This is a genomic window from Methanosphaera sp. A6 (genome assembly GCF_001729395.1).
In the GTDB taxonomy this organism is placed as follows: Archaea; Methanobacteriota; Methanobacteria; order Methanobacteriales; family Methanobacteriaceae; genus Methanosphaera; species Methanosphaera stadtmanae.
Map to the genome: position 1 here is coordinate 1 of NZ_MAIF01000122.1, position 46,036 is coordinate 46,036.

General features: G+C 27.7%; 49 protein-coding genes. 27 read left to right on the top strand and 22 right to left on the bottom strand.

Annotated features, from left to right (window positions below):
* Nucleotides 1-32 precede the first annotated feature (32 nt).
* Nucleotides 33-1,034: a Xaa-Pro peptidase family protein gene (locus tag A9758_RS04580; protein WP_011406733.1), complete on the bottom strand. Its 1,002-nt coding sequence runs from the start codon at nucleotides 1,032-1,034 to the stop codon at nucleotides 33-35.
* 145 nt (nucleotides 1,035-1,179) lie between these two features.
* Here A9758_RS04580 and A9758_RS04585 point away from each other — a divergent pair, with 145 nt between their 5' ends.
* The 7 genes from A9758_RS04585 to A9758_RS04615 all read left to right on the top strand — a co-directional run bounded on the left by A9758_RS04585 (nucleotide 1,180) and on the right by A9758_RS04615 (nucleotide 6,056).
* The gene (locus A9758_RS04585; protein WP_011406734.1) at nucleotides 1,180-1,803 is read left to right on the top strand and encodes a site-2 protease family protein; all 624 of its coding nucleotides are present in this window, start codon (nucleotides 1,180-1,182) and stop codon (nucleotides 1,801-1,803) included.
* Nucleotides 1,804-2,016: 213 nt separating this feature from the next.
* Nucleotides 2,017-3,207, top strand: coding sequence for a YcaO-related McrA-glycine thioamidation protein (locus tag A9758_RS04590; RefSeq protein ID WP_011406735.1), 1,191 nt, complete (start codon nucleotides 2,017-2,019; stop codon nucleotides 3,205-3,207).
* A 10-nt stretch (nucleotides 3,208-3,217) separates the two neighbouring features.
* Entirely contained in the window at nucleotides 3,218-3,556 is a 339-nt protein-coding gene (pth2, locus tag A9758_RS04595) for a peptidyl-tRNA hydrolase Pth2 (RefSeq protein ID WP_011406736.1), read from the top strand.
* 10 nt (nucleotides 3,557-3,566) lie between these two features.
* Complete coding sequence (locus tag A9758_RS04600; protein ID WP_011406737.1) at nucleotides 3,567-4,226, top strand: amino acid kinase; 660 nt, start codon at nucleotides 3,567-3,569, stop codon at nucleotides 4,224-4,226.
* Nucleotide 4,227: 1 nt separating this feature from the next.
* Nucleotides 4,228-4,392: a zinc finger domain-containing protein gene (locus tag A9758_RS04605; protein ID WP_011406738.1), complete on the top strand. Its 165-nt coding sequence runs from the start codon at nucleotides 4,228-4,230 to the stop codon at nucleotides 4,390-4,392.
* 39 nt (nucleotides 4,393-4,431) lie between these two features.
* The gene (locus A9758_RS04610) at nucleotides 4,432-4,698 is read left to right on the top strand and encodes an elongation factor 1-beta (protein ID WP_011406739.1); all 267 of its coding nucleotides are present in this window, start codon (nucleotides 4,432-4,434) and stop codon (nucleotides 4,696-4,698) included.
* Nucleotides 4,699-4,814: 116 nt separating this feature from the next.
* Nucleotides 4,815-6,056, top strand: a complete 1,242-nt coding sequence (locus A9758_RS04615; RefSeq protein ID WP_011406740.1) for a tripartite tricarboxylate transporter permease — start codon at nucleotides 4,815-4,817, stop codon at nucleotides 6,054-6,056.
* Here the strand turns inward: A9758_RS04615 and A9758_RS04620 are convergent.
* Complete coding sequence (locus A9758_RS04620; RefSeq protein WP_052273667.1) at nucleotides 6,049-6,984, bottom strand: 50S ribosomal protein L11 methyltransferase; 936 nt, start codon at nucleotides 6,982-6,984, stop codon at nucleotides 6,049-6,051. The two genes, A9758_RS04615 and A9758_RS04620, sit on opposite strands and share 8 nt — an antisense overlap.
* A 94-nt stretch (nucleotides 6,985-7,078) precedes the next feature.
* Here A9758_RS04620 and A9758_RS04625 point away from each other — a divergent pair, with 94 nt between their 5' ends.
* A complete protein-coding gene (locus A9758_RS04625; RefSeq protein ID WP_011406742.1) occupies nucleotides 7,079-8,413 on the top strand; it encodes a CpaF family protein in 1,335 nt (444 codons plus the stop codon).
* On the top strand, nucleotides 8,410-9,243 hold the full coding sequence (locus A9758_RS04630) for a type II secretion system F family protein (protein ID WP_011406743.1): 834 nt from the start codon (nucleotides 8,410-8,412) through the stop codon (nucleotides 9,241-9,243). Before A9758_RS04625 ends, A9758_RS04630 begins: the two co-directional genes overlap by 4 nt.
* A 54-nt stretch (nucleotides 9,244-9,297) precedes the next feature.
* Here the strand turns inward: A9758_RS04630 and A9758_RS04635 are convergent, their stop codons facing one another.
* Nucleotides 9,298-10,239: an ABC transporter substrate-binding protein gene (locus A9758_RS04635; protein ID WP_011406744.1), complete on the bottom strand. Its 942-nt coding sequence runs from the start codon at nucleotides 10,237-10,239 to the stop codon at nucleotides 9,298-9,300.
* 227 nt (nucleotides 10,240-10,466) lie between these two features.
* Between A9758_RS04635 and A9758_RS04640 the strand changes: the two genes are divergently transcribed.
* Nucleotides 10,467-11,357, top strand: a complete 891-nt coding sequence (locus A9758_RS04640; protein ID WP_011406745.1) for a 3'-5' exoribonuclease YhaM family protein — start codon at nucleotides 10,467-10,469, stop codon at nucleotides 11,355-11,357.
* A 117-nt stretch (nucleotides 11,358-11,474) separates the two neighbouring features.
* Nucleotides 11,475-12,578, top strand: a complete 1,104-nt coding sequence (locus A9758_RS04645; protein ID WP_011406746.1) for an inositol-3-phosphate synthase — start codon at nucleotides 11,475-11,477, stop codon at nucleotides 12,576-12,578.
* Between the two features lie 142 nt (nucleotides 12,579-12,720).
* On the opposite strand, the gene A9758_RS04650 is transcribed toward A9758_RS04645, so the two are convergent.
* From A9758_RS04650 to A9758_RS04660, 3 genes are read right to left on the bottom strand one after another with little or no spacing between them, the layout of a single operon-like run.
* Nucleotides 12,721-13,248 (bottom strand): tRNA methyltransferase, encoded by a 528-nt coding sequence (locus A9758_RS04650; protein ID WP_011406747.1) that lies wholly within the window; start codon nucleotides 13,246-13,248, stop codon nucleotides 12,721-12,723.
* An 18-nt stretch (nucleotides 13,249-13,266) separates the two neighbouring features.
* Entirely contained in the window at nucleotides 13,267-14,067 is an 801-nt protein-coding gene (cobS, locus tag A9758_RS04655; RefSeq protein ID WP_011406748.1) for an adenosylcobinamide-GDP ribazoletransferase, read from the bottom strand.
* Nucleotides 14,068-14,080: 13 nt separating this feature from the next.
* Complete coding sequence (locus A9758_RS04660; protein ID WP_011406749.1) at nucleotides 14,081-14,983, bottom strand: hypothetical protein; 903 nt, start codon at nucleotides 14,981-14,983, stop codon at nucleotides 14,081-14,083.
* Between the two features lie 195 nt (nucleotides 14,984-15,178).
* On the opposite strand from A9758_RS04660, the gene larC reads away from it, so the two are divergent.
* Genes larC through A9758_RS04675 form a run of 3 tightly spaced genes read left to right on the top strand, consistent with a single transcriptional unit; the run spans nucleotide 15,179 to nucleotide 17,650 of the window.
* Nucleotides 15,179-16,399, top strand: a complete 1,221-nt coding sequence (gene larC, locus A9758_RS04665) for a nickel pincer cofactor biosynthesis protein LarC (protein WP_011406750.1) — start codon at nucleotides 15,179-15,181, stop codon at nucleotides 16,397-16,399.
* Nucleotides 16,400-17,080, top strand: a complete 681-nt coding sequence (gene queC, locus A9758_RS04670) for a 7-cyano-7-deazaguanine synthase QueC (RefSeq protein WP_011406751.1) — start codon at nucleotides 16,400-16,402, stop codon at nucleotides 17,078-17,080.
* A gap of 9 nt (nucleotides 17,081-17,089) precedes the next feature.
* Nucleotides 17,090-17,650: a DUF2284 domain-containing protein gene (locus A9758_RS04675; RefSeq protein WP_011406752.1), complete on the top strand. Its 561-nt coding sequence runs from the start codon at nucleotides 17,090-17,092 to the stop codon at nucleotides 17,648-17,650.
* A 31-nt stretch (nucleotides 17,651-17,681) separates the two neighbouring features.
* On the opposite strand, the gene oadA is transcribed toward A9758_RS04675, so the two are convergent.
* The 3 genes from oadA to A9758_RS04690 form a co-directional block, all read right to left on the bottom strand.
* Entirely contained in the window at nucleotides 17,682-19,388 is a 1,707-nt protein-coding gene (gene oadA, locus A9758_RS04680) for a sodium-extruding oxaloacetate decarboxylase subunit alpha (RefSeq protein ID WP_011406753.1), read from the bottom strand.
* A 357-nt stretch (nucleotides 19,389-19,745) separates the two neighbouring features.
* Entirely contained in the window at nucleotides 19,746-19,931 is a 186-nt protein-coding gene (locus tag A9758_RS04685) for a 50S ribosomal protein L37e (RefSeq protein WP_011406754.1), read from the bottom strand.
* Nucleotides 19,932-20,151: 220 nt separating this feature from the next.
* The gene (locus A9758_RS04690) at nucleotides 20,152-20,397 is read right to left on the bottom strand and encodes an LSm family protein (protein ID WP_011406755.1); all 246 of its coding nucleotides are present in this window, start codon (nucleotides 20,395-20,397) and stop codon (nucleotides 20,152-20,154) included.
* A gap of 460 nt (nucleotides 20,398-20,857) precedes the next feature.
* Here A9758_RS04690 and A9758_RS04695 point away from each other — a divergent pair, with 460 nt between their 5' ends.
* The gene (locus A9758_RS04695; protein ID WP_011406756.1) at nucleotides 20,858-21,337 is read left to right on the top strand and encodes an RNA-binding protein; all 480 of its coding nucleotides are present in this window, start codon (nucleotides 20,858-20,860) and stop codon (nucleotides 21,335-21,337) included.
* Nucleotides 21,338-21,351: 14 nt separating this feature from the next.
* A complete protein-coding gene (gene arfB, locus A9758_RS04700; RefSeq protein WP_011406757.1) occupies nucleotides 21,352-22,053 on the top strand; it encodes a 2-amino-5-formylamino-6-ribosylaminopyrimidin-4(3H)-one 5'-monophosphate deformylase in 702 nt (233 codons plus the stop codon).
* 1 nt (nucleotide 22,054) lies between these two features.
* On the opposite strand, the gene A9758_RS04705 is transcribed toward arfB, so the two are convergent.
* On the bottom strand, nucleotides 22,055-24,559 hold the full coding sequence (locus A9758_RS04705; protein WP_011406758.1) for a DUF5814 domain-containing protein: 2,505 nt from the start codon (nucleotides 24,557-24,559) through the stop codon (nucleotides 22,055-22,057).
* Between the two features lie 199 nt (nucleotides 24,560-24,758).
* On the opposite strand from A9758_RS04705, the gene A9758_RS04710 reads away from it, so the two are divergent.
* From A9758_RS04710 to A9758_RS04740, 7 genes are all read left to right on the top strand, one after another.
* Complete coding sequence (locus A9758_RS04710; RefSeq protein ID WP_011406759.1) at nucleotides 24,759-25,382, top strand: cobalt-precorrin-8 methylmutase; 624 nt, start codon at nucleotides 24,759-24,761, stop codon at nucleotides 25,380-25,382.
* A gap of 15 nt (nucleotides 25,383-25,397) precedes the next feature.
* On the top strand, nucleotides 25,398-26,669 hold the full coding sequence (gene hemL, locus A9758_RS04715) for a glutamate-1-semialdehyde 2,1-aminomutase (RefSeq protein WP_011406760.1): 1,272 nt from the start codon (nucleotides 25,398-25,400) through the stop codon (nucleotides 26,667-26,669).
* Between the two features lie 128 nt (nucleotides 26,670-26,797).
* Nucleotides 26,798-27,496, top strand: a complete 699-nt coding sequence (mtxX, locus tag A9758_RS04720) for a methanogenesis marker protein Mmp4/MtxX (protein WP_011406761.1) — start codon at nucleotides 26,798-26,800, stop codon at nucleotides 27,494-27,496.
* A gap of 70 nt (nucleotides 27,497-27,566) precedes the next feature.
* On the top strand, nucleotides 27,567-28,334 hold the full coding sequence (uppS, locus tag A9758_RS04725) for a polyprenyl diphosphate synthase (protein WP_011406762.1): 768 nt from the start codon (nucleotides 27,567-27,569) through the stop codon (nucleotides 28,332-28,334).
* A gap of 21 nt (nucleotides 28,335-28,355) precedes the next feature.
* Complete coding sequence (locus tag A9758_RS04730) at nucleotides 28,356-29,114, top strand: TatD family hydrolase (RefSeq protein WP_011406763.1); 759 nt, start codon at nucleotides 28,356-28,358, stop codon at nucleotides 29,112-29,114.
* Between the two features lie 12 nt (nucleotides 29,115-29,126).
* On the top strand, nucleotides 29,127-29,507 hold the full coding sequence (locus tag A9758_RS04735; RefSeq protein ID WP_011406764.1) for a hypothetical protein: 381 nt from the start codon (nucleotides 29,127-29,129) through the stop codon (nucleotides 29,505-29,507).
* A gap of 6 nt (nucleotides 29,508-29,513) precedes the next feature.
* Nucleotides 29,514-30,161 carry a 2,5-diamino-6-(ribosylamino)-4(3H)-pyrimidinone 5'-phosphate reductase gene (locus tag A9758_RS04740; RefSeq protein WP_011406765.1) on the top strand — a complete coding sequence of 216 codons (648 nt, stop codon included), beginning with the start codon at nucleotides 29,514-29,516 and terminating at the stop codon, nucleotides 30,159-30,161.
* Between the two features lie 7 nt (nucleotides 30,162-30,168).
* On the opposite strand, the gene A9758_RS04745 is transcribed toward A9758_RS04740, so the two are convergent.
* Nucleotides 30,169-30,840, bottom strand: a complete 672-nt coding sequence (locus tag A9758_RS04745; protein ID WP_011406766.1) for a histidinol phosphate phosphatase domain-containing protein — start codon at nucleotides 30,838-30,840, stop codon at nucleotides 30,169-30,171.
* Nucleotides 30,841-30,947: 107 nt separating this feature from the next.
* Here A9758_RS04745 and A9758_RS04750 point away from each other — a divergent pair, with 107 nt between their 5' ends.
* Nucleotides 30,948-31,826 (top strand): pantoate kinase, encoded by an 879-nt coding sequence (locus tag A9758_RS04750; RefSeq protein ID WP_011406767.1) that lies wholly within the window; start codon nucleotides 30,948-30,950, stop codon nucleotides 31,824-31,826.
* 54 nt (nucleotides 31,827-31,880) lie between these two features.
* Here the strand turns inward: A9758_RS04750 and A9758_RS04755 are convergent, their stop codons facing one another.
* The 8 genes from A9758_RS04755 to purC all read right to left on the bottom strand — a co-directional run bounded on the left by A9758_RS04755 (nucleotide 31,881) and on the right by purC (nucleotide 37,982).
* Nucleotides 31,881-32,672, bottom strand: coding sequence for a winged helix-turn-helix transcriptional regulator (locus tag A9758_RS04755; RefSeq protein ID WP_011406768.1), 792 nt, complete (start codon nucleotides 32,670-32,672; stop codon nucleotides 31,881-31,883).
* Between the two features lie 183 nt (nucleotides 32,673-32,855).
* Complete coding sequence (recJ, locus tag A9758_RS04760) at nucleotides 32,856-34,289, bottom strand: single-stranded-DNA-specific exonuclease RecJ (protein ID WP_011406769.1); 1,434 nt, start codon at nucleotides 34,287-34,289, stop codon at nucleotides 32,856-32,858.
* A 47-nt stretch (nucleotides 34,290-34,336) separates the two neighbouring features.
* Nucleotides 34,337-34,615, bottom strand: coding sequence for a signal recognition particle subunit SRP19/SEC65 family protein (locus A9758_RS04765; protein ID WP_011406770.1), 279 nt, complete (start codon nucleotides 34,613-34,615; stop codon nucleotides 34,337-34,339).
* A gap of 14 nt (nucleotides 34,616-34,629) precedes the next feature.
* On the bottom strand, nucleotides 34,630-35,409 hold the full coding sequence (locus A9758_RS04770; protein WP_011406771.1) for a uroporphyrinogen-III synthase: 780 nt from the start codon (nucleotides 35,407-35,409) through the stop codon (nucleotides 34,630-34,632).
* The gene (gene cobA, locus A9758_RS04775) at nucleotides 35,409-36,134 is read right to left on the bottom strand and encodes a uroporphyrinogen-III C-methyltransferase (RefSeq protein WP_011406772.1); all 726 of its coding nucleotides are present in this window, start codon (nucleotides 36,132-36,134) and stop codon (nucleotides 35,409-35,411) included. Before cobA ends, A9758_RS04770 begins: the two co-directional genes overlap by 1 nt.
* A 130-nt stretch (nucleotides 36,135-36,264) precedes the next feature.
* Entirely contained in the window at nucleotides 36,265-36,930 is a 666-nt protein-coding gene (purQ, locus tag A9758_RS04780) for a phosphoribosylformylglycinamidine synthase subunit PurQ (protein ID WP_011406773.1), read from the bottom strand.
* A gap of 2 nt (nucleotides 36,931-36,932) precedes the next feature.
* Nucleotides 36,933-37,181, bottom strand: a complete 249-nt coding sequence (gene purS, locus A9758_RS04785) for a phosphoribosylformylglycinamidine synthase subunit PurS (RefSeq protein ID WP_011406774.1) — start codon at nucleotides 37,179-37,181, stop codon at nucleotides 36,933-36,935.
* 45 nt (nucleotides 37,182-37,226) lie between these two features.
* On the bottom strand, nucleotides 37,227-37,982 hold the full coding sequence (purC, locus tag A9758_RS04790) for a phosphoribosylaminoimidazolesuccinocarboxamide synthase (RefSeq protein ID WP_048059754.1): 756 nt from the start codon (nucleotides 37,980-37,982) through the stop codon (nucleotides 37,227-37,229).
* 206 nt (nucleotides 37,983-38,188) lie between these two features.
* Between purC and glmS the strand changes: the two genes are divergently transcribed.
* The 3 genes from glmS (at nucleotide 38,189) to A9758_RS04805 (ending at nucleotide 41,077) form a co-directional block, all read left to right on the top strand.
* Nucleotides 38,189-39,961, top strand: a complete 1,773-nt coding sequence (glmS, locus tag A9758_RS04795; protein WP_011406776.1) for a glutamine--fructose-6-phosphate transaminase (isomerizing) — start codon at nucleotides 38,189-38,191, stop codon at nucleotides 39,959-39,961.
* Nucleotides 39,962-39,991: 30 nt separating this feature from the next.
* A complete protein-coding gene (locus tag A9758_RS04800) occupies nucleotides 39,992-40,489 on the top strand; it encodes a hypothetical protein (protein ID WP_011406777.1) in 498 nt (165 codons plus the stop codon).
* Between the two features lie 102 nt (nucleotides 40,490-40,591).
* Complete coding sequence (locus A9758_RS04805; protein ID WP_011406778.1) at nucleotides 40,592-41,077, top strand: thioesterase family protein; 486 nt, start codon at nucleotides 40,592-40,594, stop codon at nucleotides 41,075-41,077.
* 17 nt (nucleotides 41,078-41,094) lie between these two features.
* Here the strand turns inward: A9758_RS04805 and A9758_RS04810 are convergent, their stop codons facing one another.
* The 3 genes from A9758_RS04810 to A9758_RS04820 form a co-directional block, all read right to left on the bottom strand.
* The gene (locus A9758_RS04810) at nucleotides 41,095-42,237 is read right to left on the bottom strand and encodes an amidohydrolase family protein (RefSeq protein ID WP_011406779.1); all 1,143 of its coding nucleotides are present in this window, start codon (nucleotides 42,235-42,237) and stop codon (nucleotides 41,095-41,097) included.
* 88 nt (nucleotides 42,238-42,325) lie between these two features.
* Nucleotides 42,326-45,511, bottom strand: coding sequence for a carbamoyl-phosphate synthase large subunit (gene carB / locus A9758_RS04815; protein WP_011406780.1), 3,186 nt, complete (start codon nucleotides 45,509-45,511; stop codon nucleotides 42,326-42,328).
* A gap of 44 nt (nucleotides 45,512-45,555) precedes the next feature.
* Nucleotides 45,556-46,036 (bottom strand): gamma-glutamyl-gamma-aminobutyrate hydrolase family protein (locus A9758_RS04820; RefSeq protein ID WP_369815021.1); only part of this gene is annotated, 481 nt, incomplete at its 5' end.

The following is a 46,036-nucleotide window of genomic DNA, read 5'->3' on the forward strand; positions in this document are numbered from 1 at the left end:
ATAAAAATTGTTTTAAAAAAAGAATAAAAAAATTAAAGAGTAAAATCTAATTTCTTATCTAAACTTGTTAAAACTTCACTATTCTTTTTAACAAGAACATCATCCTCAATACGTACACCAAATTCTCCAGGAATATAAATACCTGGTTCTGCTGTAATAACCATGTTTTCTTCTAAAACACCCTCAGATTTTGATGAAATATTTGGATTTTCATGAATATCTAAACCAAAAGCATGACCAGTACTATGTATAAAATACTCACCATAACCATACTCACTTATAACATCCCTTGCTGCTTTATCAACATCAGCAAATTTAACACCTGGACTTATTGTTTTAATAGCTTCTTTTTGAGCTTCAAGAACTATGTTCCAAATCTCTTCTTGACGTTCAGAATCAATAAAAGTCCTTGTTATATCAGAACAATAATGATCATATCTTGCACCCCAATCAACCACAATAGGAGTTTCAACACGATTCATTGAAGTTTCAGAATGGGGAGAACTGGAACGAGACCCACTAGCTACTATTGTATCAAATGCTGGTTTATTAGATCCATTAATTGTCATGTCAAATTCTAAAGATGCAGCAGCAAATTTTTCAGTACTTGTAAAATCAATCTCTTTAATAGCATTTTCTGCTATTCCAATGGAATTTCTTATTTTTGTTATTTCCTCTTTAGTTTTAGTTTTTCGCATATCTTCAATTACATTAGATACACTTAATTTATTATAATCATCAGATAAAAATTGTAAAAATTCAAAGTCAAGAGATTTTTCAATGGCTATTTTTCCATTTAATAACTCATTTACTTTACCTAGACGTTCAATATCCCTTACTTCAATTGAAGATTCCCTTTGAGCATCAACCTTATCAATACTATTTACATATAATATTGGTTCTTTATTTATAATTAAATATGCAAAACTTGATGGATAAAAATCAGAAATATATTTTATATTTTCTGGTTTATATACAAACATAGAATCAATATTTTCTTCTTGCAATTGATTTAATATTTCCTCATTTTTCAAATAAAATTCCTCCACTGGTTCTTATAATCTATTATGAAAATTAAATTTTTTTACTATATCATATTATATATTAGAAACATTATATAAAGTAGAATAATAAATAATTATAATACTAATATAAAATAAAAACAGTTGGAGGATTAGAATGCTTCAATTTTCAAAAACAGAAACTAAAGATTTGAGTATAGCTATTATAGTAATAACATTATTATTTGCATATTTATACAGTAATGGTACATTTGGAATGATGATATATTTGATTCCTATTTCACTAGTTACTATTGGACTTAGTTTTATATTACATGAACTTGGACATAAATATGTAGCACAAAAATATGGATTTTTTGCTGAATTTAGAAAATGGAATACAGGACTACTCATAGCAATAATAACAGGTTTATTTGGATTTATATTCCTAGCACCTGGTGCAGTATATATTGGTTCATATACAGGAATAATTACAGATGAAGAAAATGGAAAAATTTCAATAGCAGGACCAATAGTAAATATAATTCTTGCAGTGATATTCTTATTAATTGAAATTAGTTTAAAACCATTTTTCTTATTATCATCACCCCTATCCACATATTTAATGATAACAGCAATGATAGGATTCCATATTAACAGTTTCCTTGCATTATTTAACTTATTACCTATACCTATGTTAGATGGTTCTAAAGTTATGAAATGGAATCTTCCATTATGGATTGTAAGTATAGTGGTTGCAGGCCTATTAACATATGCTTCCTACTCATCCATATTATTATAGTAACCTAAAAAAATAGTTTTTACTATAAACTATACTTCTTATTTTTTTCAAGATATTAATTTCTAATTATCAACTACATGATTCCATTTAAATATATTTTCTACTAATTAAAACAAAAGATTATAAAATCCATAAAATAATAAAAAACAAAAAATACATAACTATATCTTAATAACTAATTTAAGATAAAAAAAAAGATAATAATTGATAAATATGTTAAATGAATCTCCTATTACTTATAAAACATCAACACATAGAACAAGTTCTCCTGAAAAAACCTTGGAAAAAATATCTAAAATAACTACAGATATTGGTCTAACAAGAACTTCAAATATAACACATTTAGATAGAATAAAAATACCTGTTTTTACATCTGTAAGGCCACTTGCCAAAGAAGGTGCTGTTAGTGTTTATGCTGGAAAGGGTCCCACAGAGATACATGCAAAGGTTTCATCCATTATGGAAGCAGTTGAAAGATATTCTGCGGAAATACAAGGAACTGAAAACACAATACTAGAAAAATATAATCCAGAAAACTGTCTTAATCCTGAAAGTCTAATTTTACCAAGAAATTCCTATAATGATAATGCATTAGAATGGATTAAGGGATATTCTATTAAAACTTCACGTGAAATATACATACCTGCTAATGTAGTATTCCATCCATATACAACAGAAGATGTTCATCATATATGTTTATCAAATACTAATGGTTTGGCATCAGGAAATACAATAGAAGAAGCAATATTTCATGGAATGATGGAAGTAGTTGAAAGAGATGCATGGAGTTTATTTGAAGCATTTAAAGAGAATAAACCTGAAATTAATTGTAAAAATGCAACTAATGAATATGTATGTGAATTAATAGAAAAATTTAGAAATGCTAATGTATATATTAAATTACTTGACTTGACAAGTGACAATGATATTCCTACAATAGGTGCTGTATCTGAAGATTTAACTCTTAAAGATCCTGCATTACTTACACTTGGTATTGGAACACATCTTGATGCAAATATTGCAGCCATACGTGCTATTACAGAAGTTGCTCAAAGTAGAGCAACCCAAATACATGGAACTCGTGAAGATACTACCAGAGCAAATCTCTTAAGAGATACAGGTTATGATAGAATGAAACGTATAAATAGACATTGGTTTAGAAAATCAGATGAAACTATAAATATTGAAGACATACCTGATAAATCAAAAAATTCATTTAAGGAAGATATTGAATTAACAATGAAACTTCTTGAAAAAACTGGAATAAAAGATGCTTATTATGTTGATTTAACACGAGATATAAATATACCAGTTGTACGTGTAATAATACCAGGTATGGAGTTATTTAGTGTTGATTCATCACGTGTGGGTAATAGACTAAAACCTAAGGACTTAATAATATAGGAAGGATTAGATGAAACAAGTTATAATTATGAGAACAGATCTTAAAATGGGAAAAGGAAAAATTGCTGCCCAAGCATGTCATGCTAGTTTAAATTGTTATAAGAATGCCGATAAATCAAGACTCAGAGCATGGGAACTTAGTGGACAGAAAAAGGTTGTTCTTAAAGTATCTTCTGAGAAAGAATTATTAGAACTTAATAGCATTGTAAAAGAGACTGATCTTCCACATTCATTAATTACTGATGCTGGTCATACACAGATTGAACCTTCTACAAGAACTTGTTTAGGAATTGGTCCAGGGTCTGATGAAGAGATTGACAAGTTAACTGGTCATCTAAAATTATTATAGAAGGTATGTTATGGTAACTGTTGTTAAAATAGGTGGAAGTTTATTTCCAGAGCATGTTAATAGGTTATGTGAATGTTTTAAAAAATCTAAGGAAAAAATTGTTTTAATTAATGGTGGTGGCGACTTAGCAAATATTTTAAGAGAATATCATGAAGAATATAACTATTCTAATAATGTTAATCATTGGACTGCAATAGAATGTATGAATATTATTGGAAAATTAATTGCTGATAAAAATAGGAATATTACTTTAATTAAAAAGTTAGATGAAATTGTATTAGTTCATAAAACAGATAAAATCCCATTATTATTAACATACGACCTATTAAAAGAAGAAGATCCATTAGATCATTCATGGAATGTTACTAGTGATTCTATAGCATGTTGGGTTGCAAGTAAAATAAATGCTAAACTATTAATATTAACAAATGTAGATGGTATATATAGCGGTAACATTTTCTCAAATAACAAAAAACTTATTAAAAAAGTAAATGCAAATGAACTATTATTTTTTGAAGAAACTTCTGTAGATAAATGTTTACCAAAATTACTAATTAAATATCATTTAAACTGTTATGTAATAAATGGCAAATATCCTGATAGGGTGCTAGCTCATTTAAACAGTGACCATACAATGAATAATGTTTATACATATATAGGAGGAAAATAATATGGCAGAAAAAATGATTTGTACTTCTTGTAAACAAGAAATATCACCAATAGATAAATATGTAAAATTCCATTGTCCTGAATGTGATGCAGAAATTTACAGATGTCCTAAATGCAGAACTTTTGGACATGAATACACATGTGAATGTGGATTTAAAGGACCTTAAATAATTCAAAATTAAATAAAATCTTAAGGAGAAATATTAATGTCTGATGTAGCAGCAATATTAAAAGTAATGCCTGAAAGTCCTGAAATTGACTTAGAAGCATTGAAAGAAACTATTAAAAATACAATAGATGCTGATTCTTTTGAAAGAATTGAAGAAGAACCTATTGGATTTGGATTAATTGCATTAAATGTTACTATTGTAGTTGATGATGGTGAAGGTGGAACTGAACCAGCAGAAGAAGCATTAGCAGCACTTGATGAAATTCAATCTGTTGAAGTAACTGATGTTAGAAGATTAATGTAAGTGTATTTTTTATACTTACAATCACTTTTTTATATTCTTTTTTTATATTTTAGTCTTTTTTAATATTTTAGATAAAAGATAAGTATTACTTATTTTATAAATAGTATTAATAGATTATGTTTGATATTTTAATTACTTTGATATTTGGAATAATCATTGGTACAATCACTGGAATAATGCCAGGATTACATGTAAATACTGTTGGAATTATAATATTTTCAACATCCCCCACATTACTTTCTATTACAAATCCACTAGTTATTTCCACATTTCTTGTATCTATTGCACTAACACATGCAATGATAGAATTCATACCCTCATTGCTTATGGGAATTCCAAGTGAAGATACTGTTTTATCAGTACAACCAGGACATAGAATGTTATTTAAAGGAGAATCTATGGGTGCAATACGACTTGTTAGCTTTGGAGGATATTGTTCCATTGTTTTATTGATTATTATAATGCCAATTCTTTTTATAGTATTACCTTTAATATATTATGGATTAAAAGAATACATTGGTATTTTATTAATTATTATAATGATTTTAATATTATATTTTAGTAATAAGAGTAATAATAAGCGTTTAATGAGCACTCTTATATTTTTAGTCTCGGGAATTATGGGGTTAGTTCTATTAAATGGTAATTTAGGTAGTAATATAGCTCTTCTTTCCATGTTATCAGGATTATTTAGTGTAAGTAATCTAATATACTCCATCAATAATAATTCCAAAATTCCACATCAAAAAGATATAAAGAATATTGTAATTGACTCTAAATTTAAAAAATCAGTTTTTGCTGGCAGTATTTCAGGTTGTATTATGGGATTATTACCAGGCCTTGGTCCAGCCCAAGGTACTTTAATTGCACAGATTATTACATTAAATAAAGACATAAAAGTTGATAATTTTCTAGTCACAAATAGTGGAATTAATGTTTGTGACACATTATTTTCATTGATTGCTATTTATTTAATTAGTAATCCACGTAGTGCTATAAGTGTTTATGTTAATAATTTAATTGAAGATATCACATTGATTCATATATTATTTTTTATATGTGTTAGTTTAGTATGTGTTTCAGTTACATGTGTTGTTTCAATTAAGTTAGGTGATTTATTAATTAAAAATATAAAAAAAGTTGATTATAATAAATTAAATATTTTTATTGTTGTTTTAATAAGTATGATTGTATTTTTTTATACAATATTAAGTCAGGGATGTATATGGTATGTAATACTTTGTTACATTACAAGTATTAGCCTTGGAATTTTAGTAAATACACTTGATTTAAGTAAAAGTAATTTAATGGGTGTTTTAATTATCCCCTCTATTTTAACATATATTGGTATTATATGATATAAATCTCTTTACATATTTTTTTAAGAAAGGTTTCATATCCACTAGTATCCACACCTGGAAAAGCATCAATTAGTCCCACATCATATCTTTGATTAGTACAACTCAAATTACAAATATCCTCTTGTGTAATTTCATATTTATCACATGGAATGTTATTTAATTTAAGATTTGTTTCGGTTGTATCTACTGCTATATCATATATATCATTGAAATGTACTTTTTTTGCATTTTTTAAAAGAGCATAGATTCCTAGTGTTCCTGCCCCACACATTGCATCAAGGACTGTTGGATTATCATATTTATTAAGAATTTCATTTACCTGTTTTAATTTTAATGATTCTTCCTTAGGATATTCTATATGAATTTTTGATTGTGGTTTATATAAACAAATTTCTCCAACATCAGTTTTTTGAATATCACACCTAATATCACATCCAGATTGTAATTTATAGTTATGAATACCATTATTTTCATTTAATTGTCCTACAGTATTGTTTATATCTCCTTTAATCACTGATTTTATCTCTGGAACAGAATTATAAATTTTTTCAGATGTTTTATTATCAGTATGCTGTGTTATTAAAACTAATGATTTTTCTGGTAAATATGGTGATGTTTTTAATGGAACTGCAGGAGTTATTAATGGTGTACCTACCTTTCTTATTGAACTAGTTGTTGATAAAAAACCATTTTCAATCATTATCTTCAATACATGTGCCATTACAGTATCAATGTGTCTTTTATTACAACTAGTACATTTTTTATAGTTTTTATCAACATCATCTAGATTTAACTGTCTTTTTATTGGAATTGATTTCTTTAATTTCTTTGTATAACAGTCAGAACATGGATTATATCTTGTCTGTATATCTTCAAGAACCTCATTTCGTGATATTATACAATTTCTTTTACACCTACATTTCATAATAATAGTATGGTATTTATTATAAAAATAATTTAGAAAATAAATTGTAATACTATTTATTAAATAAGTAATAAATATAATAGAGCAACACATTATGAAATACATGGAAATATATAAAACTAAAAAGGAACCACAATTAGATAAAACTGAAATACAAGAATATCAAAAAATAAAAGAAAAAATAATACAACAAGAAATTAACAATGAAAAATCTATAATAAATAAAGATGTAATTCATGAATTAATAACTAAAAATACCACAAATCATAAAATTCTAAATAAATTATTACATGATATTCAAGGATATGGTAAAATAGATGACATGATAAATGACGATGACCTCGAGGAAATAATGATAATAGGAAGTAAAAAACCAGTATATGTTTATCATAGAGAAAAAGGAATGATGTTAACCAATATAAAACTAAATAATATGGAAATACGCCAAATAATTGATAAAATAGCAAATAATATCCAAAGAAAAATCAATAAACAAAGCCCAATACTAGATGCAAGACTAGATGATGGAAGTAGAGTAAATGCAACAATACCCCCAATTACTGCAGATGGTCCAACATTAACAATAAGAAAATTTAGAAAAAATCCTTATACAATCTTTGACTTAATAAATAAAAATACCTTAACATTAAATTTAGCAGCATTTCTCTGGATAGTAATTGAAGGATTACATATTAGACCATCCAACATCATAATAGCTGGTGGAACTGGTTGTGGAAAAACAACAACACTCAACACAATATCATCATTTATACCACAACATGAAAGAATTATAACAATAGAAGATACTCTTGAATTACAAATACCACACAAACATATCATTAGAACTGAAACAAAACCACCCAACATTGAAAATAAAGGTGAAATAACAATGGATTTACTACTAAAAAACTCCTTAAGACAACGTCCTGATAGAATAATTATAGGAGAAGTAAGATCAAACGAAGCAATAACATTGTTTACAGCATTAAATACTGGACATTCTGGTATGGGAACATTACATGCTAATTCAACATATGAAACAATAACACGACTAACAAACCCACCAATGAGCGTTCCAAACATTATGATCAAATCAATAGATTTTATAATAATGCAAAAAAGAATTTATCATCCAAAATATGGAATTATAAGGCGAATAACTGATGTAGCTGAAGTTGTTGGAATGGAGAATAATAAAATTCAATTAAATACAATATACAAATACAATTCAGTGAATGATAGTATAAAATACACTGCAATAAATTGTAATGCATTGAATAAAATAGCATATCTTACAGGACTCACATACAAACAAGTACATGAAGAAATACATGAAAGAGAAAAATATTTAGAAAAATATCATGATAAAAACATGAATATAGAAAAAGTACATGAAATTATAAATAATTACCATCAAAAGACATTATGAGAGAATTTATAGAATATGTGGGATTTAAAACAATAAAACTTTATTTACATATAACTAAGAAAAAGAAAATTGAAAATAAAATTCAAAGAGATGTTGATGAGAAAGTAACTACCAAGTTACTAAAAGATAAACAATATAATCTACCTATTAAAAAGATAATTTTTTTAATATGTATTGGAGTTATTCTATGTATTTTCAATATAACATATGCCATTGAAGTATTTATGATAACACTTCTTTATATTTTATTTAAAAGAAATCTACCCAAATATAAAAAAGAAAAAAAGAGAAAAGATATTTTAAAAGTTATACCCTATGTTTTAAGAGAATTATCAATAGAATTAAAGGCAGGTATTGGATTATTTGATGCTATTGAAGAAGTTAGTAATGGTAATTATGGTCAGTTATCTAAGGAATTTAAAATAACATTGAATGAAATAAAATATGGTACTAATTATATTGAAGCTTTTGAAAATTTATCAAAACGTATTAATTTACCTATTATGGAAAAAATAGTTAGTCATATGAATAGAACAATAATTAATGGTGGTAATCTTGCAGATACTTTGAATATTTTAGCTAATGAAAATTCACGTAATATGCAAATTAAATATAAGGAATATTCTGAAAAATTAAATTCATTGATGATACTGTATATGTTTACTACTGTAGTTATACCTGTAATTTTATTTATCATGATAATTGCAGCTACAACTGTTATAGGTCCCATAGTTAAGGCAGAAATATTGTTAGTGTTATATTTGTTTTTCTTTCCCATTATAATAGTATTCTTCATTATAATTATAAAAAGACTTGAACCAACTTTATAGAAAAAAAGATAAATATCAGAGTTTACACAAGTAAACTCTTATTTTTTTAATTATTTAAGCAGTGTAGAATAATTTATCATCACTGATTGTGTTATTTATTATTCCTAAATCCTTTTCAGTGTTCATAAATGTATGTATATTGTCTTTGTATGTATCATTTAAGTCAGATACCCAACTCATATTACTAAGAATTCCTTTTTCAACAGTTTCATTAGGTACAATATTTTTAGGTAAGTATTGTACACATCCTTCTGGATCAGATTCTAATTTTTCTGTTGCTTTTTTATGAATATCTGCAATTTTTTGAACTTGTTGTGGATGTTTATCAATGAAGCTTTGTGATACAGCAACTACACAACATGGATGATTACTTAATATACTACTAGAATCTTCTATTAATGTTTGATTATTTACTTGTGTAGCTATTGATACATATGGTTCATATGTTAACATTGCATCAATACTTCCAGTTTTTAATGCATCATTCATACTTGCTACTTTCATACTAGGACTTGTTATGTCATTTATAGACATGCCATGTTTTTTCAAGTCATATTTTAGTAACATGTATTGTATTGAAGCTTCTCCTGGTGTTGCTATTTTTTTTCCTTTTAAATCTGTTATGGATTTAATATTAGGATCTTTTGTTACTAATCCACTTCCTTCTGTTTGTGCTCCAGCAATTACTTTTACAGGAACTCCTTTTTGTATTGAAGACAATACTGGTGTTATACCTACATACCCTACATCTACAGTACCACTTGCCATAGCTGTCATTAAGTCTCCACCATTATTATATTCATGTAATTCTACTTTTAATCCTGCATCAGTATACATATTTGAAGCATTTGCTACAAATAGTGCTGCATCGTGATCACTAGGCAGATAACCTATTGATACTGTGTTATCATCATTACTTGATGTGAAGTAAAATACTGCTCCAGCAATGATAATTAAAAGCACTACTGCAATGCCTATATATTTTTTATTAACCATTTTTTTCTTTTCTCCAATATATTTAAAATCATTTATTTATAATTAATATTTTTCTAATATATTCTATTAACAAAAAATAACAATTGTTAATAGATTTATTGTTAATATATAATAAATATATCCCAAAATACAAAAATCCACTAGAAAAAAACTAAAAAACATTGAATAAAATTTTAATAAGTATTAAATTATAAAATAATTATAATCAAAAGAATGAAGGAAAGAAATTGACAAAAAAAGAAGAAGATTATATAAAGGAATTCGCCCAAGATCGAGAAATTATCAGCCCTTTTCTCATAAAACAAAAAGAAATGAAAAAAACAAAAACAAACACATCATATCTTGAAGTAACACTACAAGACAAAACAGGACAAATAAAAGGTAGAATGTTTAAACACAGACCATTTAAAACGTATGCAAAGATAGAAAAAAATACTGTGTGGAATATTGTTGGAAAAATACAAGAATTTCCAACTGAGAGTGGAAGATTTAATATATTAATTGAAAGTATGAACCCAACAACAAACTACAATGAAGAAGATTTTATAAGAAAAGTAGAAGACTATGATAAACATGTAGAATTTCTATTTAACACCATAGAAACAATTGAAAATATCCACCTAAAAAAATTATTAAAAGAATTTTTTAATGATGAAGAATTTAAAAATAATTTTTTAACAGCACCTGCTGCAAAAATACATCATCATAATTATAAAGGAGGACTACTTGTTCATACAAATGAAGTAATAAAAATATGTCAAACAATAACATACATCTACAACAAAATCAACTATGATTTACTAATAACTGGAGCAATACTTCATGATATAGGAAAAATTGAAACATATGACTATGAAACTGAAAACATTGAAATGAAATATGAAGGAATCATGTTAGATCATCTATTTATTGGAGCAAATATGATAGAAAATAGAATTAAAAAAATTGATGCACCCAAAAAACTTAAAATACAACTAATACATATGATACTTAGTCATCATGGAGACACATCCCTTGGATGGGGTTCTGCAGTGAGTCCAAAAACTCCTGAAGCATTAGCACTACATCATGCAGATGATATGAGTGCAAAAATTACCAGTTCATTAGAAAATAAATAATAATTAAATTTATAATAGAATAATATAAAATATAATAATTAATTAATTATGAATTAATAAACAAATTTCAAATATTTTATCAATTTATACTTCATAATTTTTTTTAAAGGTGTTAACATGGATAAAATTAAAATAGCAATTGTCGGAATGGGTAACTGTGCTAGTTCTTTAATACAAGGAATTTACTATTATGCAGATAAAACAGAAACAGATGTCGATGGCCTAATGCACTGGACTATAGATGGATATAAACCATCAGATATAGAAGTAGTAGCAGCAATTGATATTGATAAGAGAAAAGTAGGAAAAGATGTAAGTGAAGCAATATATGCTAAACCAAACTGTACAACAATCTTCTATCCAAATATGGAAAAAACTGGTGTAAAAGTAACAATGGGACGAGTACTTGATGGTGTAGCACCACATATGTCTAATTATAAAGATGATTCAACTTTTATAATCTCTGAAGAAGCAGAAAAATCCAAAGAAGAAATAGTCTCATTATTAAAAGAAAGTAAAGCTGAAATGTTAGTTAACTATTTACCAGTTGGATCTGAAGAAGCAGGAAAATTCTATGCTGACTGTGCACTTGAAGCAGGAATAGCATTTATTAATTGTGTACCCATATTCATTGTAAGTGACCCTGAATATGAACAAAAATTCAAAGAAAAAGGATTACCATGTATTGGTGATGATATAAAAGCACAAATTGGTGCTACTATTACACATAGAACATTGGCTAACCTATTTAAGGATAGAGGTGTAATATTAGATAAAACATATCAATTAAATACTGGTGGTAACACGGACTTTTTAAATATGTTAAATCATGATAGATTATCATCTAAAAGAGAATCTAAAACAGAAGCTGTACAATCAGTCCTAGCACATAGATTAGATGATGATAACATACACATTGGTCCAAGTGACTATGTTCCATGGCAAAAAGACAATAAGTTATGTTTCTTACGTATGGAAGGTAGAACATTTGGTGATGTGCCAATGAATATTGAATTAAGATTAAGTGTAGAAGATAGTCCAAACAGTGCTGGATGTGTAATTGATGCTATACGTTGTTGTAAATTAGCTCTTAAAAGAAATATTAGTGGTGCACTTACATCTATCTCATCATATACAATGAAACACCCACCAATTCAATATACTGATGATGTAGCTCATGATAAAGTTACTGAGTTTATTGAAGGAGAATTGGAAAGATAGATTCCCATTCCACTATTTTTTTTTAATAACTTATTCTAAAACAATCAATATTTAAATAATTATTTTAAAATCGAATTTTATATTATTATTTTTATGAAAAATAGAATAAATGGAGTTTATAAAAAAAGTAATGTAAAATAATTTACTCATTTTTAATTACTTCTTTATGTTCATTATTTGGAACTATTTGCATTTTACCATCATCATAAACTGTTTTTAATTCACTTCCATCCATCATATAATGAAGACAAATAGCTAAAGCTGCAACTTCAGAGTGTGGTTGATTTGTAACACTTAAATTCCAGTCTGCAGCTTCATAAACATCTGTTGGAACTCGTGATCCTCCAACAATTATAAGTTTATCACGATTATTATCCCTAATTGTAGGAACTACATCTTCAACATGTTTTCCATACATAGTTAAATGTATAATTTCAAATCCTTTCTGTTTATGTTCCTTAATAACTGGCCTATAAGCTTTTTGATATTCAACTTCAAAATCACCACCCCAATTTTCTACAACTTTTTGTGCAGATTCAATAATATGTTTATCATGTTCTCCACTTAAAATTACTTTATCTGCTCCAAAAGCACGAGCTGTTAAACAAACATGAGTTGTGATTCTTGTATCTCTTCCAAGTCTATGATCTAATCTTAAAACTGTTATCATTTATTAATCCTCTTTTTTCTACAATAACATTATGTTTAAATTTAATATTATAAATAATAGTGATACTACTTTTGCTATTTCATTAGATGCACCAAAGATATCCCCAGTAACACAACCAAATGATTTATCAGCAACATTTGATAAATACAATCCAGAAATAACTGATGCAAATACTGCCATAACACCTGATGCATTTAATAAAAAGTAACCTATTATTAATGAAATTATAATAGTAAATATTAATATTTTATAATCCATTCCTTTTTTAATTTCCTTACCAATTCCATTAGAATCAGTTCTTCCAAATACCATTGATGTAATCATACTTAACTTTGCACATAACTCCATTAATATAATTGAAGCTATTAAATACTGTGCTGGAACTGATGAAAGTGCTGCTATTGTCATGATTGCAATTATGAAAAAGGTTGCAATTCCACCAGCACCCACCATTGAATCACGCATAATACTTAATCGTTTTTCTGGTTCTCCATGTGCCATTAAGCCATCACCCATATCAAGAATACCATCAACATGATTAAATCCTGTAAACCATATTAAAAAACAATAAAGCATTGTTGCTGTTAAAAAACTTGAAAATCCAAATATATTTGAAAGTATATATGCCATTACTGCTCCAATTATCCCAATACCCAGACCAATATATGGCCAGAGTATTACAGAACCAGACATTTGTTCTATTGTAACGTATCTTTTAATAGGTATTCTTGTTGAAAAGGAAATTAAACCTAAAAAACCGGTGAGTGATGGTTTTACCTTAGCTTTTCCTTGAACATTTTTTTTGTTTACATTAACCATAAATTATCCTCTTTTATAAATCCAATTTAACAATACATCCAGAGACTAAAGCCATAACAATACCTTTTGTGAATGGTTCAAATTCTAATAAATTCAAATCATCTTTAATTTTATTAAAAACAGACACTGCTTCCTTACCTGCTATTTGATTTACCATATTTAAACATAATATATTAGCAGTATTTTCTATGTTAGTGTTGTTTTTGATAACTATTCTTTCATTATTATAATCTTCTTCCAATCTAATAATAGCAACAATATACGCTACTATATTCACATCATCTAAGATATTTTCTAATTGATTTACAAATACATTATGAGTTATGTCTTTAGTAGTAACTTTCCTAGCAACATCTTCAATTATATCTAATGAAATGTTAGCATCACGTAAATATTTTACAATGTTTCTTGGATATCCTAGAACTTTGAATGATTGTCTTAGAGCTTCATCAACAATTTCTTTTACTTCATAAAACAATGAAATATCAAATGGTAATGAAACTTCAGATTTCTTTCTACATGCAATGAAAATCGTGTTATAGAAGTTACCTAATTGGTTATCCAGCCTATTTTTATTCAATGCATTAACATCCCATGAAGTTGTTGAAATAGTTTCACTAACAGTTCTAAATAAATTCATTAATGTTAGATTATCTAGTGAAGTATCAATTAGTACTGTGATATTTGTAAAGAATTTTCCTTGTATTTCTTCAACAGTACTTACTACAGCTATTCCATTTCTTTCAACAAGAATTCTATCTAATAGGGGATTATTATAATAATGATTATTTATTTTATTAGAATATTTAAAATCATAATTTTCCCTATTAGCTAAAATATACAAAGGTTCTTCACTTTCAAAAATAAGACCATTACCTTCCTCATAACTAATTATTCCATCCAATTCAATATCCATACTCTGCCTCCTATTAATTGTTAAAAAAAAATAATTTTAATATTTAAGTAATTATATTTTTATTAATAATAAGATAAAAATGTATTATAAAATTTATTCTATAAAAAACAAATTTACTTAATAAATGAAGATTAAAATTTAAAAAAAAATGAATAAGAAAAACAATTAATATACTAGAAAAATAGGAGATTAAATATGGTTTTAATAATTGATGGACAAACATCGGGACTTGCAGGAAATATGTTTATTGGAGCATTTATTGATTTAGGTGCTAATAAAGATGATATTATTAATGTTATTAAAACTTATGCTAATGAATTTGGTGATATAGATATTACCATAACAAAACAACCAAAATCAGGTATAATGTGTACATATGCCCAAATTAACACAACAGATAAGAGTACACGACATTATAATGAAATTATTGAAAAATTAGATGATATAACACAAAAACATTATCCAGACAATGAAATTATATTAAAAACAATAAATTTATCTAAAAAAATATTTAAAACACTTGCCATAGCTGAGTCTAAAGTTCATGGAAAATCATTAGATCAATTACATTTCCATGAAGTAGGATGTGCTGATGCTGTAGCTGATATAATTGGTTCATCATATGCATATTATCTACTAAATCTTGATAAAGAAAAAGTATATTCTCTTCCAGTTGCAACAGGTAGTGGAACTGTGAAAACACAACATGGTATTCTACCAGTACCTGCTCCTGCAGTACTTAACATACTAAAGAATGTTCCAACTATTGGGGGATGTGTTAATACTGAAATATGTACACCAACAGGATGTGCTATTCTTGTAAATATTACTGATGAGTATGTATCATCATATCCTTATGTTACAAGAAAAACTATTGGATATGGAGCTGGAAAAAAGGATCTTGAAGTTCTTAATGCACTAAGATTAGTACATGCTAATAGTGTAACTAAAAATGATACTGTAACCATATTAGAGACAAATATTGATACTTTAAGTGGTGAAGTTCTTGGAAGTTTATATGATAAACTATTATCTGAAGGTGCAAGGGATGTTACAATCACACCTACAATAATGAAAAAAAATAGGCCAGGACAAATCATTAAGGTTATATGTAGAAATAATGATGCTCAACATATAACAAATGTTCTTATGGAGGAAACTGGAACATTAGGTGTTCGTGTAATTCCAACTGTACATAGAGGTGTTGCAATTAGAGAAAATATTCATGAAAAAATAAATATCAATGGTACCTGGGAAGATGTAAGATTTAAAATAGGGTATATTAATGATAAGATAATTAAATGTACTCCTGAATATGATGATATTAAAAAAATAGCCAATAAAACATCCATTCCTATTAAAGATTTAATAAAATATGTAGAAATGGAATATAGAATAAATAATAGAGGAGATTAAATGAAACCTAAAGCAATAACTGTACTCTCTGGAGGATTAGATTCAACAGTTGCCACATCAATTTATGCAAATGATTATGATATAACTGCAATCACATTTAATTATGGTCAACAAAGTATAAAACAAGAATTAAAACATGCAAAAATGATATGTGAAAAATTAGATATGAAACATATTGTAATAGATCTTCCATGGCTTAAAGAAATTAGTAATTCAAGTTTAACAACAGATAAAAGCATACCTCAACCAAGTGATAATGACTTAGATGATTATGATAAATCTATTGAAACAGCAAAATCTGTATGGGTTCCTGCAAGAAATACTGTTTTTTGTAGTATTGCCTTATCATATGCTGAAAGTATTCAAGCCAAAATAATTATTGTAGGATGGGATTATGAAGAAGCTGTTACATTTCCTGATAATTCAAAAGAATACCTGAAATCTTTTAATGAAACTATAAAATATGGTTCTTTTGATGATATTGAAATTAAAGCTCCCTTAATTGACATGACAAAAGAAGATATTGTTAAAAAAGGTCATGAAGTAAATGCTCCTATGAATATAAGTTATTCATGTTATGTTGGATGTGACACACACTGTGGAGTATGTGAATCTTGTAAAAGAAGAAAAAGAGCATTCACAAGAGCAAATGTAACTGATTATACAGAATATGAAAAATAGGTGATTAAAATGAGTAACATTGAATATGAAGTTAAAAGACAACGTAAAACTCTTACTACCAAGGAATTTTATGATAGATTTTCAAACTTTGAAGTAGTTCAAGGTTACTGTAGAGGATGTTCAAGATATAATACTAATTATTCTTGTTCTCCACTAGATATAGATATTCAAAATTATATTGAAAGTTATGATTACATAGATATCGTTATAACCCAGTTGTTTTTCAATAAAGAAGATTATCAAGCTATTTATAGTCCTGATGAATTAAATGATATTTTAAATAACACATTTTTTATAGAAAAGAAAAAGACTGTAGATATACTTTTAGATGAAGAAAAAAAGTATGTAAAATCAGAATGTATCACTGGTCCATGTAATTATTGTAGAAGTGATTGTAAAAAAGAGTATGATGAATGTATTCATCCTGAAATAAGACGTTACTCCTTAGCATCACTTGGAATAGATAGTGCTAAAATATTAAAAGATTTATTTAATATTGATTTAATATTAATTGAAGGTAAACTTCCAAAATATCTAAATAATGTTTCATCAATATTATACTCAAAATAAGATTATAAAAAAAAAGTAGAAAGAGATTGTTTTAATCAATAACCATTAAAACATCATCTTTTTCTACAGTATCCCCTTCATTAATGAAGATTTCTGATATTTGTCCAGATCTATCTGCTTTTACATCATTTTCCATTTTCATAGCTTCTAGAACTGCAACTGTATCTCCTTCATTTACCTTATCCCCAATTTTTACTTTAAGTTTAACTATCATACCTTGCATTGAAGATGTTAAACCATTTTCTATAGAGGTTTTAATTTGTTTTGATGATGGCTCCATTTCCATGTAACCTGTAGGTAATACTTTTACACTGAATGTTTCCCCATCAACTTCCACATCATATGATGTTGGAATACTTGATGCACTGTATTCCACTTTAGGTTCTGGAATCTCTTCTACAACTGCTTCTCCTTTAAGGAATTTTTCACCAATTGTAGGATATAATACATATGTTAAAAGATCTTCATCTTTTTTAATTAAACCTTCAGATTCTATTTTTTCTTTTGCTTCTTCAAGTTCTGGTTCTATAAGATCTGCAGGCCTACATGTGATAGGTTCTTCATCACCATTTGCTTTTTTATATAATTCTTGATTTATTTCTGCTGGTGCTCTACCATATGCTCCTTTAAGATATTCTTTTACCTCTTTTGTAATGTTACCATAACGTTCACCAGATAATACATTCATTACTGATTGAACTCCCACAATTTGACTTGTTGGTGTTACAAGTGGTGGATATCCTAGATCTTTTCTAACTTTTGGTATTTCTTTAAGTACATCTTCATACTTATCAATAGCACTTTGTTGTTTAAGTTGTGAAACAAGGTTAGATAACATTCCTCCAGGTACCTGGTACATCAATACATCAGTATCAACTTTAGAAGCTAATGGATCGAATAATGCAGCATATTTTTCATTTAACTCTGCAAAGTAATCTTTTATTTTAGATAATGCTTTTAAATCAATACCTGTATCATATTCTGTTCCTACTAATGCTGCCACAACACTTTCTGTTGGTGGTTGTGCTGTTCCTCCAGAAAATGGTGAAATTGCTGTATCTAACATATCCACTCCTGCTTCAATTGCAGCTTCATAACTCATTAATGTCATTCCACTTGTACAATGACTGTGTAAGTTAACATCTAAGTCAACTTCATCTTTTAATGCAGTGACTAATTTACCAGCAACATCAGGAGTAATTAATCCAGCCATATCTTTTATAGTTATAGCATCACAATCCATTGCTGCTAATTCTTTTGCAAATTCAACATATTTTTCAATTGTATGAACTGGACTGATTGTATAACTGATTGTACCTTGAACATATGCTCCTTGATCTTTAGCAGTTTTAATGGACATTTTCATATTTCTAGAATCATTTAATGCATCAAATATTCTGAAAATGTCAACCCCATTTTCATAAGATTTTTCAACAAATGCTTTTACTACATCATCTGCATAATGTTTGTAACCTACTAAGTTTTGTCCTCTTAGTAACATTTGAATTGGAGTTTTATTTAGATGTTCTTTAAATATTCTAAGCCTTTCCCATGGATCTTCATTTAAAAAACGTATACATGTATCAAATGTTGCTCCACCCCAAGCTTCTAATGAGAAATAACCTACTTTATCCATATCTTCTATAATTGGAACCATATCTGCAGTTCTCATTCGAGTAGCAATTAATGATTGATGTGCATCTCTTAATGCAGTTTCTATTATTTTCACTTTTGCCATTTAGACACCTTCTTTGTTTTATTCAAGATTAAATTTATATGTAAGTGTTTTTATGCTTAAACTTATTATGGCAGTATAATTAATTAATTTGAGTACCTACGATATTACATTGAATTAGTTAAATGTTATTTCATAATATATTCAAAAACTATTTTCGTATAATACTCCTATTATCAAAAATATAAATAAATTTTCCATAACTTTTTTATTCTGTTTTTTATTTTTGTTTAAAGTAATATACTTAATTTACTATTATTATGAATGAAAAATTTGAATATATCTTAATAATAACTATAAAATTTTTAAAAAAAAGAATTTAATAAGAAAAATAGTATAAATAGATTCACATCTAAATATCTATTTTAATCTTTTACCTGTAACAGGTTTTTTGTTTTGCCAACTGTATCTTCTTAATCTTTTAGATCTTCCAAATCCACAAGATGCACAGTATTTTTTTGTTGGATTGTAAGCATTTCTACCACATCTTCTACATCTGATATGGTTTTTCTTATTACGTTTTCCGAATGATGGTGTTCCTTTCAATTTCACAACCTCCTAGTAATATGTAAATAATAAATAAATATAAAACCTTTTTTTAAAAAAAGGTAAAAATAGAGAATAAAATTAAATTTTATTCCTTCTATAAGATATACACCTCGTATATCAATACCTTAAATGTATAAATAGTAAATTTCAGGTATATTTTTCTAATAAGGACGATTAATATTAATAGATTTGAAAACTACTAATGTCCTTTAAATAATTATCCTGGTGATATGTATACTATGTTATCTCCACGAACTAAAACAACGCCTAATCTACAGATAGATTCACCATCTTTTATTTCTTCAGCATCGTTTAGTACTAAATTCATATGCATGTCAAAACTTTGTAGAGCTCCTCTAAATTCTTTTCCACCTTTAAGTTTAATTAGAACTTGGGAATTTAAAGCTTGACCTAATGCATCTAATGGTCTAGATGTATTGTTATTATTTTTTTGATCATTCACTATTAATCACCTTATCAATAATATTAATTTATTTGTTCAGAATTATATTTAAATGTATCTATAATCCTAACTTTAATAAGTATTTATTCCTATTCTATTATTATATTTAATTTAGATATATGATATAAGTTTCTATTAAGTTCTATTATATTAATTTTTATAAAAAGGCCATTTAATAGATAATCATATATACATATAGTAAATAGAATATTTTACTATAAATAAAAATCAAATAATTACTATAAATCAAATAATTAATAGTCAGTATAGCTACAACTTCATTTTAGATTAATAAAATTTTATAATTCTAAAAATAGAGAGTAAAAAACTGTATATGACATTTTATTAACTTTTAAAAAGAATAGAAATATAAATTATTTAGACTAATAAACAATTGCAAAAAAACAAAAATAATTATATAAAAAAAATCATAATCTAATCTTAAAGGTTGATTGAGAAATTGAAAATTAAAAAAAGAAATTTCTTGAAAAATAAAAAAATTAAAGAGATTAAAGAAGAACTAGGAAATTACAGTATAATCATTCCTAAAAAAGCAAAGGTAGAATTATTAAAAATAGAAGATTTACCAAATATTCTTTTAATAAATGGAGAACCACTTTTAATGCAGACAGAAAATAAAATAATACCAACACTTAAAGCTGTTCTATCATTAGAAATTACAGAAAAATATGCTACAGTAGATATGGGTGCTATAAATTTTGTTATTAAAGGTGCAGATATTATGTCACCCGGTATTGTTGATGCAGATAAAACAATAGTTGCTGGTGAAACTATAGTTATTATTGAAGAAACACATAAAAAACCAATTGCTATTGGAACTAGTTTAATTTCTGGTGAAGAAATGATTGAAAATAGTAAAGGTAAAGCTATTGAAAATTTACATTATGTTGGAGATACTATTTGGGACTTAAAAATATAGGAGTTAAAAATAGAATGTCTTCAAATAATATTAAATTAAAATATGATTCAGGAAATATATTATCTAAAGATGTACATAGTATAGGAATCATTGCATTAGGTTCACATAGAGAAAATCATGGTGCTGCTCTTCCTATTGATACTGATTCAAAGATAGCTGCAAATGTTGCATTAAATGTAGCTACTAAGACTGGTGCCACTTTTCTAGGTATTTTTTATGGAGCTACTGAATATGATTATATTAAACATGGCCATCATTTAAAAAAAGATGATCTTGTAAATAAACAAATAATACCACAACTAATTAATATAAAAAAGCAATTAAATATTAAGTCTGTAATTATAGTAAATGGACATGGTGGTAACAATCTTATTATAGAGGATATTGATAAAATATCCAAAAAAACAGAACTAAAAATTATATTCAACAATTCAATTATTGAAAGTGAAGGTCCTCATGCATGTACTGGTGAATTATCAATGGGTGCTGTGTTAGGTATTACTGATATGACTTCTCTTAAAGAACATGAAAATTTTATTAAACACCCTGAAGTTGGAATGGTTGGCCTAAAAGAAGCAAGAGATAATGAGCCAATAATAAATAAAGAAGCCCTAACTATTGAAAAAGAAGGTTTTGAAGTTAACATGATACTTGGACAAGATATGCTAGAAAATGCTCAAAAAGAAATAATTAATGAGGTTAAAAAATTATTATAATCTAATTTCTTCCCTCTATTTTTTTAATTAAATTCCTACAATTATTACTTAAATTCTTATTATTAAATGCAAGACTTATTCTAGATATTGCTTCTAATGTTCTAATTACCTGATCAAGCCAACTGAAAATATCTCCAGGATAGATATGTACATCATAATTTGTCATGAAATACTTACTAATATGATTTGGATCCCACCCATGTAATCTTTGTCTTATTATCTTATCAGAAATATTTACTTCCAGACAATTACAAAAAGGTTTTTCTTGACAATTACATGATAAAAAGTCAATTTGTAGTGAAATTAACTTATCTGTATATTGTGGATCTATTTTTGCAATAACATCCCCCGTTGTTATAATATCTCTTGTTGAATCTGCAAATAGTCTTGAACTTACATTTGTTTTTAAAGCAGATGAAAGTCTGTTAATCAATCGACTACTAAGATATGCACTGTCAAATGGTTCTAATTTTTCAACAGTTACGAGTGGATCTTGTTTTAAATGTTTTTTAATATATTCTGCCTTATATATTTTTAAAAAGGATAAAGATACTGCTCTTCCATACTTTGTAGCCATATACATATTTTTTTTACCATTAATATTTTTAATTAATTTCTTATCATACAATACATCCATAACTTCATCAAAAAGTATAGGTGTTTCTAGTTTATCATATTTATCTTTGAGATTTTGTGTATTTGCATTTCTTATTGCACTAATATCTGCAAGTACCTGTTCATAAACATCATCTTCACTATACTCCACATTTATATTATCCACATCACTATCTAATAATTCAATTGCAACTTGTTCTTCTGAATCTCCATTATATTCCTTTCCAAGTTCTGGAAGTAAATATACCCTACCAATATCATGAAATGATGGTCTTCCAGCACGACCCAACATCTGTGAAAATTCATTGTTTGTTAACCATTTATTTCCCATTCTAAGTGTTTCAAACAAGACCTGCGAAGCTGGAAAATCCACCCCTGCAGCTAATGCTGCTGTAGTTACAACGGTTGATATTTGTTGATTTGCAAATTCCTTTTCTATCTTTAATTTTTTAGAATAGGAAAGACCTGCATGGTATGCTGCTGTTGTAAGTCCTTTTTTTGATATTTGTTGTGCAATTTGGTGTGTTTTACGTCGTGAATTTGTAAAGACTATTGTTTGACCCTTATAACCCTTAGATGATTTTGAATCAAATTCCTTCTTAGATAATCTGGCAAGTAGATCTTTTTTCTCATATTCACTTTTTGCAAAGATCAAATGACGTTCCAATGGAACTGGTCTTTCCTTATATTCAACAAGTTTCATTTTAAAATCATTTGCTACTTGTTTCGAATTTTTAACTGTTGCTGATAATCCTATTAACTGTGCTTTAGGAAAGATTGTCATTAATCTTTGAACTAAGCCATTTAGTCTTGGACCTCTTTCTTGTTCATCAAGCATGTGAATTTCATCAATAACAACAGTGCCAATATTTTTTAGTTCATTATAATTTCCAGAACGTAAAATAAAATCTAATCCTTCATATGTTGCAACGATTATATCTACATTTTTCACAGATTTATTTGCTATTGTAAGTTCTCCTTTAGCTTTCACACGATTAGAACCTACTTTAATTGCAACATTTAACCCTAATGGTTTGTATTGTTTTTTAAAATCCCTATATTTTTGGTTAGCTAATGCTACAAGAGGTGTTAGATATATTAATTTTTTGTGATTCAATGCCTTTGGAATTCCTGCTAATTCTCCAACCAATGTTTTTCCTGAAGCAGTTGCAGATACTATGAGTAAATTTTCATTCTTAAGAAGTCCTGCTTTAAGAGCTAATATTTGTACAGGTAATAAATATTTTACTTTTTTAGCAAGAATATTTTTAAATGATTTTGGAATATTTAATTTTTTAACACTTATCTTTGGATATTTTGCTTTTTTTACATTGATTTTATCATAAATTGTTAAATTATCATGTTTAATAGGATTAAAATGAGGATCAAAAATCTGTAAAATTTTTTCTAAATCATGTGTCTTCTTAAGTAATTTCCTAAAACTTGGATATGACACATCAGAATATCCTTTTAAATGCATCACATGTTTAATTTCCTTTTCAGCACAATGTTTACAAATATATTCCCCATATAATTTGTATGAAGCTGATTTTTTTAGTATTGTTATGTTACCTTCAAATGTACAATGTCTACATATATTTGTTAGTTTATATGGAATATTAAGTGAATTTAACATTGATTCTATTTCTTCATCTTCAGTAGCAAGTAGTACATTCTGTTTTCTTAATGTTCTAATAACATCCTTTGGTGATTTTAATGTTTCAACATTATCTTGTTTTATAATAAATCGTTGAGGTCTTATTTTGCCATTGTCTTCATGTAACTTAAAATAACTATAAAATAATGGTTTTCGTTGATTATTAAGGGCACCCTTTGCTGAACCTATAGGATATAATTCAATTATTTTTTTATTACGTCTTAGTATTATCATGTTATCAAAAAAATTTTTTTACTTATAAAACATTTTTTTTCTTTCAGTTATATCTATACTATATATTTCTTAATTCTATAATATTTTTATTTAGAAAAATAAAATATCATATTTAAATAAATGTTTTAACATAGCCATATATACAAGAAAATAGAGTAAGTTAAAAAACAAAAATTCTAAAATAAAGGTGTGAAATTATATGTATAATATGGGAGCATCAACAAAACCAGGATATGATATTGCTAATAAAAGTAGAGAAATTATTAAATCATTAATTGATGATGAAACTAAGAATTTAACATATGAGGAACGAGACATAGTTGAACGTGTTGTACATTCTACAGCAGACCCAGAATATGCCAAACTTGTTAAAATATCACCCACATTTGTAGAAACTGCACTTGATTGTTTTGATAAAAAAGAAGATATTCTTACAGACATAAATATGGTTAAATCAGGAATTACAAGGTATGATGGTAGAGTAATGTGTTATATCCGTGATGAAAGAGCAATTAAATTGGCTAAAAAAGAAGAAATTACTCGTTCAGCAGCTGCTATGAGAATTGCAGCTGAAGATGGATTTAAAGGAGTAGTTGCAATAGGAAACGCTCCAACAGCATTGTTTGAAGTAATGGAATTAGTTGAAGAAGGTCAAATGGATGCACGTGCAGTTGCAGGGGTACCTGTAGGATTTGTAGGTGCAGCTGATTCTAAAGAAGCATTATCCAAAACAAATATACCTTATGCAATTACAACAGGACCTAAAGGTGGAACACCAATTGCAGTTGCAATTATTAATTCATTATTAAATATTAAAAAATAAAAGAGGAGACAATAAATGAAACTTGATAAATCAAAAGAATTATTTGATGAAGCTGTAAATTACCTTCCCGGAGGAGTTAATTCACCAGTACGAGCATACAAACCTTATCCTTTCTTTGCTAAAAGTGCTAAAGGTTCAAAAATATATGATGTTGATGGAAATGAATATATAGATTATTGTTTAGGATATGGACCCTTACTTTTTGGTCATGCAAATGAACATATTATTGAAAAATCCATTGAACAATTAAAATTAGGTACAGATTATGGAGTACCTTCAGAAAAAGAAGTTCAACTAGCAAAAGAAGTAATCAAAAGAGTGCCATGTGCACAAATGGTTCGATTTACAAATTCTGGAACTGAAGCTACAATGAGTGCTATTAGATTAGCACGTGGAATTACAAAAAGAGACAAAATAATCAAATTCGAAGGAGCATACCATGGAGCTCATGACGCTGTACTAGTCAAATCAGGATCAGGAGCTGCAGGACTACCCGATTCTCCAGGAATACCTACAGATACAACAAAAAATACTATGCTCGTAGAATTCAATGATGAAGAAGCCCTAAAAAAACTTATTAATGAAAATAAAGATGAAATTGCATGTATTATTGTTGAACCTGTTATGGGAAATATTGGATGTGTTCCACCTAAAGAAGGTTACCTTGATTTTTTACGTGAAATTACATTAGAAAATGGAATTTTATTAATTATTGATGAAGTTATCACAGGTTTCAGAATAAGTAAAGGTGGTGCACAAGAATATTATAATGTTATCCCTGACTTAGCTACATTTGGTAAAATTGTAGGTGGAGGATTCCCTATTGGAGCTATTGCAGGAAAAAAAGAATATATGGAACAATTTACTCCTAGTGGAAAAATATATCAAGCTGGTACATTTAGTGGAAATCCAATGTCCATTAATGGAGGATTAGCTGCATTTGAAGTTTTAGATGATAATAGTTATAAACAGTTACATAAAAGTGGAGAATATTTCAGAAATGGAATTGTAGACATACTAGATAAATTAAATATTAACTTCCATGTAAATGGTGTTGAATCTATGACACAAATATACTTCACTGAAAATGAGGTATATGATTATAAAACAGCACAAACATCTGATACAGAAAACTTCTTAAAATACTTCCACCTACTTCTTGAAAATGGAGTGTTTATTGCTCCATCACAGTATGAATGTGGTTTTATATCAACATCACATAGTAGAGATGACTTAGATAAAACCTTAAATGCAATTGAAATTGCTCTAACAAAATTATATAAATAAACTCCCCTTCTTTTTTTACTTTTTTTATATTAGAACTTCTTTTAAAAAAAAATAATTACTTATCCTTAAATTTAATAATATATTCATATAAAATTATTAATACTAAAAAAAATATTAGGTTATTAAGTATGAAAATTGCAATTGGACTTGGAGAAAATAAAAATGTTTTAGAAGCAGTGAAACAATTTCCATATGATATAAAAATAGCAAGGACAAATGAAGAATTACTGAATTATTTAAATAATCCAGAAATAGATGGTGTTATAAGAGGATCACTTGAATCAAACATTATCATGGATCTTAAAAAGAAGTATCCCCATATATTTAGAGCTTCCATACTTGAAAAAGATGGACATAAATTCATGTTAACACCTGTTGGTATTGATGAATGTGATACTATAAAAGCTAAAAAAACAATAATACGTGAATGTTCTAGAATTATCAAACAAACTGGACACACTCCAAAAATAGCATTGATTTCTGGTGGAAGAAAACAAGATAAGGGTAGAAGTCCCAAAATAGATCATAGTATTGATGAATGTGAACAAATAGTTCAAGATTTAAAAGATGAATGTAATATAAAACATTACTATATTCTAATTGAAGAAGCAATAAAAGACCATGCAAATGTAATAATTGCACCTGATGGAATAAGTGGAAATATTATTTTCAGAAGCTTAGTCTTAGTAGCTGGAATAAAAAGTTATGGTGCTCTTACATTGAAACAAGAAAAATTATTCATAGATACTTCTCGTTCACAAACTACTGAAGGTTATGTTAATGCAATAACTCTACTGACAAATATTATTAAAACTAAAAATAAGTGAAAAAAGTTATTATTTTATGTAAGAATAAACAAATAAATAGTATAAATAAAAAATTGAAGAAGAATCTACTATGATATTATTACAACCCTTATACTCATTATATGAATGGTATATTACAAGAAACCTTGAAGCAGATAAGATGCCAAACCATGTTGCAATAATAATGGATGGTAATAGACGTTACTCTAAAATTCAAGGAAATATGGATCCAATAGAAGGTCATAAAAAGGGAGTGGATACACTAGAAAATGTTATTGAATGGTGTATTGATTTAGGTATTAATATTGTAACAGTCTATGCATTTTCAACTGAGAACTTCAATAGAGATAAAAAGGAAGTAGAGGGTTTAATGGATTTATTTGTTCAAAGTTTTTTAAATATTAGTACAAATAAGAAAATTCATAAAAATAAGATACGATTAAATGCTGTTGGTAAATTAGAATTGTTTCCAAAAAAAGTTAGAGATGCAATTGACACTGCAGAAGAATCTACAAAAGATTATAATGAAAGAATGATTAATATTGCAATGGGTTATGATGGAAGAGTAGAAATTGTAGATGCATTTAAGAAGATTGCAAGAGAAGTTCAAAAGGGTAATATTGAACCTGATGAAATAAATGAAAAAATGATTAATGATAATTTATATACAGCAGGACTTGAAGATCCAAATCTAGTAATACGTACTAGTGGAGAAGAAAGATTAAGTGGATTCCTATTATGGCAATCTTCCTACTCCGAATTATATTTTACAGATAGTCTTTGGCCACAACTAAGAAAAGTAGATTTTCTACGCGCAATAAGATCATATACACAAAGACAAAGAAGATTTGGAAGATAACTAGATAAAAGAAGGATAAATATGATAGATACACATTGTCATTTAAGTTTTGAAGAATTTGATAATAAAAGAGAAGAAATTATAGAAAATACTAGAAAAGAATTTAAATATATTGTTGACTCTGGTGCTAGTTATAAGGGTAATATTAGATCATTAAAAGTAGCATCACAATACAATGGTTTTATAAAAACCACTATGGGTTACCATCCAGAGTATGCAGGAAATGATAATAAAGAAACTATTAATAAAACTTTGAAACAAATTAGTGATAATATAGATAATATTCAAGCTATTGGCGAAATTGGACTTGATTTCTCAGTAAAAAGATCCGAAAATGAATTAAAAAGACAACATACTGTTTTTGAAAAATTATTAGATATGGCAACTGAATATGATATGCCTATTGTTTTACATGTACGTGATGCTGAAGCTCATGCTCTTAATATTGTAAAAAAATATACTGAAATTCCAGATGTTATATTTCATTGTTTTAGTGGAAGTAAAGAAACTGCAATGGAAGCTGTTGATTATGGATATTATATTTCTTTTGCTACAAATACCCTTTTTTCAAAAAGACATAAAAAAAATATGAAAAAGGTTCCCCTTGAAAACATGCTTACTGAAACAGATAGTCCCTATCTTTCCCCTGTGAAGGGTGAATATAATCAACCACTGAATATAAGAAAGACTATTGAAAGAATTGCAAGAACAAAAAAGATTGATTTTGAAGAAATAGAAAAAGAAACTGAGAAAAATGCAATAGATGTATATAACCTGTAGGAGATTGTATTTATGGATGATATGTTAAAAATGTATATTGAAAAAAGAAGAGAATATGAATCTAAAATAAAAAAGGATTTATTAGATATTGAGAAATCTGTTACTGGATTTGTTGAAGTCGATGATTATTTTAGTATTAAGGATAAAGAGGAGTTAATTACTTTTAAAATCATTGAAATTAATAACATGAAACATGTTACAATAACCACAGCCAATACTCCTGAAACCATTCTTAGTAATTTAAGTATTGTTGATAATCCTGACTTAATTTTATGGGTTATTCAAAATGATAATCTTATTAAACAAGGTTTTAAAGAAGTTTTAATAAATGCTGTTCGTAATGGTGAAAATATAGTAAATACTTTAAGAGAATTAAAAGTTAATTACAAGTGAGTTTATATGAAGCCATATGTATTATTAAATTCAGCCATGACAGTTGATGGTAAGATTGCAACCAACAACAGTTCAATGAAAATATCTGGTAAGAATGATTTAATTAGAGTACATACTTTACGAAAAGAGTATGATGGTATCATGGTTGGCATAAATACTGTTTTAATTGATAATCCTAAATTAACAATTCATAAAATTAATTGTAAAAAATCAGAAAATCCTACAAGAATCATTGTTGATAGTAGTGCTAGAATTCCATTAGATTCAAAAGTTTTAAATGATGATGCTAAAACAATTGTTATTGTATCATCTAAGGCCAACAAAGCTAGTGTTGAATTATTAAAAGAAAAATGTAATGTTATTATATGTGGTTCAAAACAAGTTAATTTAAAATTAGCATTAGATAAGTTATATTCCCTTGGAATAAAGAGTATTCTCCTAGAAGGTGGTTCAACACTTAACTTTTCAATGTTTAAAGAGAAACTTATCGATGAAGTTTCTATTTGTATTGGTTCTAAAATTTTAGGAGGATATGATTCAAAGACCTTTGTTGATGGTGAAGGTTTTGATAAGAATGATTGTATTAATTTAAAAATAAAAAAAGTAGAAAAAATAGATGATGATATTTTATTAAAATATGATGTTATCTATTAAATTTTTTTTAAATTAATCCATGTTTTTTAAGTATTTTTTCAGGATTATCTTTTAATATTTTTGGAATTTCATCTTCAGGTATTTCTGCACCTCTTGCAATACGTTCTGCTAATTCATATGTTATTAAATCATCAGGTGAATGTGTATCCGTATCTAAAACAAGGTTTGCTCCCATATCTAGTCCTAATTTTGCCACATGCCCATTACCTAAACAATGTCCTTTTCTTGCACTGATTTCTAATGATACATCATTATCAATTGCAATTTCCACTTCTTCAGGTGTTATAAGTCCAGGATGTCCAATTATATCTACTTCTGGTGATTCTGCTGCTTTTCTATTTGTTCCTGGTCTTACTGGTTCAACTATTGTTTCACCATGCACTACCACTATTTCTGCACCGTATTTTCTTGCTTTGTTTGCTAATTTATCTATTACTTCTATTGGCGTATGTGTTATTTCTACTCCTGGTATTATGTTAATATCCCAATTATCACGTATATCATTTACTGCTTCAGATATTTTTGAAGCTACTTCTATATTTGATGCATCGACATGATCTGTTATTGCTAATGCTTTATGTCCCAGCACATCTGCTCTTCTTGCAAGTTCTGATGGTAATAATTCACCATCACTAAAAATACTATGTGTATGTAGGTCTATTCTTTTATTTTCTGACATAGATATTATTCTCCAAATATTGTTATGATTAAATTAAATTTATTATATAATTATTTTTATTTTTTATATAATTTTATTTATGAATATGAAATGATATAAATAATATCATGAAAAATGAACTTAGTGTATTTGTACCTTCACATATAACAGGTTTTTTTGAAATTATTCAAAATAGTAATCCCCTTCTTAAAGGCTCAAAAGGTGCAGGTATTACCCTTGATGAAGGTGTAGTTACAAATACGAAAATTAAAGATGGAAATGGAAATATAATTATAAATGTTAATAATAAAGAAGATTCTCTTAACACAATAAGTAAAAAGACTGTTAAGATTATTTTAGATAGATATAATGTTAATATTCAAGATTATGATATTTATATTAATCATGATAGTAAATTACCTATCGGTGCTGGTTTTGGAACAAGTGCTGCATTTGCATTGGGTATTAGTTTTACATTACCTAAGTTAATGGGAATTAATATTAGTTTCAAAGAAGCAGGAGAAATTGCTCATCTTGCTGAAATTTCACAATCAAGTGGTTTGGGTGATGTTATATCTGAAATGTTTGGTGGTTGTGTTATTAGATTAAATGAAGGTTCACCAGTAAAAGGTATAATTGATAAAATTCCAATAACTAAACCTATATATGTTATTACTAAAACTATTGGTTTATTAGAAACTAAGGATATAATTGAAAATCCTATTCATCAAAAGCATATAAATCAAAGTGGTAGTATTTTACTTAATAGATTAATAAATAATCCAAGTATTTCTAATTTCATGAAATTATCAAGAAAGTTTGCAAATGACACACAATTAATTTCTAAAGAAATAGCAGAAATAATAAACATTCTAGATGAAGAAACACTGGGTGCCTCTATGGCTATGCTTGGAAATACAGCTTTTGCACTATCATACAGTCCTGATACAACGATAGATAATCCAATTATAACAAAAATAAATACTAAAGGAATTGAATATAAGTAATAAAAATAGATTCTATATAAAAAAAAGTTTTATAGAAGAAAAAGAATATGAAGATTAAACTTTTTTAACATCTTCAATACAATAAATTATTCCTTTATCTTCTAATCTTGAAGTTACTCTATTTGTCATTTTACCTACTGTAAATACAAGTACACGTAAACCTTTTTCTGCAGCACTACAAGTTGCCTCAGCAGTAGCAAATTCAAAATCTGGATAAACATTTAAATGATTTGTAATAGCCCTTGCACTTGTTCCTAAAACACCTATTCTATCAAAATCTTGTGCATAAATTTCATTTATTTTTTCCATATCACATGCTCTAGATCCACCTTCAGCAATAGGAGGTATTTTTACTATAACAACATCTTTAGGAACTAAATCTATTTCTCCACCAAGATTTATAAGAGTTACATCTTCACCTTCTAAAGCATCATTAAATACTTCTGCATATGCTCCTGATTTATCTTCAGTATCAGCATATAAAATACCATCTTCCATATTTAACCATACTTGTTCACCTTGATGTAAATCTTCAGCAGCAATTGCAGGCCAAATAGATTTATATCCATTCATTGTTGTTAAAACCATATCTGAATAAGATTTAAGATTTATTGCTTCAGTTTTTACCTTATCTATACCATATTTGGTTATTTTATATCTGAAATTTGAGCTTCCTGTTTCAACATAACCCTCTTTAACTAAAGATTTAATATTTTCAGAAACAGCCTGTACAGTTATTCCTAATTCATCAGCAATATCCTTTTGTTTAAGATGAGGTTCCTGCTGTGCAATTTTTGCAAGAATTTGGAATTTTGTGAATTCACCCTTATTTTTAAATATTCTCATATGTGATACCTCTTAATAGTTATTCTATTAAAAATCAATGAAATTTTAATACTATATATTAATATATAAAAATTACTTTATTTAAATCTTTATAAAAAAAACCATTGAATAAAAAATTAATATATTATGTGGTTTGAATAATATGAAACTAAAATTCTTAAAGAAAGAAAAAAAATGAAATAATTAATTAAAATTAACAGAATTATTTAATAATTCCAAAAATTGGTCTATATTATCCTCTGGAATATATGCACCACATGCAACACTATGTCCTCCACCAGAACCACCACATTTCTGAGAAATATCCCTTACAAGATTACCATAATGTACACCATCATAACCAAGTAATCTAGAACAACGAAGTGATACTTTATATCCTGGTGTATCTGAATCAATATGTGTATAACCAACTATAGGTTTTTGCCAATCATAATTATTTAATAACATTCCTGCAATCGTTCCAACAACACTCGCCTTAACATCATCCCCATTAAAATACTGAATATTATCCATTATTTCAACAGAATTATTCTCTTGAATTTTTGTTAAACTCTGAGCAAGATATTGTTTATGTTCTTTAACAAGAGCTTCTAACTCCACATGTCTTTGAGCTCTATGTCCTTTAATAACATCCATTCCCAATTCATAATTATTGTTTCTTCCACAAGCATTGATAACAGTACTATACTCACTTGCATCTTTAAAAGGAGTGTAATCTTCCTCAAAAGTAAATTCATATGTTTCTCCAGAAATTAATTTAGGAATATATTTAACATATCTATCAGGAACTTCTCTTGTCATCATTTTCAATAATTCACCAAATAATTTAGATTTTTCATCCATACTTAAATCACAAAGATATCTTACAGAACCTAAATCATTTTTAACAGGAATTCCCAAGTTTTCCAAGAAATAAACACATTCATTACGATTATTTGTTAGAGGTAGATGAATATCACCAAAGTAGGATAAAGCTACAAATAATGGTCTAGTATGTCTACCATACAATAATAAATCATTTGTATAATCAACACAACCCACTTCCTTTCCATCATTTAAAATTTCAGTATTAAGACCCCTTAGTCGTCCTGTCATACTATTTTGCATATCTCCAACTGCACTTAAAATACCCATCCAACTTAAATCATAAAAATGAAATGATTTAGCAAGTAGATATGATAAACCTCCACCAGAAATTGTATATGATCCATCTAATCCATAATAGTTTGGATTAATTTCAATTAAATTACCCTTTAGTTTTGTACCTAATTTACGTATAGGTGGATGATGATCAAGTACAATTACTGATTTATTTGAATTATCACAGATATTAGATACGTTTTGACCTGCACCTAAATCTGATATTATAGTTAAATCTGTGTCAGTAGTTAAATTTTCTACTTCATTAATATCTACAAAGTTAACACTATGATCTATCTCAAGTTTATCAAAAATAGATGATAAAATACTACCTGCTGTTATACCATCACAATCTGTGTGTGTAAATACTGTAATATCCTCAGCATCTAAAATTTTATCTTTTGCCTTACTAAATAATAAGTCCATATGTTTTCTTGAATCAACAATATTAGAAGAACTATCTCCAACTTCACTCATTTAAAAACTCCATAAAAATTATTAAAAAAAGATTAGAAGATGAATATTTAATTGTTACGTGAATTCTTAATATTTTTAGCAATAGCACGTAATAATTCTAATTTAGTCATATCTTCTTGTTCTACAACAACTCTTCCAGATTTTTCCCACCAAGAACCTGGATAAGATTTATTATGTTCAACAACATATTGTATTTTTAATTTTTTTAGACTCTGACTAATTTCACGTATTTTAGGTTCTTCCACTGATTCTTCAAGGGATAATTTTCTACCTTCACCCCTTGAATGTTCTGAATTTATATATGTTGGCCAAATTATTGTTTTCATATGAATCTCCCTAATTAAATATTTTGTAAAATTGCTTCAACCATGTCTTTAACAGTATATCTACTAGGTTCAATAGTACAAATACCATATTCTGATAATGATTTAGCAGTGATTGGACCAATTGATGCTACAACAACCCTACTTTTCAATGCCAATATAAGTTCATCTAATCTACTAGGTTGACTATTTTTATATACTTCCATAAGATTTTTTACTGTTAGAGGACTTGTAAATGTTATAATATCTACAAGACCATCTATTATATCATTACATAATTCAATAATCTTAGTTGTATCATGAGGAATACCTGATGTGTATGCTTCTGCAATTAATACAGATGCACCATAATCTTCTAAACCTTTAGGTAAAACTTCACGAGCACTTAAAGTTCTTGGAAGTGCTACATTCTTATTTTTTAAATTTATTGATTTGAATGATTCTAATAATCCTTCAGCAGTGAAATCTTTTGGTATTAAATCTGGCTTAAATCCATATTTTAACAATTCTTCTTCTGTTTTAACACCAATTACTGCTATTTTAGAAGGAATAATATCTAACTTACATAGTTTAAAAAAGGATTTAACACCAGCAGGTGATGTAAATACAATCCAATCAAAAGTCTCAATATTTTCTATGATATATACCAATTCCTTAGATTCTACCAATTGTAATTCAAGTGTAGGTACTATTATTGGTTTTCCACCTTTTTTAAGAATCATATCAGATAATGTTTGAGATCTTTCAATAGGACGTGTAATTACAACATTTTTATTGTTAAAATTATTACCAGACATTATTCAAGTTTACTCCTTAATTCTTCACATTTATTATAGATATTTACAACATCCCCAATAATTATTAATGCAGGAGGTCGAATATCTTTTTCCGATATATCGGCCAATGTTCCAGTAACTATTCTTTGATCAGGTAGAGTACCTTTTTCTATTGCACAAACTGGCGTGTCTGGAGATCTATATTTAAGTATTTTTGGAATGTATTTTTTAAGTAATCCAACACCCATAAATACTACTATAGTATCTGCAGTATAATCCCAATTTACTTGTTTTTCACTTTTTTCAGGATCTTCATGACCTGTTACTAATGTAAGACTTGTTGCAACAGCCCTATGAGTTAATGGTAAACCTATAGATGTAGCTGCGCCTATACCTGAATTTATTCCTGGAACAAATTCTACATTAATCCCTTCTTCAAGTAATGCAAGTTCTTCTTCACCACCACGTCCAAATATAAATGGATCTCCACCTTTTAAACGTACAACAGTTTCATGTTTTTTTCCTTGATCAATCAATAATTGATTAATTTCTGGTTGTTTTCTATAATGTTCTCCAGCTCTTTTTCCAACATATATTAATTCAACATCGTCTGGAGCATAACTTAGTAATTCATCATTAGCTAAGCTATCATATAATATAACATCTGCTTTTTTTAATAGTTTTATTGCTTTAAGTGTTATTAGATCAGGATCTCCTGGACCTGCTCCTAACATATATACTGTCATTAAAATCACTCCAATGTTTTAATTTTTATTCTATAGTAGTATTATTTATACAAATACTACAATATTAAAATATTCATTATAAAAAAAAGTGAATTTATTTTAAAAAAAAATATAAAAAAAATAGAATTAATTAGTCAAGAAAACTTTTAAAGAATTTTAATCCATCTTCTGAACGTAATAATTTTTCAACAGCCCTTTCAGGATGAGGCATTACAGCAACAACATTACCATCAACATTACATACTCCAGTTATATTATCAAGAGAACCATTAGGATTACCATCTTCAAATGTTAAAACTATCTGATTGTTATCATATAATGTTTCAAGATTATCTGTATAATATCTACCTTCCTTATGTGCTATTGGTAAATCAATAACTTCATTTTTCTTATATAACTTTGTAAATGGTGTTCTTGTAGTATTTACTTTAAGTTTTTTACTTTTACATATGAATTTTGCATTCTCATTTTCAATAAAAACTCCTGGAACTAAATCAATTTCACCAAGAATCTGTGCACCATTACATATTCCAAGAACAGGATTTTCTTTTTTAGCAAAATCTTTTATTGCATCAATAATTGGAGTAATACCTGCAATGGAACCTGCACGTAAATAATCCCCATATGAAAATCCACCAGGTATTATTACAACATCCATCTGTGATAAGTCAGTTTCATTCCAATATATGTAATGTGAATTAGCACCTACTAAATTAACTGCATATTCTATATCTCTATCACAGTTTGTTCCTGGAAATCTAATTATACCAACATTAACATCAGCTACATCTGTCACTATTATTCCTCACTAATAGTTATTTCATAATCATGTATCACTGGATTACATAATAATTTTTGACACATTTGATCAACTTGTTCTGAAGCAACTTCCTTATTTTCAGCATCAATTGTAAATTTAATAATATTAAGTGTTTGTGTATTTTTAACTTCATAATCTAATAAAGCTAATGCTTTTTCAATAGTTGATGCTTCTGGACTTAGCATACCTTTTTTTAAACTTATTTTTACTTCCACATCAAAATTCATATTATAATTTCTCCTTGACTATTTATTTTTTTATATTATGAAAAATTAATCTTCAAATTTTTCTACGTTCCATTTTTCTTTTTCTTCAGTTGTTAATACTAAATCAACTACTTTATGATAAGCATCAACTACTCCTTCTTCACCTTTTCTAAAGATATCTTTATCGAAGTTGTCTAATGTTTCACTATCCCATAATCTAGTTGTATCTGGACTTATTTCATCACCCAATACTATGTTTCCCTCAGTATCTAATCCGAATTCAATTTTAAAGTCTACAAGAATTAATCCTTTTTCTTTTAAGAACTTAGATAATACTTTGTTAATAACATGTGTTATTTCACGTATTTTATCTAATTGTTCCTGTGAAGCTATTTTTAAAGCAGTGATAATACTATCATTTAACATTGGATCATGATATACATCATTTTTATAGTCAAATTGAATAATTGGAGGATTTAATTCTTGATTTCTATGAAATGGATATTTTCTAAGAAGACTACCTGTAGCAATATTACGACAGATTACTTCTAGAGGAATCATATCTAGGGATTTTGTTAACATTTCATTTGGTTCTACTAATCTTATAAATTGGGTTTTTATTCCACGTTCTTCTAATATTTGGAATAGTTTAGCAGATATCAATGCATTATATTCCCCTTTTTTTGATAAGGTATCTTTTCTACCACCATCAAGAGCAGTGATATCATCCCTAAACTTAATTATTACTTCATTTTCATTTTCAGTTTTATAAACATCTTTTGCTTTACCAGTATAAAGTAATTCTTTTGTTATTTCACTCATATTTAATTCCACAATAATCTTATTTCAAAAGAATAATTCTATTAAATAATATTCTTTTTCTAAAATATAATAATATAATATATGTATAATGTTTATAATAAGTATTATAATATATGAATTAAATAAATTATATTATAATAATTTAATATAAATTAGTTTAATAACTTAATAAGTTAATGAAATAATAAGTTCCAGGTGATTAAATAATGTGTGGAATAGTTGGATGTGTTTTAGATAAAAAAGCTGCTCCTATTATTATTGATTCAATTAAAAAACTTGAATATAGAGGATATGATTCTGTAGGAATTGCTACAGTAACTGATTCAATAAATGTTAAAAAAGGCAGTGGAAAAATTAAAGAAGTTGATGATGAAATCAAACTTAAGGATATTGATGGAAACATAGGTATTGCTCATGTCAGATGGGCTACACATGGAAATCCTACAAAAGAAAATGCACATCCACACTGTGATTGTAAAAATAAGATAAGTATTGTACATAATGGTATAATTGAAAACTACAAAGAATTACGTCAAGAACTACTTAATGAAGGACATGTATTTAAATCAGAAACAGATACTGAAGTTATACCTCATTTAATTGAAAAATATATGGATGAAGGTCTAGACTTATTAAAATCAGTACAAAAAACTGTTAAAAGATTAATAGGATCTTATGCTTTAGCAGTACTTTCATCAGATGAACCTGATAGAATTATTGGAGCAAGAAATGAAAGTCCTTTGATTGTAGGAGTATCAGATCATGGAAACTACCTTGCATCTGATGTTCCTGCTATTTTAAATGAAACTAAGAAAGTAATTTATCTTGAAGATAAAGAAATTATTGTTCTTAAAAAAGATGATGTTACAATAATGGATCTTGACTTAAATGTTCTTGAAAAGAAAATCACCACCATAACATGGGATCCTGAAATGGCAGAAAAAGGTGGATATGAACACTTTATGATAAAAGAAATATATGAAGAACCACAAGTAATTAAGGACACATTATCTGAAGCAGAAAAGATAAAGGAAATCGTTAGTAAATTCAAGAATTTCAATAGAATCTGCTTTGTTGCATGTGGAACATCGTATCATGCTTCACTTATTGGAGAATATCTTATTGAATCCCAGATAGGAATTCCAACAGAAGTAATACTTGCTTCAGAATTTGAATACTTCCAAAAAACATTAGATAAACACACATTAGTAATATTCATAACACAATCAGGAGAAACTGCAGACACAATAAAAGCTCTGAAAATAGCTAAAAAGAAATCAGAGACTTTAGCTATTGTTAATGTAGTTGGAAGTTCCATTACACGTGAAGCAGATCATGTTATATATACAAGAGCAGGACCTGAAATTAGTGTAGCTGCTACTAAAACATACATTAGTCAATTAATATGTATTTACTTACTTGTAGCATATCTTGGTGAAAATGAAAAACTACTTGATAATTTATATAAAATATCAAGATTATCTGAGAAAATACTAAGTAGAGAAGAACAAATAAGAGAAATTGCTAAGAAATATAAGTTTGCACGCGACTTCTTCTATATTGGAAGAGGATTTAACTATCCCACAGCACTTGAAGGAGCATTAAAACTTAAAGAAATAACATATATTCATGGTGAAGGTTATCCTGCAGGTGAATTAAAACATGGCCCACTTGCATTAATAGAAGATAATATACCAGTAGTTGGAATATTACCTCCTGGACCTAGCTATAGAAAAACATACAATAATTTACAGGAAATTAAAGCTAGAGGAGCAGATATGATCATATTAGGTGCTAATAATGACACTCATCTTGATGATATTGAGGATAAATTATTATTTGATCCTGAAATTGATGAAGTATTATCACCATTATTATATATCATTGACTTGCAACTATTAGCATATTATATTAGTATTGAAAAGGGTATAGATCCTGATAAACCAAAAAATCTAGCTAAATCTGTAACAGTAGAATAAAAAAAATAATTACTATGAGAAGGTGATTCTGTGAATGACACTACAAAAGGTGAACTTGTTATAGTATTACTCATATCTCTTCTTGCAATAGGTTGTGGAACAGCTTGTGGAATTAATAATGTTGTTGAGAACATATGTGGTAATATTATACCATCATCTTTAACTGAAACAGAAGACATAATAGATGAAATAGAAAATAATAATGTATCATTACAAGTATCTAATGAATCAGTCAATAACATAGACTATGTTGGTAATGAAATTCATAAAGATAAATCTAAAATAAATGATAATAAAACTAGTACTGTTGATAATAATACTAATAATAAAAATGTAGATAAAAACAATACAAATACTCCCAATACAAACAACACAAAATCTATTGATACATCATCAAATAACAATCAAAGTATAAACAATACACATGAAGAAAATATTCCTAAACCACTAAAAACACTTAAAAAAACTGGAGAGAAATATTTTACTAATAACTCTAACTTAGTAACTAAAATCGAAGAATTAGTATAGTAATACTAATACTCCTCACCCTCTTTTATTAATCTATAATAAAAAAAAAACTTTTTCTGTTAATAAAAAAAATACAATTATCTAAAAAAAGGAAACAATAATATGTATACAACTAAAATAGAACCTAGAATCGGTGAAACAGACGGACTTAGACATATAAACAACACAGTTCTACCAATATGGTTTGAAAGAGCACGAAACAAAATATTTAAAATATTTGTTCCTAACTTTGAATTAACATATAAAAAATGGAATCTTATAATGGTACATTCTGAATTTAATTATTTAAAACAAATATATTATGGATATGATGTAGAAGTTAGAACTTATATTAGTAAGATTGGAAAAACATCATTCACCATTTTCCAAGAAGCTTGGCAAAATGGACAATTAAGAGCTAATGGTAAGTGTGTTTTAGTTTATTTTAATTTTATTAAAGAAGAAAGTGTAGTTATTCCCAAAGATATTCGTGAAAAACTAAAAGAACATTACATTACAGAAGAAGAGCTTGAAAAAAATAATAAAAATGAAATAAAAGAAAATATAAATAAAGTTGAGGAATTAGATTACTTTAACTTAGATAAATAAATCTAAGTATTCTTTTTTTACATTTGATTTCCCATAATAAAGTTAACAATATCCTCTGATGATGATCTGTTAACGATTGATAAGTATGGATCCTCTGATTTTTGGCGTATAACTAATATGTCCGAGATATTACCTTCCTGAATACTAATATCCTTTCCCAATATTTTAAATCCATTTATTGTTGCCATCTTTAAAACATCATGTGCAGTTATCTTATTTTTATATGAACCTCTTACTGCTTTTAAAGTATATTCCATTTCTCTAAACATATCTGGTTTATTGAACATTACATTATCTGTACCTAATGCAACATCAATTTGTTCTTCAACATATGCAGATACTGGAGGTACTCCTACAGATAACATTCCATTGGAACGTGGACATGCAATGATACATGGACTTGTTGAGCTAAGTAACGTAAGATCTTGCATTATTGGATATGTTACATGTACTAGATTTGTAAATCCTGCTCTTAAAGCACGTTCTACCTCTGTTTGATTTGTCATTTGAACAGATTGCTCTTGTAAATCATAGTATTCTGCTACATGAATCATGGCTAGTTTACCCTCTTGATTACATACTTCTGCTATCTGTAGCATTATTTCAGAATCAACATCCTCCACACCACTTAATCCTATCCCATCACAGTGTTGTAGTAACTCACGAGTAATTAATCTTGCTTCATTTGGTGTTGTTGTAGAATCATAGTATTTATCACTTCTTCCCAATATACATGCATTTATTGGAAGATCATATATTGCTTTTTTTAGAAGTTCTATACCCTTTATTCCACCTTCTCTAAAGTCTATAAATGTTGATATTCCAGAGTATAACATTTCTTTTGCTGTTTCATGCATTGATTCTACTATTTGGGAGTCACTTGCTTCATTTAATTTTTGATGTTTTAGTCCATTTGGTGGTTCTACTAGTTGCTTTATAGATAATCCATCACCCACATCCTTTACTATAGAGTCACCTATATGAATATGTGCATTTATAAAGGCAGGACATACTATACAATTTGTAGCATCAATTATTTCGCCCTCTTCATAGTAAGAGGATAGTTTAATTATACGTCCTTCATCATTTATTACAACATTTGTTTTTACAGCATCTAAATTAAAACCTGTAAGTACCAATCCATTTTTAATAGTTATCATAAAAAATCATTCCTAAAAAAAAATCATATTATTGTATCAAAAAAAAATTAATTTAAAAAAAGATGGAGAAAAAAAGTTATGAATATAGTTATAATTCACCATATTCATTTAATGATTTTACATCAATTTCTCCACATCTTACTTCTTCTATAGCTTTAAGAACTGCATTAGCACCAGCTATTGTAGTTACATATGGAATTCCTAATTCAATAGCAAGTCTTCTGATTATATATCCATCATCAGCAGATTGTTTTCCAGAAGGTGTGTTAATTACAAATGCTACTTCCCCATTTAACATAGCATCCCTAATATTTGGTGAACCTTGACTTACTTTACGTATTATATCAATATCCACACCAGGTGCAGCTTTAGCTGTTCCTTTAGTTGCTATTAAATCAAAACCTAATTCTTTAGCTTTCTGTGCTATTGGTGCTATTTTAGGTTTATCTAGATCACGTACACTTAAGAATATTTTTCCTTCTGTAGGTAATTTCATATTAGCTGCTAATTGTGCTTTATAATAAGCTAATCCAAAGTTTTTATCAATACCCATACTTTCTCCTGTAGATTTCATTTCAGGACCAAGTACTGAATCAGCATCAGGTATTTTAAGGAATGGGAATACAGATTCTTTTACAGACACGTGTTTAATATCAGAATAATTTACTAAATTAAAGTCTTTAATTTTAGAGCCTAACATTATTTTAGAAGCTATTTTAGCAATAGGTATTCCTATAGCTTTACTTACAAATGGAACTGTACGACTTGCCCTTGGATTTGCTTCAATAATATATAATTTTGGTTCTGGATCCATTTTTATAGCATATTGAATATTTATTAATCCAACAACTCCAAGTTTTAGAGCAAGTTTTGTAGTGTACTCTTCTACTTGTTTAATAATTTCAGGTGGTACAGTCTGAGGTGGTATTACACATGCAGAGTCTCCTGAGTGAATACCTGCTTCTTCAATATGTTCCATTATTCCACAAACATAAACTTCTTCACCATCACAAAGTGCATCAACATCCAATTCTATTGAATCTTCTAGGAATTTATCTACAAGTATAGGATGTTCTTTAGAAACTTTAACTGCTTCTTTCATATAATCTTCAAGTTCATCATCATCATATACTATTTCCATTGCACGTCCACCAAGAACATATGATGGTCTTACAAGTACTGGAAATCCTATTGAATGTGCTGCTTTACGTGCATCTTCAAGGGAATTTGTTATACCATAATCTGCTTGAGGTATATTTAATTCATTAAGTACTTCTGTAAATTGTTCCCTATCTTCAACCATATCAATACTTTCAAATGGAGTACCTAATATTTTTATTCCTGCATCACGAATATCTTTTGCAAGATTAATTGATGTTTGACCACCAAATTGTACAATAACACCATCAGGATTTTCTTGTTTTAATACTTCCAATACATCTTCTTTAGTTAATGGTTCGAAGTATAATCTATCAGAAATATCATAATCAGTACTTACAGTTTCCGGATTGTTATTTATGAGTATTGTTTCTACATCTTCATCTTTTAGTGCAAGTGCTGCATGTACACAACAATAATCAAATTCTATTCCTTGACCAATCCTAATAGGTCCTGCACCCAATACTGCAATTTTTTTCTTATTATCAGATATTTCATCAGGTAGAGAATCATATGTACCATAATAATATGGTGTTTTTGCCTCAAATTCTGCTGCACAAGTATCCACCATTTTATATTCAGGTTTTAAACCTAATTCTTCTCTTGCTTTAAAGACATCTTCTTCTTTAAGATTTAATAATTGAGCTATTCTTTTATCTGAGAAACCATATTGTTTTATTTCTTTAAATAACTCCACATCATATAAAACACTACTGCCTTGTTGTTGTATTTTATTTTCAAGCTCTACAATATTTTTAATTTTATATAAGAAGAATGGATTTATTTTTGTTATTTCTGAGATTTCTTCAACAGAACGTCCATCTTTAAGTGCTGAATATACTTGGAATATTCTTTGATCAGTTGCATGTTCTAAATCATAATCTGTATAATCAGTGTATTCAAATGCTTCTTGATCAATATCTAATGAACGAATAGCTTTCTGAAGAGCTTCCTCAATAGTTCTTCCTATTGCCATTACTTCACCTGTTGATTGCATTTGAACTCCTAATTCACCAGTATTACCTTTAAATTTATCAAATGGCCATCTTGGTATTTTAGCAATCACATAATCTACTGCTGGTTCGAATGATGCAGGTGTTTCCTTTGTAATATCGTTTGAAATTTCATCCAATGTCATTCCTAATGCTATTTTAGAAGAAACCTTTGCAATGGAATATCCTGTTGCTTTTGATGCTAAAGCACTACTTCTACTTACTCTTGGATTTACTTCAATTACTTTATATTCTTTTGTTTCAGGATGTACTGCAAATTGAATATTACATCCACCACGTATACCCAATGCTCTAATGATTTTTATAGATGCATTACGTAGTCTTTGATTATCTTCATCAGATAATGTTTGTGTTGGTGCTACTACAATACTCTCACCAGTATGTATTCCCATTGGATCTATATTTTCCATGTTACATACTATGATACAAGAATCATTTTTATCTCTCATTACTTCATATTCAAATTCTGCCCATCCAAGTACTGATTCATCAATTAATACTTGGTTAATGAAACTCATATCTAAACCATGATTTACAATTTCCTCAAATTCTTTCTTATTATTTGCTATTCCTCCACCAGTTCCACCTAATGTAAATGCTGGTCTTACAATTACAGGATAGCCTATATCTTCTACAGCTTCAAATGCTTCTTCTAATGAATTTACTGCATGACATTTTGGAATTGGTTCATTAAGCCTTTCCATAAATTCTGCAAATAAGTCACGATCTTCTACATCATTAATAGTTTTAATTGGTGAACCTAGTACTCTAATACCATCAAGAGCACCCATTTTATTCAAATCAATTGCTATATTTAAACCAGTTTGTCCACCCATTGTTGGTAATATTGCATCGACCTGTTCTTTTTCAATAATCTTTGCTACAACTTCAGCTGTTAAAGGTTCTACATATACCTTATCTGCTGAATCTATATCAGTTTGTATTGTAGCAGGATTACTATTAACTAATATTGTTTCAATATTTTCTTCTCTTAATGATTTACATGCTTGAGATCCAGAATAATCAAATTCAGCTGCTTGTCCAATTTGAATTGGTCCTGAACCAATAATTAATACTTTTTTAATATCTTCATCCTTTGGCATTTAACTAACTCCTAAAAAAAATATTTATAAAAATTTTATGATACCTAATAGTTTTTTATTGTTTCAATGAAATCATCAAAGAATTTTTTAGAATCATGTGGTCCAGGTCCAGCTTCTGGATGGTATTGAATACATGAAATAGGTAAATTTTTATGTCTAATTGCTTCTGGTGTTCCATCATTTAAGTTAATTTGAGTTATTTCTAAATCAGTATCTTCAATTGAATCTTCATCAATTGCAAAACTATGATTTTGTGAAGTTATATAAATTTTACCAGTTGCTAAATCTTTAACTGGCTGATTTGAACCTCTATGTCCAAATTTCATTTTATATATCTTTGCACCATATGTTAATGCAATGATTTGCTGACCTAAACAAATTCCTGCAACAGGCATTTTCTGTGCTATTTGTTTTATTGTATCTTGGATTTTATCTACATTTTCTGGATTTCCAGGTCCACTAGATATTAATACTCCATCCACATCTAAATCAAGAATATCTTGAACAGAAGCAGATGATTGTAAA

Bases quoted from the DNA above. Each gene is read 5' to 3' on its own strand.
- A9758_RS04585 (WP_011406734.1), top strand. From the start codon at position 1,180: ATGCTTCAATTTTCAAAAACAGAAACTAAAGATTTGAGTATAGCTATT.
- A9758_RS04590 (WP_011406735.1), top strand. From the start codon at position 2,017: ATGTTAAATGAATCTCCTATTACTTATAAAACATCAACACATAGAACA.
- pth2 (WP_011406736.1), top strand. From the start codon at position 3,218: ATGAAACAAGTTATAATTATGAGAACAGATCTTAAAATGGGAAAAGGA.
- A9758_RS04600 (WP_011406737.1), top strand. From the start codon at position 3,567: ATGGTAACTGTTGTTAAAATAGGTGGAAGTTTATTTCCAGAGCATGTT.
- A9758_RS04605 (WP_011406738.1), top strand. From the start codon at position 4,228: ATGGCAGAAAAAATGATTTGTACTTCTTGTAAACAAGAAATATCACCA.
- A9758_RS04610 (WP_011406739.1), top strand. From the start codon at position 4,432: ATGTCTGATGTAGCAGCAATATTAAAAGTAATGCCTGAAAGTCCTGAA.
- A9758_RS04615 (WP_011406740.1), top strand. From the start codon at position 4,815: ATGTTTGATATTTTAATTACTTTGATATTTGGAATAATCATTGGTACA.
- A9758_RS04620 (WP_052273667.1), bottom strand. From the start codon at position 6,984: ATGAAATGTAGGTGTAAAAGAAATTGTATAATATCACGAAATGAGGTT.
- A9758_RS04625 (WP_011406742.1), top strand. From the start codon at position 7,079: ATGAAATACATGGAAATATATAAAACTAAAAAGGAACCACAATTAGAT.
- A9758_RS04630 (WP_011406743.1), top strand. From the start codon at position 8,410: ATGAGAGAATTTATAGAATATGTGGGATTTAAAACAATAAAACTTTAT.
- A9758_RS04635 (WP_011406744.1), bottom strand. From the start codon at position 10,239: ATGGTTAATAAAAAATATATAGGCATTGCAGTAGTGCTTTTAATTATC.
- A9758_RS04645 (WP_011406746.1), top strand. From the start codon at position 11,475: ATGGATAAAATTAAAATAGCAATTGTCGGAATGGGTAACTGTGCTAGT.
- A9758_RS04650 (WP_011406747.1), bottom strand. From the start codon at position 13,248: ATGATAACAGTTTTAAGATTAGATCATAGACTTGGAAGAGATACAAGA.
- cobS (WP_011406748.1), bottom strand. From the start codon at position 14,067: ATGGTTAATGTAAACAAAAAAAATGTTCAAGGAAAAGCTAAGGTAAAA.
- A9758_RS04660 (WP_011406749.1), bottom strand. From the start codon at position 14,983: ATGGATATTGAATTGGATGGAATAATTAGTTATGAGGAAGGTAATGGT.
- larC (WP_011406750.1), top strand. From the start codon at position 15,179: ATGGTTTTAATAATTGATGGACAAACATCGGGACTTGCAGGAAATATG.
- queC (WP_011406751.1), top strand. From the start codon at position 16,400: ATGAAACCTAAAGCAATAACTGTACTCTCTGGAGGATTAGATTCAACA.
- A9758_RS04675 (WP_011406752.1), top strand. From the start codon at position 17,090: ATGAGTAACATTGAATATGAAGTTAAAAGACAACGTAAAACTCTTACT.
- oadA (WP_011406753.1), bottom strand. From the start codon at position 19,388: ATGGCAAAAGTGAAAATAATAGAAACTGCATTAAGAGATGCACATCAA.
- arfB (WP_011406757.1), top strand. From the start codon at position 21,352: ATGTCTTCAAATAATATTAAATTAAAATATGATTCAGGAAATATATTA.
- A9758_RS04705 (WP_011406758.1), bottom strand. From the start codon at position 24,559: ATGATAATACTAAGACGTAATAAAAAAATAATTGAATTATATCCTATA.
- A9758_RS04710 (WP_011406759.1), top strand. From the start codon at position 24,759: ATGTATAATATGGGAGCATCAACAAAACCAGGATATGATATTGCTAAT.
- hemL (WP_011406760.1), top strand. From the start codon at position 25,398: ATGAAACTTGATAAATCAAAAGAATTATTTGATGAAGCTGTAAATTAC.
- mtxX (WP_011406761.1), top strand. From the start codon at position 26,798: ATGAAAATTGCAATTGGACTTGGAGAAAATAAAAATGTTTTAGAAGCA.
- uppS (WP_011406762.1), top strand. From the start codon at position 27,567: ATGATATTATTACAACCCTTATACTCATTATATGAATGGTATATTACA.
- A9758_RS04730 (WP_011406763.1), top strand. From the start codon at position 28,356: ATGATAGATACACATTGTCATTTAAGTTTTGAAGAATTTGATAATAAA.
- A9758_RS04735 (WP_011406764.1), top strand. From the start codon at position 29,127: ATGGATGATATGTTAAAAATGTATATTGAAAAAAGAAGAGAATATGAA.
- A9758_RS04740 (WP_011406765.1), top strand. From the start codon at position 29,514: ATGAAGCCATATGTATTATTAAATTCAGCCATGACAGTTGATGGTAAG.
- A9758_RS04745 (WP_011406766.1), bottom strand. From the start codon at position 30,840: ATGTCAGAAAATAAAAGAATAGACCTACATACACATAGTATTTTTAGT.
- A9758_RS04750 (WP_011406767.1), top strand. From the start codon at position 30,948: ATGAAAAATGAACTTAGTGTATTTGTACCTTCACATATAACAGGTTTT.
- A9758_RS04755 (WP_011406768.1), bottom strand. From the start codon at position 32,672: ATGAGAATATTTAAAAATAAGGGTGAATTCACAAAATTCCAAATTCTT.
- recJ (WP_011406769.1), bottom strand. From the start codon at position 34,289: ATGAGTGAAGTTGGAGATAGTTCTTCTAATATTGTTGATTCAAGAAAA.
- A9758_RS04765 (WP_011406770.1), bottom strand. From the start codon at position 34,615: ATGAAAACAATAATTTGGCCAACATATATAAATTCAGAACATTCAAGG.
- A9758_RS04770 (WP_011406771.1), bottom strand. From the start codon at position 35,409: ATGTCTGGTAATAATTTTAACAATAAAAATGTTGTAATTACACGTCCT.
- cobA (WP_011406772.1), bottom strand. From the start codon at position 36,134: ATGACAGTATATATGTTAGGAGCAGGTCCAGGAGATCCTGATCTAATA.
- purS (WP_011406774.1), bottom strand. From the start codon at position 37,181: ATGAATTTTGATGTGGAAGTAAAAATAAGTTTAAAAAAAGGTATGCTA.
- purC (WP_048059754.1), bottom strand. From the start codon at position 37,982: ATGAGTGAAATAACAAAAGAATTACTTTATACTGGTAAAGCAAAAGAT.
- glmS (WP_011406776.1), top strand. From the start codon at position 38,189: ATGTGTGGAATAGTTGGATGTGTTTTAGATAAAAAAGCTGCTCCTATT.
- A9758_RS04805 (WP_011406778.1), top strand. From the start codon at position 40,592: ATGTATACAACTAAAATAGAACCTAGAATCGGTGAAACAGACGGACTT.
- A9758_RS04810 (WP_011406779.1), bottom strand. From the start codon at position 42,237: ATGATAACTATTAAAAATGGATTGGTACTTACAGGTTTTAATTTAGAT.
- carB (WP_011406780.1), bottom strand. From the start codon at position 45,511: ATGCCAAAGGATGAAGATATTAAAAAAGTATTAATTATTGGTTCAGGA.